Below are 57,671 nucleotides of genomic sequence, written 5' to 3'. Positions count from 1 at the left end.
CCGCGTTGGGCGTTCGGCGGGTCTAAACCGCGTTTCCCGTTCCGGAAAACCGCGTGCTGGAGAAGTTCATCGGTATGACGCGTTTGGCCAGCAGCGACTCCATTGCCGCGCTGTCGAGGGGCCGCGACAGCAGAAAGCCTTGTGCGCGATGGCAGCCCAGGCTGAGCAACCTCTCGGCGGCGGCCACGGTTTCCACCCCTTCGGCCACGACATCGAGCCCGAATGCGTCAGCCAGGGCCATCGTCGAGCGCACGATCGCCAGATCGCCGGCGTTGGTATCGAGGCTCTGGACAAAACCCTTGTCGATCTTGAGCGAATCGACGGGAAGAGACTTCAGATATGTCAATACACTGTAGCCGGTGCCGAAGTCATCGATGGCGATCTGTACTCCAACGTCCTTCAACGCGAACAACGTCTGACGTGTTGCATCGATATCTTGGACCACAACGCTTTCGGTGATCTCCAGACACACGGTGCTGGGATCAAGCCCGAACTCGTCGAGGGTGGCCGCGACGGTGTCGACGATGCCGGCCGTGACGAGCTGTACGGGAGATACGTTGACCCGCAGCACCGTGCCCTCCCCGACACCGTGTGACCGCCAGAGTCCGAATTGCGCACATGCAGAGCGCATTACCAGGCGGCCGAGTTTGGCACCAAGGTTGATCGACTCCACGACCTGGATAAACGAATCAGGCATCAACAAACCCAGAGTTGGGTGTTGCCAACGAATTAACGCCTCAGTGCCGAGGATCTCGCCGGTACGCATGTCGAACTCCGGGAGATAATGGAGCACCAACGCGCCACCACCGCCCTCGATCATCCCTTCCAGATGCAGCTCAATGTCGTTGCGGATCATGTCTGTCGTAGACATCTCCGGTCGGAACGTTGCGACGTTGTTGCCGCCGGAAGCCTTCGCCGACCGGGTGGCCTGGTCGACCCGCCGTAGCAGGTCTGACGTGGTCTCGTCCCCCGGTAGGCCTGCGGCGACGCCGATACTTACGGTGCGACTGAGCATCTCACCGTCGATGGGTATTTGTTGGCGAACCCGACCGTGCAATGAGTGTGCGAACGTTTCAGCCGCCTCGACATCCATGGCCGCGGATGGCACGACGCCAAACTCGTCGCCGCCGAAGCGGGCGATGACTGATGGAACCTGGGTGGCCTCACGAAGTAACGCGGCGAACGCCTCGATAAATCGATCGCCGGCGTCTTGGCCGAGGCGACTATTGATGACCTTGAAGCGGTCAATGGCGAGGAATATGACCGAAACCGGGCCCGGCTGTCCTTTCGCCAGCCGGTTGTCGAGGTGCGCGATGAGCGCCCTGCGGTTCAGCAGCCCGGTGAGTTCATCGTGCTCAGCGAGGTAGTGGATCTGCTGCTCGGCGACGACGCGGGCCTGCAGCTGCGCGAAAAGCGCGGCGATCGCCTGTAGCGCATTGAGTTCTTCTGGTAACCATTCACGGTCTCCGAGCTTGCCGAAGGCCATCGTGCCGGTGGTGACGTCGCCGGACAGCAGCGGAACGGCAGCCAGGGAGACGGCGGGAGCTCCAGTGCCCTCTTCGATACGGTGCTGATAGTCGGCGTTCTCCGGTTCGGGGCGGACCACTTCGGGCACCTTGAGGTGTTCGGTCCGCGCGAAGATGGAGTCGGCATCGGCGAAATACACCAGGCCGATCGGGTCGGGGTCGGCGTTACGCGGCGGGAATTCGGCGATGAGGACGGTCGCGCGGATGGAGTGATCGTTGTGTCGCAGAAAGCTGAAGTCCACACCCAGGTCGCGAACCAGGTTGCCGAGCACGCGTTGGCTGATCGCGGCAGAGTCAGCCGCGGTGGCCGCCATCAACTCGGCAGCGGCAGCGGTGACCAGGTGGTCCAGGGTGCCCGACATTGCCCTAACCGTAGCGGTATCCGGTGCGCGGCGTTTGGCATTGCATAGCGCCTCTAGCAATGATTCGCTCACGTTAACGCCCGAGTGTGATCAGGGTCGCGTGGAATCGGTACCGAGAGGCGTCTCGACGAGGGAACGCGGCGCCGCCGGATGGATCCTCCGGACGGTCTGCTGACTCAGCCGTCGGAAGTTACGACCCACGACTGTTAGCTGGGTTAGCGGCGCGGACGAACGCGAGCACGGATCGGACCGCCAGCAATCATGGTGAAGTGCAACGCGAGCGGAAATTCGTCATCGAGTGAGCGAATTTCGACTCCGCGGATGAGTGTCGCCAACGCGAGCGTGACTTCGAGCATGGCGAAATGGTCGCCAATGCACGAGCGCGGTCCGCCGCCGAATGGCACGTACTGCCACCGATCGAGAGCTTTGAAGCTCTCCGGGCTGAACCGATCCGGGTCGAAGCGAAGCGGATCGTCCCAAAGCAGGGGGTCGCGTTGTACCGCCATTCTCCCGACAATGAGCATGGTGCCCTTTGGCACCCGGTAGCCGCCCACCTCGACGTCTCGGCAGGCCATGCGTGTCCCCGTGGGCGCCGGGGGGCACAGGCGCAACGATTCCCGTATCACCTGCACCGTGTAGCCAAGCTGCGGAATGTCGTCGGACGTCAGCGGCCGATCCGGCAGGGCCGTGACTTCTGCAGCCACCCGGTCCTGGCAATCGGCGTGGTGTCCCAGAGACCACAGCGCATACGTCAATGCCGTCGTCGTGGTGTCGTGGCCGGCGAAGAGGAACATCACCAGCTCGTCGCAAATCTCCTCATCAGACAACCGTTTTCCGGTCTCTGGATCCTCGGCGGCGAGGAGCGCATGGACCAAGGGTGCGACTCGCGTCGGGTCGGCGCGGCAGTCCCGCAGGATCTCCTGCGTCAGGGCGTGAAGTTTGGCGCTTGCCGCTCGCGCGCGCCGACGCGCCGGCGTGGGCAACCAGCGCGGCGCGCGTAGCGGGCGCGTCGCGCGCCTGACCGCGTAGGCCAACGCGATCCGCAATGGCTCGACGACCTCGTCGGCCCGTTGTTCCAGGTCGAGTCCGAGCACCGATCGGCCCAGCGCGCGCAACGTGATCGTGCGGCATTCGGCGTCCAAATCGATCAGGGCGTCCTCATGCCAGCCTTCGCTCACCGATTGCGCCGCCTGCTCCATGTGACCGCCGAACTCGCTCACACGCTGCTTGGTGAACACCGGCTGTAGGGTGCGCCGGCGTGGCTTCCATTGCTCGAAGGGAAGATCGGTGAGGCTGGCGCCGATGACGCGGCGTACTTGGTCGAATACCGGGGTGGTCTTGTCCACGGAATCGTCTTTGGTACTGAGGATGTCGCGGATGGCCTCCGGAGACGTCGCCAACACCATCGGGGGCATCAGCCATCGCGGCCCTAACTTGAACGACGTCACCCGCCCGCCGGCGTCACGCAGCCGTTCGGTCCCCGTGCTGAATTCCCGCACCGCCGCGAGGCGCTGACGGTAAGGCATCGGGTTCACCGGCGGCAGGGGCAAGCATTCGATTCCGTCACGTGCAAGGGCCTGAACCACGCCTACCTCCTGCGGATAATGCTGTTGCCTACGCCGGTCGAACGACCGCGCAGGCCGAAAGCTTTCCGGCCCCCGCTGACCGGACAAGTATTCCAGGACGTTCGTTTCGACGCAGCGAAATTCAACGGGACGCCAGTGCAGACTGCGCAGACAGGTTAATAATCATCTACGACACTTCGGCCGGGTATCTGACTGCCGCCAGAGCCTGACGAGAAATCGATCACGCGGACCCATGAAAGGTTGAGGGTGAAGAGAATTCGGCCGCTATGGCGAATGCCTGGGATCGTTTTGCGTGAGCGGTCGCATCCGCCGGGGCGGGAGCGCGTTCCTGAGCCGATGGTGGTGGACGGTCCGGAGTCCGTCGCACAGTTCCACTCTGGTGGTGCATCCAACCCCGGCATGTGCGCGGTGTACGACTTGTGTGCGCGCGCGCTTGACGCGCTGCTGCCACCCGGAGGCCACTTGCTGGATCTCGGCGTCGGCTCCGGCCGTGCGCTCAGTGCCGTCCTGCGCCGACGGCCCGACATCCGGGCCACCGCCGTCGATCTCGCCCCCAACATGCTGTCCACGGCGCGGGAGCTGTTCGACGCCGAAGGCCTCGGAGAACGTGTCGAACTGCGCCTGGAGGACATCACGGCGTTGCCGGAACGGGTTTCAACCGGTCCGTGGGACGCCGTCTCGTGCATGTGGACACTGCATCAGCTACCGGATGTCGACACGCTGCGCGGCGCCCTTGGGCAGATCGCTGCCATCCAACGCCGCAGCGGGGCCGCAATATGGATTTCCGATTTTCAGCGCCTCCGGGACCCGGCGGCCGCCCCCAAGATGCTGGAGATCGCCGACCCCGCCTCGCCCGCCGTCCTGCGCCAAGATGCCATTGCGAGCGAGGCGGCGGCGTTCACCATCGCGGAACTGTCGAAAGAGCTTGCCGCAGCGGGTCTGCAAGGCATGCACTGCGGTCATTCGACACCGGTGCCCTACCTGCAGGCGTACTGGATGTTCGGCGCGCGCGGCGAACCGAACGCGCTGACTGGCACGCGTGATCCCCGGCTGAGCCGTCAAGCCCGCCGCGAGTCGGCTTTGTTGCGATGGGGATTCACGGCGAAACCGTTCTGAGGTCCGATGGCCCCAGGCGTTCGTTACGCGACGGGCGCATCAGGGCGGCCCAGAGCGGACCCGGCTCGGGCTGCGGCGACTGGACACCGACGGTGGCGGCGCGGAGGTCAAGCGCAAGACCAGCACGATCGATTCCTCTGGATCGGTCGCGATGAGGCGCACAAAATCGTCTTGTAATCGCGCTAATTCGCCGGCGAAGCCAGCCGATAACTCATTGAGATCGGCAGCGCTTCGCGCATGCAGAAAGACCGGCGACAGCGGCCTGACAGCGAGGCCTTCGCGCTGGGCGACGATCCATACCGCCTCAACGGCCGACCCGCCGCGGGCGTAGTCGCTCAGGCACCCCCCGGTCACGGTGAGCACCGCCAGCGCGGAGCTCGTGAGGACTTCGTCGCGCATGCCGTCGCCCAGCGCACTGCCGGCGTTCCATTCCGCAAGGTAAGCCATGACATCGGACCGGCGCACGATATCCATCAACGCCAAGTCGCTGGCGTCGAGTTCGAGAGATCGCACGTCGATACCCGTGTCGGGTTCTGGATCCCCGGGCCAGCGCAGTTCCGAAACCATCTCTGTGTGCAGTTGCGGCGTCAAGTACCGGATGCGGTCGGCGGCCCCGAAAATCGTTGCGGCCCGCAAAAGGTCGTCTCGCTCGGTGAGCAGGTGCAGGCGCGCGCCTTCCCGCTCGGCCGTCACGGCGAGTAACTTCGTCGTCTGATCGTCGAGTGACTGAGCTGTTCCGCGATGACGGTTGGTCTCGCGCACGAGCATCGGTTCATAAAGATCGGCCAGGGCCGGGTCGCTACCGTTTCCGAAGTGCATCGTGGCCCGCAGCGGAGACCCGGCGCCGCCTTCGGATACACTCACCGGGCCGAGCATCCCACGGGCGGCGGCGGCGATTCTCACGTTATACAATGCGGCGCCCACTGCGACAGCGCTGCCGCGGAAGCCCACGTCCATCGTCGAAGTATGTTCTGTGGCAACGCTTATGGTGAGCTCGGTCGGTTGCGCGTCGATGCGCCACGGCTGGCTGTTTCCCCCCGAGGGGGCGCGCATCGCGGCGGCGACGATCGTGTCGTCGACTGCGGGAGGTGCCGGGTTATCTCCAAGTTCGTTGTCACGCGCAGGGCGATGCTGGGCCGTTTCGACCTCGCCCAGTTGATCGAGCGCCCAGCCCGTGTCGATGCGGCACCGGCCGGATCTCAGGTTTTCGCCCAGTCCGATTCTGCGGACAGCCTCCGCCAACGCCGACGCGCCCACTATGACATCGGATGCTAGCTGGGGCCACGTCGAGAGCGACCGGTCGATCTCGATGAGCGATGCGGCAGTGCGCGGCGAGATGTGCCCGGCTTCGTCGTAACGCAGCATGTGCGGGAGCTTCTCCCGGGTACTCATGCCCGCCACCAACTCGACGTCGAGCTCGTCCAGCAATCCATGCATGATCGGACGTTCAGGGTCTTGATCGAAGCGTTCGACATCGACGCGCCCCCGGTCGCTGGTCGCCATCAACACGGGGAGATGCCTGGCACGGGCCGCCGTCCGCAAGGCGACCTTCATGTCGAGCGAATCACACTCTTCGATGGCGATGTCCAGTCCATCCAAGAACGCGTCGATGGTGTCTGCGGTAATCCCGGTGTCGAGCACGTCCACCGCCAGGTAGGGATCGAGCTCAGCAATCCTGCGCGCCGCCACGTGAGCTTTGTTCAGCCCGAGGTCGAACACAGTGGCCGGCACTCGATTCAGGTTCGATAGTTCCAAATGATCGAAATCTGCCAGCCGAAGCCGGCCACACAATCCCTGAACCGCCAAGGTGTGTGCGATGACATGGCCGACGCTAAGACCAGCGACGCCGATGGTCAGCGAGCTGAGCCGGGCTTGTTCCGCGATGGTGATGTTGTTTCTGTTGCGATCAAGCCGTAACGCCCGAAATCCACGCGGCCCCAGCACCGCAACGACGGCACGCCGCCACGGGTAGTACGCCCATCGGGTTCCTTCGCCGAGAAGTGTCGAATCCGGCGCCGGGTGGAGACCGCGCAGGTTAGCCAGTTGGGCGTCGAGTCGGTCGACGACCTCGATGGTGGGATCGGTTCGAAGACGGTCCAATACCAGACGATCGCCGGGCTCATCGGAGTCGAGAATTTGTGCGCTGTACGCGGTTACGGTGCGCTCGTCCATGGTGTTTCGTGTATAGCACCTGACCGGCGTGTCGGCCCCCGTAACGCTGCGTTTGGCCGCTCACCAGGCGATGACATCCTTATCCTGCGGCTCCGTCTGCTCGAGGAATTGCCCTCGCCGTATCAGGCTGGTGACCGCGGCGTCCCAGCGTCGCAGCTGCGGCGCGGTGAAGAACGACTCACCCAGGTAGAGCTCGATGTAGGGATGCAGAATGATGGCGCCGATGCGCAGGATGAGCGGGTTGAGTACTCCCCAGTCGGGATCCAGGTCGGGTCGGAGTTTGCCCTGTTGCCCGAACTGGTCGCCCTGGCCCGCGCTGATACCCACCAGCCCGGTGAAGATGACCGAACCCAATGCGCCACCCTCGGCGAGCGCGCGTCCGAGATAGGTCATCACGTCGGGACGTTCGACCATCAGCGCGGTCAGCCGGCGCCCGGCCTCGTTGAGATTGTCGGAGGGTGGCTCGGGCAGCGTAGCGGGTTCCAACGCCTCACTAACCGCCTGCAGGACGTACTGATCGACGGCGGCGCTCAGCGCGGCCTTGGTGCGAAAGTGGTGCTGCACCAGCCCAATCGAAACCTCTGCGGTCTCGGCAACCGCGCGCAGCGTCGTGGCAGCGATGCCGCGAACGGCAAAGCAGCTCAATGCGGCGTCGCGAATCCGCTCTTTGGGTGAGGGTTCTGCTGGAGGGGGCGGGTCGTACGGAAACAGCCGGGTGGGTCCCACGGGCGGACAATACACCCGCATCGCGTCACGATATGGCGGTATCGGATAACCATATCTCCGTATCACTGCCGCGGTTGCGTTGCGCCGCGGCCTCCGCGCGGGCACGCGCCTGACGGCCGCGCGCGGCCCGGGCGAACGGCGTTCTCGCGCACGAGGTCCCGTTACCGCGACTGCCGCTCGAGATACCGGACCATCTGCTGCCAGTACACCAGGGTCAGCGCCATCTGCACGGCGACCGCGATCAGCGCCGGCCGCAGCCGGCGGCGACGGGCGGCGAGCACCGCGCCCAATGCGGCGGCCGACGTCGTCCCGCTGACCGCTGTCGCCGCATCGCGCGGGCGGCGGCTGATCCACAGCTCCTCGCCCAGCATGGCCCGCGTCGACCATGCGCGGTGATGCGCGGGCTTGCCGAAAATGAACGGGTTCACGGCCAGCCACAACGCAATCCACACCGCGTGGCTCCATTGCCGCGTCCATGGCGGGACCAGAATCAACGGCGTGCTCGCCCAGCGGCTCCACGCGCTCCACGGATGGCAGTGCCGCGCGAAGACCGCGCGCCGAACGCGCGCAACGGATAACACCCGCGCTACCGCATCGCGGTGTTGGAATGTTCGGCCGGAACGACGACCGGGGCACCGCCGCCCGGCGCGGACGGGGTGGGCAGCGGCGTCCGCGAAATGTCCGGGGTGCCCAGCGCCCCGGCCAGCCAGGGCAGCGCGGCCGCGAACACGCGGTCCGCGAACGGCCAATCGTGCCTGCCCGGCTGCGGGACGACCGCGCAGTCGATTCCGTTGGCACGGCCGAGCGCACACAGCGAATAGGCGGCCGCGGTCTGATTGGCCGGGTTGGCGGCCGCCTCACGTCCCGCCAGACGGATGGCGCCGCTGTCGGTCAGCTGGATGTCGCGGCGCCCCGCCGCCGGGCCGTCCGACGAAATCGCGAACCACCCGGCCACGTCGCGGTACGGTCCGTGCCGGTTGATCACCGTGGACGGATCGAAAGCCGCCCAGGCGTCGGCGTTTCCGCCGAACAGCCGGGCGATGGTCTGGGCCTTGTTGCCGGCGTTGGGGAAGAAGTCGCCGGCAACATCGACGAACGCGCTGAACATGTCGGGATGCATGACGGTCAGATCCACGGCGCAGGTCCCGCCCATGGACCAGCCCGCCACGCCCCAGTTGGACCGGAGCGGGCTGACGCCGAACGCCGAAACCATATAGGGCACGACGTCTTTGGTGAGGTGGTCGGCCGCGTTGCCCCGAACCCCGTTGACGCATTCGGTGTCGTTGTTGAAGGCGCCGCCGGAGTCCACGAACACGAACACCGGCGCCTTACCGCCATGCGCGGCCGCGAAGTCATCGATCGTCTTGACAGCGTTGCCCGCACGCGTCCAGTCCGCCGGCGTGTTGAACTGCCCGCCGATCATCATCACGGTCGGCAACGGCGGCGGTGGGGAAGTGGCGAACCATTCGGGCGGCAGGTAGACGAGCTCACCACGGTGTTTGAAGTGCGACCCGTCCGAGGGGATCGCGACGGGCACCACGGTGCCGTGCGGCGGCCGGGTTCCCTTGGCGGCCATCGCGGTAACGGTCGCCTGGTCGGTCTGATCGGGCAGCGGGCCGGACGTCAGCTGGCTCCACGCGGACTGGACGGTGGGGAAGTAGCCCACCCACAGGTTGAGCGCCAGCGCCGCGCTGAGCAAGCACAACGGCACGGCCAGCAGCGCCGCGCCGCGCCGCCAGCGGCGCGCGCTGCGCCATCCCAGAACCAGCACCGCCGCCGCCATGCCCGTCAGCGCGATCCAGACCCAGAGCGCCGCCGGCGCCGGTTCCTCGGAGAGCCCATGGTCGACGATGTACCAGTGCGTCAGGTAGGCCACGGTTGCGCCGCCCAGCGCGGCCGCCGGCATCCGCACCGTGCGCCAGCGACGAGACCGCCAGCCGACCGCCGACGTCAGCACGACCGCGGCCAGCACCTGGATCGTCGTCGGCACCCAGCCATGCATCAGCGAGGTGTGACTAAGAGCCAGGAACTGCGCGGGTGCACCGTTCGTCGAGGCTGTCACGTGAGTCATTGTGATCTATTGTTTACCGGCCTGGAACCTGTTTGCCTAATGTTCGCGCACGACGGACCGAATGTTCCTGACCTCGATCAATGGGGTTTGGCCAGCGGGAACGGCAACGTCTCCCGGATGCTGCGGCCCGTTATGAGCATGACGAGGCGATCGACGCCCATCCCCAGCCCGCCGGTGGGCGGCATCGCGTATTCCATCGCCTGCAGGAAGTCTTCATCGAGCTCCATCGCTTCCGGATCGCCACCCGCGGCCAACAACGACTGCTCCTGCAGGCGGCGGCGCTGTTCCACCGGGTCGGTGAGCTCGCTGTAGGCGGTGGCCAGCTCGACACCCCACGCCACCAGGTCCCACCGTTCGGCGACGCCGGGCTCGCTGCGGTGCGGGCGGGTCAGCGGCGAGACCGATGTCGGGAAGTCGATATAGAACGTCGGTTCCTCCGTCCGGTCCTCCACCAGGTGCTCGTACAGCTCCAGCACCACCGCGCCGGCATCCCACTGCGCCCGGTACGGAATGTGCGCGGCGTCGGACAGCTTGCGCAGGGCGGCCAGCGGCGTGGACGGGTCGATGTGCTCGCCGAGCGCTTCGGAGACGGCGTCGTACACGGTCTTGACGGCCCACAGGCCGGAGATGTCGACCGGTTCGAGGCGGCCACCGGCGCCCTGGTCGCGTGGGCGCATGACGGTCTGCTCGCCGTGGGCGGCCTGCGCGGCGTTCTGGATCAGCTCGCGGCACCCGTCGATCCAGACCTTGTAGTCGGCGTGCGCCTGGTAGGCCTCCAGCAAGGTGAACTCCGGGTTGTGGCTGAAGTCGACGCCCTCGTTGCGGAAGGCCCGGCCCAACTCGAAGACCCGCTCGACGCCGCCGACGCACAACCGTTTGAGATAGAGCTCCGGCGCGATCCGCAGGAACAGGTCCATGTCGTAGGTGTTGATGTGCGTGACGAACGGCCGGGCGGTGGCGCCGCCGTGGATCTGCTGCAGGATCGGCGTCTCGACCTCGATGAACCCCTTGCCGAACAGCGTCTGCCGGACCGAGCGCAACACCTCGCTGCGCGCCGTGATCAACTCCCGCGACTCGGGATTGACCGCCAGGTCGACATATCGGGTCCGCACCCGGGCCTCCGGGTCGGTCAGTCCCTTCCACTTGTTCGGCAACGGCCGCAAGCACTTACCGATCATCCGCCAGTCGCCGACGATCAGCGAGCGGGTTCCCTTCTTGGAAAAGCCCATGTGGCCGGCGACCTCGACCAGGTCGCCGAGATCGATCGCCGCGGTGAAGTCAGCCGTTCGCCCGTGCTGCAACTGCGAATTGTCCAGCAGCACTTGCATTTCCCCCGACCAGTCACGCAGCTGGGCGAACAGCACCCCGCCGTAATCGCGTATCCGCAGGATCCGGCCGGAGACCGTGATCGCCTCCCGGTCGTCCGCATCGAGCGCCGCGGCGACGGAGTGGCTGGGCGGACAGCCCACCGGATACGCGTCGATGCCGTTGCGTCGCAACACTTTCAGCTTGGCCAGGCGCACCCGAACCTGTTCGGGCAGTCGGGACCTCGCCTCTTCCTCGTCGGCCGACTCCTGGCGTCGCTGCAGCCCGCTGACGTCGGGCGCACTCCCGTCGTGGTGCAGCAGCCCGGACTCGGCCAGCCGGGCGGGAACGGCCGGGTGATGACCGGTGTGCGGCTTGCGCCGGCCGAACGGCAGGACGAGAAAGCCCTCGGCGAGGGCCGAGGCGACCCCGACCCGCGGGATCAGGCGGGCGTCCTCGTAGCAGGCGTAGCGCGGCACCCAGTCGGGTTGGTATTTCATGTTGGAGCGATACAACGTCTCCAGCTGCCACCACCGCGAGAAGAACAGCAGGAACCCGCGCCACAGCCGGGCGACGGGGCCCGCACCGAGCTGGGCGCCCTGTTCGAATGCCGACCGGAACATCGCGAAGTTCAGCGAAATGCGGGTGATGCCAAGGGTTTCCGCGTTGAGTGCGAGATCGCTGACCATCAGCTCGATGGTGCCGTTGGGCGACTGCGGCGATCGGCGCATCAGGTCCAGGGAGACACCGGTGGTTCCCCACGGGACCAGCGACAGCATCGCGACGACGGCGCCTTCCCGGTCCAGCGCTTCGACCAGCAGGCAATCCCCGTCGGCGGGATCGCCGAGGCGGCCCAGCGCCATGGAAAAGCCGCGTTCGGTTTGGGTGTCGCGCCAGGCGTCGGCGCGGGTGATGGTGTCGGCCATCTCGTCGGCGCCGATGTCGCGGTGCCGACGGATCCGCACGGTCAGCCCCGCCCGCCGGGCCCGCGTCACGGCCTGTCGGACCCCGCGCATATCGGGGCCGGACAACTTGAAGTCCGCGGTCCGCAGGATGGCCTCGTCGCCGAGCTCGAGCGCGTTCAGGCCGGCTTCGCGATAGGTCCGCGCGCCCTGGGTGCTGGCACCCATGACGCCGGGGGCCCAGCCGTAGGTCTGGCACAGACCCAGCCAGGCGTCGGCGGCCTGGGACCACGCCCGGGGATCGCCGATCGGGTCGCCGCTGGCCAGGCAGACGCCGACCTCGACCCGATAGGTGATGGCGGCGCGCCCGCTCTGGGCGAAAACCACCGACTTGTCGCGGCGGGTGGCGAAGTAGCCCAGCGAGTCGTTCTTGCCGTACAGCTCGAGCAGCCCGCGGATGGCCGATTCGTCCTCACCGGTCAGCGCGTTCTCCGCGCGCTGAGATTGAAAGAGCACGATCGTCGCCATGATCAGCGCGAGCGCGCCGAACAGACCGAAGATCGCGTTGAGGAACACGTGCGGCCGGCCGGTGAACAGGTCCGGATCCGCGAGCGCGAACCCGACCACCCGGTTGGCCACGTAGGGCAGGCGATCCGGGCGGGCCAGCGTTCCGGGGAACAACTCGACCAGCCCCCAGGAGACCAGGATTCCCACCACATCCCCGGCCACCAGCACCCCGGCCGCCTTGACCAGCGCGCCTCTGCGGACCTTGGCCCAGAACTCCCGATAGGCCAACACCAGCAGGACGATCGCGACGATGTGCAGGGAGAACCCGAGGTTCTCGCCGAAGATCTCGGCGGCGGTGTTGTCACCGGCGGCGATATCCGCGGCATTCAGGGCGGCGGCGAGAATCATGTTGCCCAGCAACAGCAGCCAGGCGATGCGCTTACGCGCGGTCAGGGCCGCGGCCAGCAAGGCCAACACGAACGACCACGCGATGCTGGTGTCGGGGAAGTTGAACAGATAGTCGTTGATGAACTCGCGCGGGACCTTGATCAGGTACCGGATCAGCGGGGACACACTGCCCAGCAGCGACACGGTGGCGATGACACCCACGGTCCATCCGGCCGCCGCCGGCACCCAGCGATACCGCGAGTTCGCCCGGCCACGGGGCCCCGAGCTCGGCCCCGAACGGGGACCTGAACGAGGAGAAGCGAGTGTCACAGACCGCGAGGATATGCCCTCAATCCGTGAAAAGCTTGCCGAAGCGCTAAGAGTGGCGGGCACGAGTTTGGACGTCGTTTTCGGGCCCGGTTGGTGGCCGTTGCGGCGCCGTCGACCGGCGAAGTGCTAAAAGGCACCTCAAGGCTGCTAAACTGGCGCCTGCGACCATCCCGGCGAACGCCAGGAACAGTTAAGTGGAGTCCCACTCCCACCGCGGACCGACGAGATCCCTGTCCGGATCTTCAAAGGTTCGACGGTCCGGTCACAGGCAACGTGTACGCCTGTTCCGCGCGTAGCGCGGGCGGCCCGAGCAGTTCTCGGACGTGATCGGTCGGCATTGGGCCCTGCTTGTGCAGGGCTTTTTTGCTCGTGGTGTGGTGTCTCCGCCGCTGCTTCCCGACGAACCCAGGTCACCGGTCGTCATTGCAGGACACACAGAAGCCCAACAAGGGAGGCCCCATCAGCACTGAGACCCGCGTCAACGAGCGCATCCGCGTACCTGAAGTCCGATTGATTGGCCCAGGGGGAGAGCAGGTAGGCATAGTGCGCATCGAAGACGCACTGCGTGTCGCTGCGGACGCCGATCTCGACCTTGTCGAAGTTGCCCCGAACGCCAGGCCGCCGGTCTGCAAGATCATGGACTACGGCAAATTCAAATACGAAGCGGCGCAAAAGGCGCGCGAATCCCGCCGGAACCAGCAGCAGACCGTCGTCAAGGAACAAAAGCTGCGACCCAAGATCGACGATCACGACTACGAGACCAAAAAGGGCCACGTCATCCGCTTCCTGGAGGCGGGATCGAAGGTGAAGGTCACGATCATGTTCCGCGGGCGTGAGCAGTCGCGGCCCGAGCTGGGCTATCGGTTGCTTCAGCGCCTAGGCGCGGACGTCGCCGAATACGGCTTCGTGGAGACGTCCGCCAAGCAGGACGGCCGCAACATGACGATGGTGCTGGCACCGCACCGCGGCGCGAAGACCCGCGCGAGGGCGCGGCATCCCGAAGAGCTGGGGGGCGGCGCGGCACCGGATTCCGATGCCGCCGCCGACGCCGAACCGTCGTCGAACTGACCTAACAGCGAGAACCAAGCGAGAACTAGAGGAAACATGCCCAAAGCCAAGACCCACAGCGGGGCCTCAAAGCGCTTCCGGCGCACCGGAACCGGCAAGATCGTGCGGCAGAAGGCCAACCGCCGGCACCTGCTCGAGCACAAGCCGACGAAACGGACCCGGCGCCTCGACGGCCGCACCGTGGTGGCCGCCAACGACACCCAGCGGATCAACCGGCTGCTGAACGGCTGACCACCGCGCCGGCCAGACCCGCAGCGCGAGCTGGCACGGCGACCCCCTTTATCGACCCACTACGCATGAACGAGAGTAGGAAAATCCAATGGCACGCGTGAAGCGGGCGGTCAACGCCCACAAGAAGAGGCGCAGCATCCTGAAGGCCTCGAAGGGCTATCGCGGCCAGCGATCCCGGCTCTACCGCAAAGCCAAAGAGCAGCAGCTGCATTCGCTGCAGTACGCCTATCGCGACCGTCGTGCGCGCAAGGGCGAGTTCCGCAAGCTGTGGATCTCGCGCATCAACGCGGCGGCGCGCGCCAACGACATCACCTACAACCGGCTGATCCAGGGCCTCAAGGCCGCCGGTGTGGAGGTGGACCGCAAAAACCTGGCCGACATCGCGGTCGCGGACCCGGCCGCCTTCACCGCGCTGGTGGACATCGCCCGCGCCGCGCTGCCCGAGGACGTCAACGCTCCCTCGGATTCGGGAGAAGCCGCCTAACCGGCCCGACCGAACATGCCTGACCGGCAGGTGCTGACCGAACGTTCAGCCAGGGTCGTCGCGGCGATCAAACTGCATCGCCACGTCGGCCGCCGTCGGGCGGGGCGTTTCCTCGCCGAAGGCCCCAACCTGGTCGAGGCCGCGTCCCGACGGGACTTCGTCCGCGACGTCTTTGTCACCGAAGCCGCCCGGCAGCGCCATGCGTCGTTGCTCGCGGCCCTGGACTGCCCGGTCCACCCGGTCACCGAGCGCGCCGCGAAGGCCCTCTCCGACACCGTCACCCCGGCGGGTCTGGTCGCGGTGTGCGACGTGCCGGCGACCCGCCTCGACGACATGCTGGCGGGCTCGCCGCAGCTGATCGCGGTCGCCGTCGAGATCAGCGAGCCGGGCAACGCCGGCACCCTCATTCGCCTGGCCGACGCGATGGGCGCGGCCGGCGTGATCCTCGGCGGCCACAGTGTCGATCCGTACAACGGCAAATGCCTGCGCGCGTCGGCCGGCAGCATCTTCTCGATCCCCGTCGTCGCCGCGCCCGACACCCTGGCCGCCGTTGACGCGGTGCGCGCCGCGGGTCTGCAGGCGCTCGCCACGACCGTGGATGGTGAGCAGCGGCTGGACGATGCCGGCGACCTGCTCGGCAGGCCGACGGCGTGGCTGTTCGGGCCCGAATCCCACGGCCTGCCAAGCGAAATCGCCTCGGCGGCCGACCACCGGCTGCGCATCCCGATGTCCGGCGGCGCCGAGAGCCTGAATGTGGCGTCGGCCGCGGCCATCTGTCTGTACCAGAGCGCGCGGGCGCTCAAACTGCCTACGCGGCCCTGACCGCTCGCTTCGGGCGGCCCCGCCCGGCGCGCAGTCCGGCCAGCGACAACGTCGTGTGCACCAGCGATCCGGCGCGTTCCAGCAGCGCGCGGGCCGGTTGCAGGGCGGGGTCGAACGGCAACTTGGGCGGCGGGGGGAAGTAGTGCATCGGCAGTCCGCGCCGGTCACGCGGCGGCGCCATGAACGGCGGGGCCTCGACCAGCGGCGCGTCGCTGGGCAGCCGTCCCTCGGCGCGGCGGTAGGCCGCCAGCGCGCGGGGGTGCAGCCGGATCTCGTCGGGCACCGCCAGGAACGCGAGTTCGACGATCTTGCCGAACAACCGCAGCAGCACCTCGTCGCCCGGAGTCCAACGCATTCCGGCCTTTTCGCGGACCGCCGGCTCGAACAGGCCGGCCGCGATCCAGCGCTGCCCGGCCACCAGCGGCCTGAAGATCTGGTCCCAGACCGGGGTCGGCATCAGCACGAACTTGGGTTTGGGAATCCGGATGTCGAAGATGTCGAGGACCGCCTGGTTGATCTCCAACTCCTCGCGACCGACCCGCTCCCAGTACTCCTGGAACTCGTCCCACGATCCGGGCACCGGCCGCATGCTCATCCCGTACATCCGGTACCACTGCACATGTTCGTCGAACAGTTGGCGCTTCTCGGCCTCGGTCAAGCCGCCGCAGAAGTACTCGGCCACCTTGACGATCAGCATGAAGAACGTGGCGTGCGCCCAGTAGAAAGTGTCGGGATCGAGCGCGTGATAGCGGCGCCCCTCCGCGTCGACACCTTTGATCGTGCGGTGGTAGCCCTTGATCTGCTGGCCGGTCTGGGCCGCGCGGTCGCCGTCGTAGACCACACCCATGATCGGGTAGACCGACCGGGCCACCCGCTGCAGCGGCTCGCGCAGCAGGATCGAATGCTCCTCGACGGCCGCTCCGAGTTCGGGGTACATGTTCTGGATCGCCCCGATCCACACACCCATCATTCCGGTGCGCAGATCGCCAAAATACTTCCAGGTCAGGGAATCTGGTCCGAGCGGATCAGCGGATGTAGTCGATCTGCCAGTCATCGCGGCCTCCTGCACCGATTGGCCTCACGATAACTTTGACAACGTATGTTGTCTACGATTTCGGCGATGTGTCCGCGCGGCTGTTATCGAGCTTCCACACCGGTGTGCCGCCACCGTGATCGGGCGGCGAGGTGCGACTTGTGACACACCCGGCGGGGCCGTCGTTGCCTGCCTCTGACGAAACCAAATAACCTGGCCAGGTGGAACTCGCGCGTCGCGATCTGGATCCGGGCGAGCCCGGCGAATCCCCGGCGGCGCACTCCGCCCCGCGGCGTTCACCGCTGTCGGTGCACAACGCGACTCAATGGCTGCACGGCCGGAATCACAGCCCCGGGGCGGTCGCCCTGGTCCGGCGCGCGCGCCGGCTGTTGCCCGGGGACCCCGAGTTCGGCGATCCGCTGTCGACGGCCGGCGATGGCGGTCCGCGCGCCGCGGCGCGTGCGGCCGATCGGCTGCTGGGGGACCGCGACGCGGTGTCGCGCGAGGTCAGCCTCGGGGTGCTGCAGGTGTGGCAGGCGCTGACCGAGGGGGTTGCCCGGCGGCCGGCCAATCCCGAGGTGACGTTGGTCTTCACCGATCTGGTCGGGTTTTCGACGTGGTCCTTGCAGGCCGGCGACGACGCGGCGCTGGTGCTGCTGCGTCAGGTTGCGCGGGCGCTCGAGCCGCCGCTGCTCGACGCGGGCGGGCACATCGTCAAACGCATGGGCGACGGGCTCATGGCCGTGTTCGGCGACCCGGTGGTCGCCGTGCGGGCCGTGCTGGCCGCCAAAGAGGCGCTCCAATCGGTCGAGGTGGACGGCTACACGCCGCGGATGCGCGTGGGCATCCACACCGGACGACCGCAGCGGCTGGCCGCGGATTGGCTCGGCGTGGATGTGAATATCGCCGCACGAGTTATGGAACGGGCCACCAAGGGTGGAATCATGGTGTCGAGTTCAACGTTAGATCTCATACCGCAAAGCGAGCTGGACGCGTTGGGCGTCGAGGCCAAGCGCACCCGCAAACCGGTTTTCGGGCCGAAGCCCGCCGGCATGCCCGCCGACTTGGCGATATATCGCCTCAAGACTTTTAGGGAGTTGTCAGGCTCTGATGACACAGCCGAAACAAATTCGCAGCCATAATGGGTGCCAATGCTAGGGGGCATCGTGTCCCGGCTCGCCCGGGTCCAATTCACCGTGGGGTATGCGGCGCTGCTGCTTGCCATCAGCTGCGCCATCCTGGTGCTCGGCCCGGAGGCGCATGACGTCATCGTCGCGCGTGCCAGCACCAACGTGCACAACCTGGCCCACGGACACCTCGGCACCCTGCTGGGCAGCGCGCTGGTGGTCGACGCCGGTCCGCTCTACTTCTGGCTGCCCTTCCTGACCTGCCTGCTGGCGCTGGCCGAGCTGCATTTGCGCACCATCCGGCTGGTGGTGGCTTTCGTCGTCGGCCACATCGGCGCGACGTTGCTGGTGGCCGCCGCCCTGGCCGGGGCGGTCGAGTTCGGTTGGCTGCCCGTGTCGATCACCCGGGCCAGCGACGTCGGGATGAGCTACGGCGCGCTGGCGGTGCTCGGCGCGATGACGGCGGTGATCCCGTCGCGCTGGCGGGCCGCGTGGGTCGGCTGGTGGGTGGCGGCGGGCATCGCCTCGGCGATCGTCGGCGGTGACTTCACCGATGCCGGCCACACCGTCGCGGTGATCCTGGGCGTGCTCGTGTCGGCGCGGTTCCGGCAGCCGATCCACTGGACACCGGCCCGGTACCTGATGCTGGCGGCCTCGTCGGGCTTCGGTTTCCTGATGCTGGCCCACCACTGGGGGACCATGGCGGCGACGCCGGTGTTCGGTCTCCTGGGCGCCCTGGTCGCCTACGCGGGGGCGAAGTTCGTCGCCGGCCGGGGCCTCCCGGTCGCGCCGCTGGACGGCGACGGCACGCTGCCCGGACCGGCTCCGGCCGTCGCCGGCTGACCCCCGCCGGGCAACTGCCCAGCGCCCGCCGGGCGCCAGGCATCGAATCACTATGATCAGCACTCGACCCGTGCCGCGCGGAAAGCACGATCGATGCGGGCAGCCCTAACAGCCTCGTCAGCAAGGAGAATGTCGCCGCGTGGGTGAGCAACCCGTCGACCTGTCGCCCGAAGCGTTGACCGAGGCGGTCAACGCCGCCCGGCAGGCCTTCACACTGGCCGACGATCTCGACACCCTGGCGCGTGTCAAGACCGAGCACCTCGGCGACCGCTCACCGCTGGCGCTGGCGCGCCAGGCGCTGGGAAGCGTTCCCAAAGACGAGCGCGCCGACGCCGGTAAGCGGGTCAACGCCGCGCGAGGCGAGGCACAGCAGGGCTACGACGACCGCCTCGCGGTCCTGCGCGCGGAACGCGACGCCGCGGTGCTGGTCGCCGAGCGCATCGACGTGACGTTGCCGTCGACCCGGCAGCCGATCGGGGCGCGGCACCCGATCACGATCCTGGCCGAACACATCGCCGACACCTTCATCGCGATGGGGTGGGAGTTGGCCGAGGGCCCGGAGGTCGAGAGCGAGCAGTTCAACTTCGACGCGCTCAACTTCCCCGCCGACCACCCGGCGCGCAGCGAGCAGGACACCTTCTACATCGCGCCGGAGGACTCCCGGCAGCTGTTGCGCACCCATACCTCGCCGGTGCAGGTGCGCACGCTGCTGGCGCGCGAATTGCCCGTCTACATCGTCTCGATCGGCCGCACGTTCCGCACCGACGAACTCGACGCCACCCACACCCCGGTCTTCCATCAGGTCGAGGGCCTGGCGGTGGACCGCGGCCTGTCGATGGCGCACCTGCGGGGCACGCTGGATGCGTTCGCGCGCGCCCAGTTCGGCGCCGAGGCACGCACCCGCATCCGCCCGCACTTCTTCCCGTTCACCGAGCCCTCCGCCGAGGTCGACGTGTGGTTCGTCGGCAAGAAGGGCGGGCCCGGCTGGGTGGAATGGGGCGGTTGCGGGATGGTGCACCCGAACGTGTTGCGCGCGGCGGGAATCGACCCCGACGAGTACTCCGGCTTCGCGTTCGGCATGGGCCTGGAACGAACGCTGCAGTTCCGCAACGGCATTCCGGACATGCGCGACATGGTCGAGGGCGACGTCCGGTTCTCGCTGCCGTTCGGGGTGGGTGCCTGATGCGCGTTCCGTACAGCTGGCTGCGCGAGGTCGTGAACGCCGGCGCGCCGGGTTGGGATGCGGCCCCCGCCGAGCTGGAGCAGACGCTGGTGGACATCGGCCACGAGGTCGAAGAGGTCCTCACCCTCGGGCCCGTCGACGGCCCGCTGACGGTGGGCCGCGTCACCGACATCGAGGAGCTCACCGGTTTCAAGAAGCCCATCCGGTTCTGCCACGTCGACGTCGGCGAGGGACAAGACCGCGAGATCGTCTGCGGTGCAACGAATTTCGCGGCCGGCGACCTCGTGGTGGTGGCGCTGCCGGGCACCACGCTGCCCGGCGGCTTCGCCATCGCCGCGCGCAAGACCTACGGACGCGCATCGGACGGGATGATCTGCTCGACGGCCGAACTCGGTTTGGGTGCCGACCATTCCGGGATCCTGGTGCTGCCGCCGGGCACCGCCGAACCCGGAGCCGACGGCGCCGCGGTGCTGGGACTCGACGACGTGATCTTCCACCTGGCCATCACCCCCGACCGCGGTTACGGCTTGTCGCTGCGGGGCCTGGCCCGCGAAATCGCCTGCGCCTACGACCTGGACTTCGTCGACCCGGCCGACGTCAAGCCCCTGCCGGCGAACGGGGAGGCCTGGCCGCTGACCGTGCAGCCCGACACCGGGGTGCGGCGGTTCGCGCTGCGTCCGGTCACCGGCATCGACCCCGCGGCCGTGTCGCCCTGGTGGCTGCAGCGCCGCCTGCTGCTCTCCGGCATCCGCGCGACCTCGCCGGCGGTCGACGTCACGAACTACGTGATGCTCGAACTCGGCCACCCCATGCACGCCCACGACCGCAACCGCATCACCGGCGGGTTCGGCGTGCGCTTCGCCCGGCCCGGCGAGACCGTCGTCACCCTCGACGACATCGAGCGCAAACTCGAACCGGCCGACGTGCTGATCGTCGACGACACGGCGACGACCGCGATCGGCGGCGTGATGGGCGCGGCCAGCACCGAGGTGCGCGCCGATTCCACCGACGTGCTGCTCGAGGCCGCGGTCTGGGACCCCGCCGCGGTGTCGCGCACCCAGCGCAGATTGCACCTGCCCAGCGAGGCGGCCCGCCGCTATGAGCGGGGCGTGGATCCGGCCATTTCCGTGGCCGCCCTGGACCGGTGCGCCGCGCTGCTCGCCGAGATCGCCGGCGGGGCGGTGTCCGACACGCTGACCGATTGGCGGGGCGAGCCGGCGCGCGACGACTGGGCCGGAACGCCGATCGACATCGCCGCCGGCCTGCCCGGCCGCATCGCCGGCGTGGCCTACGCCCCGGGAACGGCCGCCAAGCGGCTGTCCCAAATCGGTGCGGCCGTAGCGGAACACGGCGACACGCTGACGGTGACCCCGCCCAGCTGGCGGCCCGATCTGGTGCAGCCCCCCGACCTCGTCGAGGAGGTGCTGCGGCTCGAGGGGCTCGAGGTCATCCCGTCGGTGCTGCCGTCGGCGCCGGCCGGCCGCGGCCTGTCCGCCGTGCAACAACGCCGCCGCGCCATCGGCAAGTCGCTGGCCCAGTCCGGTTACGTCGAGATTCTGCCGACGCCGTTTTTGCCCGCCGGCGTGTTCGACCTGTGGGGCCTGCCGGCCGACGATCCGCGGCGGGTCGCGACCACCGTGCTCAATCCGCTGGAGGCCGACCGACCGCACTTGGCCACCACGCTGCTGCCGGCGTTGCTGGAAGCCTTGGTGCGCAACGTATCCCGCGGCCTGGTGGACGTTTCGCTCTATGCCCTGGCCCAGGTGGTGCAGCCGTCAGCCGAGACCCGCGGCGTGACGCTGATTCCCGTCGACCGGCGGCCGACCGACGGCGAGATCGCCACCCTCGACGCGTCGTTGCCGCGGCAACCGCAGCATGTCGCCGCGGTGCTGACCGGCCTGCGGGAACGGCGCGGCCCCTGGGGGCCGGGCCGGCGCGCCGAGGCCGCCGACGCGTTCGAGGCGGTGCGCATCATCGCCCGCGCCGCCGGAATCGACGTGCGGTTGCGGGCGGCGCAGCAGCTGCCCTGGCATCCGGGCCGGTGCGCCGAGGTGCTCGTCGGCGACACGACGGTGGGGTACGCGGGCCAGCTGCATCCCGCCGTGACCGAGCGCTCCGGCCTGCCCAAGGGCACGTGCGCGCTCGAACTCAACCTCGACGCGATCCCCCTCGTCGCGGCGCTGCCCGCGCCCCGAGTGTCGCCGTTCCCGGCCGTCTTCCAGGACGTCAGCCTGGTGGTGTCCGCGGACGTCCCGGCCGCCGCGGTGGCGGACGCCGTGCGCGAAGGCGCGGGGGAGCTCCTGGAAGACCTGCAGTTGTTCGACGTTTTCACGGGCCCGCAGATCGGCGAGGACCGCAAGTCGCTGACCTTCGCGCTGCGGTTCCGGGCGGCGGATCGCACCCTCACCGAGGACGACGCCACCGCGGCCCGCGACGCCGCCGTGCGCCGGGCCGCCGAGTCGGTCGGCGCCGAGCTCCGCACCTAGGTGGAATGGATTTGCAAAGTACTGCATAACCATGCAGAATCGTCGAAATGGCCGACGTGATCAAGGTGGCAGTTGCCGGTGCCAGCGGCTATGCGGGCGGTGAGATCCTCCGCCTGTTGCTCGGGCACCCCGCCTATGCCCAGGGGCGCCTCTCGATCGGCGCGCTGACCGCCGCGGCCAGTGCCGGCAGCACGCTCGCCGAGCACCATCCGCACCTGACGCCGCTGGCCCAGCGCGTCGTCGAGCCGACCGAGCCCGCCGCGCTCGCCGGCCACGACGTGGTGTTCCTGGGCTTGCCGCACGGTCATTCGGCCGCGCTGGCCTCTCAGCTCGGCCCCGACACCCTGATCATCGACTGCGGCGCGGACTTCCGGCTCACCGACGCCGCCGCGTGGGAGCGGTTCTACGGCTCCCCGCACGCCGGCAGCTGGCCCTACGGGCTGCCGGAGCTACCCGGCGCGCGCGAGCGGCTGCGCGGCGCCCGACGCATCGCGGTCCCCGGGTGTTACCCGACCGCGGCGTTGCTGGCGTTGCTGCCCGCGGTGGCCGAGGACCTCATCGAGCCCGCCGTCACGGTGGTCGCCGTCAGCGGCACCTCCGGGGCCGGGCGGGCCGCCAAGCCCGACCTGCTGGGCGCCGAGGTCATCGGATCGGCGAGGGCCTACAACATCGCCGGGGCGCACCGGCACACCCCCGAGATCACCCAGGGCCTGGCGGCCGTCACCGACCGCGACGTCACGGTGTCCTTCACCCCTGTGCTGATCCCGACGTCGCGCGGAATCCTGGCCACCTGCACCGCCCGCACCCGCGCGCCACTGTCGCAACTGCGGGAAGCCTACGAAAAGGCTTACGACGCAGAACCTTTCATCTATCTGATGCCCGACGGTCAACTGCCCCGCACCGGGGCGGTGATCGGAAGCAACGCGGCCCACATCGCGATCGCGGTGGACGAGGCGGCCCAGACGTTCGTGGCGATCGCCGCGATCGACAACCTGGTCAAGGGTACGTCCGGGGCGGCCGTGCAGTCGATGAACCTGGCGCTGGGCTGGCCGGAGTCCGAAGGCCTTTCGGTGATCGGGGTGGCGCCGTGACGCGCACCGAGACGCCGCGGTTGGTGCGCGAGCAGGGCGTGACCGCGCCGGCCGGATTCCGGGCGGCGGGCATCGCCGCCGGCATCAAGGCCTCGGGCAAGCGCGACCTGGCCCTGGTCTTCAACGAGGGCCCCGATTACGCGGCCGCCGGGGTGTTCACCCGCAACAGGGTCAAGGCCGCGCCGGTGCTGTGGTCCCAGCAGGTGCTGAGCACCGGGGCGCTGCGCGCGGTGATCCTCAACTCCGGCGGCGCCAACGCCTGCACCGGGCCGGGCGGGTTCCAGGACACCCACGCCACGGCCGAGGCCGTCGCGGCCGCGTTGTCGGACTGGGGCACCGAGACCGGCGCCATCGAGGTGGCGGTGTGCTCCACCGGGCTGATCGGCGACCGGCTACCGATGGACAAGGTGCTCGCCGGGGTGCGCGCGATCGTGCAGGACATGGCCGGCGGCCTGTCCGGCGGCGACGACGCCGCCCAGGCGATCATGACCACCGACACCGTGCCCAAACAGGTTGCGCTGCATCACCCCGGCGGCTGGACGATCGGCGGGATGGCCAAGGGCGCGGGCATGCTCGCGCCGTCGCTGGCGACGATGCTGTGCGTGCTCACCACCGACGCGGCCGTCGACGCGGCGGCGCTGGACGCCGCGCTGCGCCACGCGGCCGCGCGCACGTTCGACCGGCTCGACGTCGACGGCGCGTGCTCGACCAACGACACGGTGCTGCTGCTGGCCTCGGGGGCCAGCGGGATTGCCCCGGACCAGGGCGACCTCGCCGACGCCGTGCTGCGCGTCTGCGACGACCTCTGCGCCCAGCTGCAGGCCGACGCCGAGGGCGTCACCAAGCGCGTCAACGTCACCGTCACCGGCGCCGCCTCCGAGGACGACGCCCTGGTCGCCGCGCGGACCATCGCCCGCGACAGTCTCGTCAAGACGGCGGTGTTCGGCTCGGACCCCAACTGGGGCCGGGTGCTCGCCGCCGTCGGCATCGCGCCCATCGCCCTCGATGTCGATCGGATCACAGTGTCGTTCAACGGTTTTGCGGTCTTCGCCGACGGGGTTCCGGTGCCGGGCGCGCGCGAGGTGGACCTCTCGGGGGCCGACATCGACATCACCGTCGACCTGAGGCTCGGCGAGGGCCGGGCCACCATCCGGACCACCGACCTGTCCCACGGCTACGTCGAAGAGAATTCGGCGTACAGCTCATGAGTTCCTCTACCGAAGCCCTGTCAACCGGAGTCAAGGCGCAGGTGCTCGCCGAGGCCCTGCCCTGGCTCAAGCAGCTGCACGGCAAGATCGTCGTCATCAAGTACGGCGGCAACGCCATGACCGACGACACGCTGCGGCACGCGTTCGCCGCCGACATGGCGTTCCTGCGCAACTGCGGCGTGCACCCCGTCGTCGTGCACGGCGGCGGCCCGCAGATCAGCGCGATGCTGCGCCGGCTCGGCATCCAGGGTGACTTCAAGGGCGGATTCCGGGTCACCACACCGGAAGTGCTCGATGTGGCGCGGATGGTGTTGTTCGGCCAGGTCGGCCGCGAACTGGTCAACTTGATCAACGCGCACGGACCGTACGCCGTCGGCATCACCGGCGAGGACGCCCAGCTGTTCACCGCCGTGCGGCGCAGCGTCACCGTCGACGGCGTGGCCACCGACATCGGCCTGGTCGGAGACGTCGAGCGGGTCAACACCGCCGCGGTGCTGGATCTTATTGCCGCACGGCGCATTCCGGTGGTGTCGACGCTGGCGCCGGACGCCGAGGGCGTGGTGCACAACATCAACGCCGACACCGCCGCGGCGGCGCTGGCCGAGGCGCTGCACGCCGAGAAGCTGTTGATGCTCACCGACGTCGAAGGCCTGTACACGAGTTGGCCCGACCGCGATTCGCTGGTCAGCGAAATCGACACGGCCACACTGTCGCAACTGCTACCCACCCTGGAGGCGGGCATGATTCCCAAGGTCGAAGCGTGTTTGCGGGCCGTCACCGCGGGCGTGCCGAGCGCGCACGTCATCGACGGGCGGGTCGAACACTGTGTGCTGGTGGAGCTTTTCACCGACGCGGGCACGGGCACCAAGGTGGTACCGGCATGAGTAATACCGACGCCCTGAAGCGGCGGTGGGAAGCCGTGATGATGAACAACTACGGCACCCCCGCGATGGCGCTGGCCAGTGGCGACGGGGCCGTGGTCACCGACGCGGATGGAAATCGCTATCTCGACCTGCTCGGCGGCATCGCGGTCAATATCCTGGGCCACCGCCACCCTGCGATCATCGAGGCGGTCACCCACCAGATGGCGACGCTGGGGCACACGTCCAACCTGTATGCCACCGAACCCGGTATCGCGCTGGCCGAGGAACTGGTCGCGCTGCTGGGCGCGCCCGAAGAAACGCCGGCGCGGGTGTTCTTCTGCAACTCCGGCACCGAGGCCAACGAGGTAGCGTTCAAGCTGTCCCGGCTCACCGGCCGCACCAAACTGGTTGCCGCGCAAGAGGCTTTCCACGGCCGGACCATGGGATCGCTGGCGCTCACCGGTCAGCCGAGCAAGCGGGCGCCGTTCGCCCCGTTGCCCGGCGACGTCACCTACGTGCCGTACGGCGACGCCGCGGCGCTGGCCGCGGCGGTCGGCGACGACACGGCGGCGGTGTTTTTGGAACCGATCATGGGGGAAAGCGGCGTCGTCGTCCCGCCCGAGGGATACCTGGCCGCCGCCCGCGATGTCACGGCGCGGCACGGTGCGCTGCTGGTGCTCGACGAGGTGCAGACCGGGATGGGCCGCACCGGAACGTTTTTCGCCCACCAGCACGACGGCATCACCCCCGACGTGGTCACGCTGGCCAAGGGGCTCGGCGGCGGCCTGCCGATCGGGGCCTGCCTGGCCGTCGGGCGCGCCGCCGAGCTGATGACGCCCGGCCTGCACGGCAGCACCTTCGGCGGAAACCCGGTCTGCACGGCGGCGGCGCTGGCGGTGCTGCGGGTGCTGGCGTCCGAAAACCTGGTCCGCCACGCCGAGGTGCTGGGCAAGTCGCTGCGGCACGGCATCGAGGCGCTCGGCCACCCGCTCGTCGACCACGTGCGCGGGCGCGGGCTGCTGTGCGGGGTGGTGCTCACCGCGCCGCGGGCCAAGGACGCCGAGGCCGCCGCGCGGGAGGCCGGATTCCTGGTGAACGCCGCCGCGCCCGACGTCATCCGGCTGGCGCCGCCGCTGATCATCACCGAAGACCAGCTCGACGCCTTCGTCACCGCGCTGCCGGCCATTTTCGAGGGGGTTGCACGTGGTTAGGCATTTCCTGCGCGACGACGACCTGTCGCCCGCCGAGCAGGCCGAGGTGCTGCAGCTGGCCGCCGAACTGAAGAAGGACCCGTTCAGCGCGCGTCCCCTGGAGGGGCCGCGCGGGGTCGCTGTCCTGTTCGACAAGAACTCCACCCGCACCCGGTTCTCGTTCGAGGTGGGCATCGCCCAGCTCGGCGGGCACGCCGTCGTCGTCGACGCCCGCAGCACCCAGCTCGGCCGCGACGAGACGCTGGAGGACACCGCGCGGGTGCTGTCGCGCTATGTCGAGGCCATCGTCTGGCGCACGTTCGGGCAGGAGCGCCTCGAGGCGATGGCCGGGGCGGCGACGGTGCCGGTGGTCAACGCGCTCTCCGACGAGTTCCACCCCTGCCAGGTGCTCGCCGATCTGCAGACCATCGCCGAACGCAAGGGCTCGCTGACCGGTTTGCGGATGGCCTATTTCGGTGACGGCGCCAACAACATGGCGCACTCGCTGATGCTCGGCGGCGTCACGGCCGGCGTCCACGTCACCATCGCCGCCCCGGATGGTTTCGCCCCCGATCCGGCGTTCGTGGCGGCGGCCCGCCGGCGCGCCGAGGACACCGGCGCCTCGGTCACCGTCACCGCCGACGCCGCGGCGGCCGCGCGCGGCGCCGACGTCCTGGTCACCGACACCTGGACGTCGATGGGCCAGGAGGACGACGGCCTGGACCGGGTCAAGCCGTTCCGGCCCTATCAGATCAACGCCGACCTGCTGTCCCTGGCGGACCCGGAAGCCATTGTGCTGCACTGCCTTCCGGCTCACCGCGGCGACGAGATCACCGATGAGGTGATGGACGGCCCGGCCAGCGTGGTCTTCGACGAGGCCGAAAACCGGTTGCATGCCCAAAAGGCGCTGCTGGTGTGGCTTTTGGAGCGGCGGTCATGACCCGCTCGAAAACAACCCCCGAAACCACCCGGGCCGGCCGGCAGGCCCGCATCGTGGCGATCCTGTCGTCGGCCGAGGTGCGCAGCCAGAGCGAACTGGCGGCGCGCCTGGCCGACGAGGGCATCGAGGTCACCCAGGCCACCTTGTCGCGGGACCTGGAAGAGCTGGGCGCGGTGAAACTGCGCGGCGCCGACGGCGGCGTCGGCGTCTACATGGTCCCCGAGGACGGCAACCCGGTGCGCGGCGTGTCCGGCGGGACCGCGCGGCTCTCGCGGCTGCTGAGCGAACTGCTGGTGTCGGCCGACGCCAGCGCGAATCTCGCGGTGCTGCGCACACCGCCGGGCGCCGCCGACTATTTGGCCAGCGCGATCGATCGCGCGGCGCTACCGTACGTCGTCGGCACCATCGCCGGCGATGACACCGTCTTCGTGGCGGCTCGAGAGCCGATGACCGGCGCCGAACTGGCCACCACATTGGAAAAACTCACGTAAGCGATTTCAACCTAAGGAGATTGGTTCATGTCAGAACGCGTCATCCTGGCGTATTCCGGCGGTCTGGACACCTCGGTGGCCATCAGCTGGATCGGCAAGGAGACCGGCCGTGAGGTCGTAGCGGTGGCGATCGACCTCGGCCAGGGCGGCGAAGACATGGAGGTCATCCGCCAGCGGGCCCTGGACTGCGGGGCGGTGGAGGCCGTCGTCGTCGACGCCCGCGACGAATTCGCCGAGGGCTATTGCCTTCCCACCATCCTGTCCAACGCCCTCTATATGGATCGCTACCCGCTGGTGTCGGCCATCAGCCGGCCCCTGATCGTCAAGCACCTGGTGGCGGCGGCCCGCGAGCACGGCGGCAGCATCGTCGCGCACGGCTGCACCGGCAAGGGCAACGACCAGGTCCGGTTCGAGGTCGGATTCGGTTCGCTGGCACCCGATCTCGAAGTGTTGGCGCCGGTCCGCGACTACGCCTGGACGCGCGAGAAGGCGATCGCGTTCGCCGAAGAGAACGCCATCCCGATCAACGTGACCAAGCGCTCGCCGTTCTCCATCGACCAGAACGTGTGGGGCCGCGCGGTGGAAACCGGTTTCCTGGAACACCTTTGGAACGCGCCCACCAAGGACGTCTACGCCTACACCGAAGACCCCACGCTGAACTGGAGCACCCCCGACGAGGTGGTCGTCGGGTTCGAGCGCGGCGTGCCCGTGACGATCGACGGCAAGCGAAGGTCGGTGCTGGGGGCCATCGAGGAACTCAACACCCGCGCCGGCGCGCAGGGCGTCGGCCGCCTCGACGTCGTCGAGGACCGGCTGGTGGGCATCAAGAGCCGCGAGATCTACGAGGCGCCCGGCGCCATGGTGCTCATCACCGCGCACACCGAGCTCGAACACGTCACGCTCGAGCGCGAGCTGGGCCGGTTCAAGCGGCACACCGATCAGCGTTGGGCTGAACTGGTTTACGACGGGCTGTGGTACTCGCCGCTGAAGGCCGCGCTGGAGAGCTTCGTCGACAAGACCCAAGAACATGTGACGGGTGAGGTCCGAATGGTGTTGCACGGCGGCCACATTGCGGTCAACGGCCGGCGCAGCGCCGAATCGCTGTACGACTTCAACCTGGCCACCTACGACGAGGGCGACAGCTTCGACCAGTCGGCCGCCAAGGGTTTCGTCTACGTGCACGGGCTGTCGTCGAAGATCGCGTCCCGCCGGGACCAGGCCACCGAGGCGTGACTGTGCATTCCACGACGCGACACGCCGTCAAGCCGTCGCAGGATTCACACTCGCGGCGCAGGAGCGGCGGAGGAGCGGGTAGATGAGCACTCGCGAGGGGTCGTTGTGGGGCGGGCGGTTCGCCGACGGCCCGTCGGACGCGCTGGCCGCGCTGAGCAAGTCCACCCACTTCGACTGGGTGCTGGCCCCCTACGACATCGTCGCCTCGCGGGCCCACACCGTGATCCTGTTCCGGGCCGGGCTGTTGACCGAGGAGCAGCGCGACGGGCTGCTGGCCGGCCTGGACCAGCTCGCCGAGGACGTCGCCGACGGCAGCTTCTCGCCGCTGGTCACCGATGAGGACGTGCACGGGGCGCTGGAACGCGGACTGATCGACCGGGTCGGGCCCGACCTTGGCGGGCGGCTGCGGGCCGGCCGGTCGCGCAACGACCAGGTGGCCACCCTGTTCCGGATGTGGCTGCGCGACGCGGTGCGGCGGGTCGCCGCCGGGGCGCTGGACGTCGTCGGCGCGCTGGCCACCCAGGCCGCCGCCCACCCGGACGCCATCATGCCCGGCAAGACCCACCTGCAGTCCGCGCAGCCGGTGTTGCTGGCCCACCACCTGCTCGCGCACGCCCAGCCGCTGCTGCGCGACGTCGACCGCCTCGCCGACTTCGACAAGCGGGCCGCGATCTCCCCGTACGGCTCCGGGGCGCTGGCCGGATCCTCGCTGGGGCTGGACCCCGGCGCGATCGCCGCCGAGCTGGGATTTGCGGCCGCCGCCGACAACTCCATCGACGCGACCGCATCGCGGGATTTCGCCGCGGAGGCGGCGTTCGTCTTCGCCATGATCGGCGTCGACCTGTCCCGGCTGGCCGAGGACATCATCCTGTGGAGCTCGACCGAATTCGGCTACGTCACCCTCCACGATTCGTGGTCCACCGGCAGCTCGATCATGCCGCAGAAGAAGAACCCGGACATCGCCGAGCTGGCCCGCGGCAAATCCGGGCGGCTGATCGGAAACCTGGCCGGCCTGCTGGCCACGCTGAAGGCCCAGCCGCTCGCCTACAACCGTGACCTGCAGGAAGACAAGGAACCGGTGTTCGATTCGGTGGCCCAGCTGGAGCTGGTGCTGCCCGCGATGGCCGGGTTGGTGGGCAGCCTGACGTTCGACGTCGATCGGATGGCCGCCCTCGCGCCCGCCGGGTACACGCTGGCCACCGATATCGCCGAATGGCTGGTGCGCCAGGGGGTGCCGTTCCGATCCGCGCACGAGGCCGCCGGGGCCGCCGTGCGCGCCGCCGAGCAGCGCGGCGTCGGGCTCGACGAGCTGACCGACGACGAGCTGGCCGCCATCAGCGGTGACCTGACGCCGCAGGTTCGTGAGGTTTTGACGATCGAGGGCTCGGTGGCCTCGCGGGACGCGTGGGGCGGCACCGCGCCCGTCCGGGTCGCCGAGCAGATCGAAAACGTCCTGGCCAGCGCCGGACGGCTCAAGGAACGGCTCGAAGACCTGTCGAGTGGGAGCCGTTGAGATGAGATCGGTTTCGTCGCCCGGCGCCGCCATGCCGACTAGACTGCGGGCTCAAAGAGATCCGGATGAACCTTGCGGGCCGGATCCCCGTGACCAAGGGGTGGGAAGGCAATGAGCGTCGTCGCCGGCGTGTTCGGTGCGCTACCGCCGCACCGTTATTCGCAGCGCGACCTCACCGACTTCTTCGTCAGCATTCCCGAGTTCGCGGGCTACGAAGACATCGTCCGGCAGCTGCATGCCAGCGCCAAAGTCGACAGCCGCCACCTGGTGCTGCCGCTCGAGCAATACCCGACGCTGAGCGACTTCGGCATGGCGAACCGGATCTTCACCGAGCACGCCGTGAACCTCGGCTGCGAGGCGCTGTCCGGCGCGCTCGACGAGGCGGGACTGCGGCCGCAGGACGTCGACGTGCTGATCACGACGACCGTCACCGGGCTGGCGGTGCCGTCGGTGGACGCCCGGATCGCCGCGCGGCTCGGCCTGCGCGACGATGTGCGACGGGTGCCGCTGTTCGGGCTCGGCTGCGTGGCCGGGGCGGCCGGGGTGGCCCGCGCGAACGACTACCTGCGTGGTGCGCCCGACGCCGTCGCCGCCCTGGTCTCGGTCGAGCTGTGCTCGCTGACCTATCCCGGATACAAGCCGTCGCTGGCCGGGATGGTCGGCAGCGCGCTGTTCGCCGACGGGGCCGCGGCGGTGGTGGCCGTGGGCGACCGGCGCGCCGAACACCTTGCGGCCGGCGGGCCCAGCGTCCTGGATTCGCGCAGTCATCTGTACCCCGATTCGCTGCGCACCATGGGCTTCGATGTGCGATCGGGCGGGTTCGAGCTCGTGCTGTCGAAGGACGTCGCGGCCGTCGTCGAGCAATACATCGAAGACGACGTCACCCAGTTTCTCCGGTGCCATGGCTTGACCCCGACCGACATCGGCGCGTTCGTCAGCCACCCCGGCGGCCCCAAGGTCATCGAGGCGATCAACGCCGCGCTCAGCCTGCCGCCGGAAGCCCTGGAACTCACCTGGCGTTCGCTCGGCGAGATCGGCAATCTGTCGTCGGCGTCGGTGTTGCATGTGCTGCGCGACACCCTCGCCAAGCCGCCGCCGAGCGGAAGTCCCGGCCTGATGCTCGCGATGGGACCGGGATTCTGTTCCGAACTGGTGTTGTTGCGTTGGCACTGATGGTCGCTCGTGTACTTCCATTCCTGCCCTGAGGCGCCCTTTTGGGGCGGTGGCGAGTTTGTGGCGGTGGGTCGAAAGGGCCAATGGGGGACTGGCGCTGTGAGTGACACGAAAGGCCGCGTTCGATGAACGGCAACACCGAAGAGCTCGTCCGGGCCCTTCGCCAATCGCTGAAGGATAACGAGCGGCTCAAGCGCGAGAACCGCCAATACCTTGCCGCCACCACCGAACCCGTCGCGCTGGTCGGCATGGGATGCCGCTATCCCGGTGGTGTCGATTCGCCAGAGGCGTTGTGGGAGATGGTGGTTGAGGGCCGCGACGTGGTATCGGAGTTCCCGTCGGACCGCGGCTGGGCCTTGGCCGGGCTCTTCGATGCGGATCCGGACGCGGTCGGGAAGTCGTATGCGCGCTGTGGTGGGTTCCTTTCGGAGGTCGGGGATTTCGACGCCGCCTTCTTCGGGATCGCCCCCAGCGAGGCGCTGGCGATGGACCCGCAGCAACGCCTGCTGCTCGAGGTGTCGTGGGAGGCGTTGGAGCGGGCCGGAATTGACCCCGTCACCCTGCGCGGTTCGTCGACCGGCGTGTTCGCCGGGATCTTCCACGGCTCCTACGGTGGCCAGGGTCGGGTGCCGGGACACCTGGAGCGGTACGGCCTGCGCGGCTCGACGCTGAGTGTGGCATCCGGGCGGGTGGCCTACTCGTTGGGGCTGGAGGGCCCGGCGGTCTCGGTCGACACGGCGTGTTCGTCGTCGTTGGTGGCCCTGCATCTGGCGGCGCAGTCGTTGCGTTCCGGCGAGTGCGATCTGGCGCTGGCCGGCGGCGTGACCGTGATGGCCACACCGGCGATGTTCATCGAATTCAGCCGGCAGCGGGCGCTGGCCGCCGACGGCCGGTGCAAGGCCTATGCGGGCGCGGCCGACGGCACCGGGTTTTCCGAAGGCGTCGGCGTGCTCGTGCTGGAGCGGCTGGCCGACGCGCGCCGGCTGAGGCATCCGGTCCTGGCGGTGGTGCGGGGCTCCGCGGTGAACCAGGACGGCGCGTCCAACGGGCTGGCGACGCCCAACGGGCCCTCACAGCAACGGGTGATCCGGGCGGCACTGGCCAACGCGCGGCTGGGCACCGCGGACGTCGACCTGGTGGAAGGGCACGGCACCGGCACCACGCTGGGGGATCCGATTGAGGCGCAAGCACTTCTGGCGACCTACGGGCAGGACCGGCCGGCGAATCGGCCGCTGTGGCTGGGGTCGATCAAATCCAACATGGGTCACACGTCGGCCGCGGCCGGCGCCGGCGGAGTGATCAAGATGGTGCAGGCGATCCGCCACGGGGTGATGCCCAAGACACTGCACGTGGATGAGCCGACGCCGCACGTGGACTGGTCGGCCGGGGCGGTGTCGCTGCTGACCGAAGCGCGCCCCTGGTCGACGCCTGACCGGCCGCGCCGCGCGGGCGTCTCGTCGTTCGGCATCAGCGGCACCAATGCGCACGTCATCGTGGAGCAATATGCACCGGAGCCCGAAAGCGCCGCGCCCTCAGGCGATGACGTGGTGGTGCCGTGGGTGCTCTCGGCCAGGTCGGCCGAGGCGCTGTCGAACCAGGCGGCGCGGCTGCTGGCGCACGTGAAGGCCCACCCCGCTCTGCGGGTGGTCGACGTGGGCTGGTCGCTGATTTCGACGCGGTCGCGCTTCGAACACCGCGCGGTGATCGTGGGCGCCACCGGCGCGCAGCTGCTGCGCTACCTGGCCGAATTGGCGGCCGGCGAACAGGGCGCCGGCGTCGCGGCGGGGCGGGCGCAGTCGCCCGGCAAGACGGTGTTCGTGTTCCCCGGCCAGGGATCGCAATGGCCCGGTATGGGCGCCCAATTGCTGGACAGCTCAACGGTATTCGCCGAGCACCTGCACCGCTGCGCTGACGCGCTCGCCGAACACGTCGATTGGTCGCTGATCGACGTGATCCGCGGCGCGCCGGCCGCGCCCGGACTGAACCGGGTGGACGTGGTGCAGCCGGCGCTGTGGGCGGTCATGGTGTCGCTGGCCGAGTTGTGGCGTTCGGTGGGTGTGACCCCCGATGCCGTGATCGGCCATTCGCAGGGCGAAATCGCGGCGGCCTGTGTGACGGGGGCGCTGTCGCTCGAAGACGCCGCCCGGGTGGTGGCGCTGCGCAGCAAGCTGCTGGTGGGGTTGTCGGGCCGGGGTGGCATGGTCTCGCTGGCCTGCGGCCTGCCGCGCGCGGAGCAACTGATCGCGGCATGGGGTGAGCGCTTGAATATCGCCACGGTCAACGGTGTTTCGGCGGTGGTGGTGTCCGGCGAGGTGGACGCGCTGACCGAGTTGATGCAGCGGTGCGAAGCCGACAACATTCGCGCCCGCCGCATCGACGTCGACTACGCCTCGCATTCCGCTGCGGTGGACGCGATCCGGGAGCCGCTCGCCGCGGCGCTGAACGGCATCGCGCCGCGGTCGTCCTCGGTCGCGTTCTTCTCCACCGTGACCGGTGAACTCATGGACACCGCGGGACTGGACGCCGACTACTGGTTCCGCAGCATCCGGCAGACGGTGCAATTCGAGCGGGCGATACGCAGCGCGTGCGACGCGGGCTATCAGTCGTTCATCGAGTCCAGCCCGCACCCCGTGCTGATGGCCGCCATCGAAGAGACGATGCCCGACAGCGAACAGGGCTGCGTGATTCCGTCGTTGGGCCGCGATGACGGCGGCCTGGACCGCTTCTGGCTCTCGGCCGGACAGGCGTTTGTGGCGGGCGTCGCTGTGGACTGGGGTGCCGCGCTTGCCGGCCTGGGCGGCCGGCGCGTCGACCTGCCGACATACGGGTTTGTGCGGCAACACTTTTGGCTTCCCGGCGGGTCGACCGGATCGTATGACGTCGCCACCCTGGGCGTCGACGGCGCCGAACACGGGCTGCTCGGCGCGGTGGTGCCGCGCCCCGATTCCCGCGGTGTGGTGCTGACGGGCCGCTTGTCGACGGCCGCCCACCCGTGGTTGGCCGATCACGCGGTGGGCGAGACGGTGTTGTTCCCGGGTGCGGGATTCGTCGAGCTGGCCATCCGTGCGGGTGACGAGGTCAGCTGCGGAGTGCTCGACGAGTTGACGCTGTCGACGCCGCTGGTGCTGCCCGCCGCTGACGGTGTGCAGGTGCAACTGGTGGTCGGCGCGCCCGGCGAGTCGGGTCAGCGGCGGCTGTCGGTGTATTCGGATGCCGCGCAGCCGGGTTCGGAGTGGGTGTTGCATGCCGAGGGCCTGTTGCGGCCGGGGGTGGTGACGCCGGCCGCGGACCTCTCGGTGTGGCCACCCGTCGGCGCGGCCGCGGTCGAGGTCTCCGACGCCTATGCCCGGCTCGCGCAGCGCGGCTACGAATACGGGCGCGCATTCCGGGGATTGCGGGCGATGTGGCGGCGCGGGGACGAGATCTTCGCCGAGGTCACCGTGCCCGATGACGCCGCCGCGGCCGAAGGCGGCTTCGGCATCCATCCCGTGCTGTTGGACGCCGCGCTGCACGCGATCGGTGTCGCCGGCGAGCAGGACCAGACCGCGCTGCCGTTCTCGTGGCAGGGCGTGTCGTTGCACGCGTCGGGCGCCGCGCGGGCGCGCGTTCGCATCGCGCCGGCCGGCGCCGGGGCGGTCTCGGTGGAATTGGCGGACGGCGCGGGGCTGCCGGTGCTGTCGGTGGGCTCGCTGGCGATGCTCCCGGTCTCCGCCGAGCAGTTGACGGTCGCGGCGGCCCCCGAGCGGCGTCCGCTCGCCGAGGGATTGCTCGACGTGACCTGGTCGCCGATCTCACTGGGCGGCGACAGCGCTGGCGCGAAGGCCACGCTGTGGGAGGTGGCCGATCATGCGGGCGACGTGGTGAAGTCGGTGCACGCGGCGGCTACCGAAGCCTTGGAGGTGCTGCAATCGTGGTTGCGCGCCGACGGTGCCGGGGTGCTGGCCGTGCAGACCCGCGGGGCGGTCGCGCTTGCCGGGGAAGACGTTTCGGACCTGGCCGGCGCCGCGGTATGGGGCCTGGTGCGCTCGGCCCAAGCCGAGCACCCGGGCCGCATGGTGCTGATCGACTCCGATGGATCGCTGGATGCCCACGCGGTAATCGGCTGCGGTGAACCGCAAGTGGTGGTCCGCCGGGGCGTCGCCTACGCGGCCCGGCTGCGGCCGGCGCGAGCGGACTCCGCGGTCAGCCTGTCGGCTGGTGGCTGGCGGCTGGACGCCGGTGGCGAGGGCACCCTGGAGGACCTGGTCGTAAGCCATTGCCCGCGAGCCGAATTGACCGCCGGACAGGTGCGGGTGGCGGTGGCCGCGGTCGGCGTCAACTTCCGCGATGTGCTGGTGGCCCTCGGGATGTATCCCGGCGGCGGCCGGTTGGGCGCCGAGGGCGCCGGTGTGGTCGTCGAGGTCGCCCCCGACGTGACCGGCGTGGCGGTCGGTGATCACGTGATGGGGCTGTTGGGGGTCGTCGGCTCCGAGGCGGTGGTGGACCAGCGATTGGTGACGCCGGTGCCGCAGGGGCTGTCGCTGGTCGTGGCGGCGGGCGTGCCGGTGGTGTTCCTCACGGCCCTGTACGGGTTGTCGGTGCTGGCGGGGCTGCGGGCCGGGGAACGGGTATTGGTGCACACCGCCACCGGGGGAGTGGGCATGGCCGCGGTCCAACTGGCGCGGCACTGGGGTGCGGAGGTATTCGTCACCGCCAGCCGCGGCAAGTGGGATACCTTGCGCGCGATGGGATTCGACGACGAACACATCGGGGATTCGCGCACGCTCGAGTTCGAGGCGAAGTTCCGTGCGGTGGCGGGCGACCGGCCTTTCGATGTGGTGCTCAATTCCCTGGCAGGCGAGTTCACCGACGCGTCGCTGCGGCTATTGGCCGCGGGCGGGCGATTCATCGAGATGGGCAAGACCGACGTCCGCGACCCGCACGTCGTCGCCGACCAGTACCGGGGCGCCCAGTACCGGGCCTTCGACCTGTTGGAGGCCGGCCCCGACCGCACCGCGGCCATGCTGGCCGAGATCGTAGGGCTGTTGACGGCCGGGGTCTTAATACCGTTGCCGCAGAAGACGTTCGACGTTCGATGCGCCTCGGCGGCCTACCGGTACGTCAGCCAGGCCCGCCACATCGGCAAGGTCGCGCTCACCGTTCCGTCGGGACCCGGTGAGGTGCTCAGCGGGTGCGGCGGCGGCCTGGCGGGGGCCACCGTCGTGATCACCGGCGGCACCGGGATGGCCGGCTCGGCGCTGGCCCGCCACCTCGTCGACCGTTACGGGGTGGCCCACGTGGTGCTGGTCAGCCGTGCCGGCGCGGCGGCGGCCGGGGTCGCGGAATTGGTGGACGGGTTGCAGCGGGCCGGCGCCGAGGTGACGGTGGAGGCCTGCGACGCCGCCGATCCTGACGCGGTGGCGGCGATGCTGGCCCGGATACCGGCGCGGTATCCGCTGCGCGGTGTCGTCCACGCCGCCGGGATCCTCGACGACGGATTGATCTCGTCGCTGACCCCGGATCGGGTGGACGCGGTGCTGCGGGCCAAGGTCGACGGGGCCTGGAACCTGCACCAGCTCACCCGGCACCTGGATTTGTCTGCGTTCGTGGTGTTTTCGTCGATGGCCGGGATCGTGGGAACCCCGGGGCAGGCCAACTACGCGGCGGCCAACAGTTTCCTCGACGGGCTGGCCTCATACCGGCGCGCCCACGGCCTTGCGGGCCTGTCGCTGGCCTGGGGCCTGTGGGAGCAGGCCTCGGCGATGACGGCGCACCTCGGTGACCGGGACAAGGCGCGGATGAGCAGGATCGGGCTGGCGCCGCTGTCCACCGGGCAGGCCCTGGCGGCGTTCGACGCCGCGATGCTCGCCGACCGGCCGGTGTTGGTGGCCGCCGGCCTGGACCGGGCCGCCCTGTCGGACAACGTCGCCGCGCTGCCGCCGCTGTTGCGCGAACTCGCCGCCGGCCCGGCGCGGCGCGTCGTCGACGACACGGACGCCGCCGCGTCCGGCACCGGTCTCAGCGCGCGCCTACACGGTCTGAGCCCCGAAGCCCGGCAGCGCGAATTGGTCGACCTCGTTCGCGGCAACGCCGCGATGGTGTTGGGGGTGTCGAACCCGGCCGACATCAATGTCGGCCGCGCGTTCCAGGAGCTCGGCTTCGATTCGCTGACCGCCGTCGAACTGCGTAACCGCCTCAAAAACGCCACGGGCCTTACCCTTTCGCCGACCCTGATCTTCGACTACCCGACACCGACCGTGCTGGCCGGACACCTGGACACCCAACTGGCGGGGTCGGACACCGACGTCCAGCCGAACCTGATGGCCCGCGTCAACGACATCACCCGCGAACTGCAGGCGCTGCTGGGCGCGCCCAACTGGAGTGCCGACGAGCGCTCGGCGCTGCGGGCCCGCATCCACACGCTGCTCAGCGCCATTGCGCCGGGCGACCCGCCCGACTCCGAACCCCTCGACGATGACCTCGAAGCCGCCACCGAAAGCCAACTCTTTGCGATCCTCGATGACGAACTCGGCCGCTGACCCCCCGCCGGGAGCGACGATGCCGGGCACCGCGCAGCACGTCGACTACCTGAAACGCCTCACGGCGGATCTCAGGCGGACCCGGCGGCGCGTCGCGGAACTGGAAGGCCGGCTGTCCGAGCCGGTGGCGGTGGTGGGCATGGCCTGCCGCTACGCCGGTGGGGTGGACACGCCGGAAGCCCTGTGGGAGCTGGTCGTCGAGGGCCGGGACACGGTATCGGACTTTCCGCTCGATCGCGGCTGGGACGTCGAGGGCCTCTACGACCCGGATCCGGACGCCAAAGGCAAGATGTACACCCGCCACGGCAGCTTCCTGCAGGACGCAGGTGAATTCGACGCCGGATTCTTCGGCATCGGGCCCAGCGAGGCGCTCGCCATGGATCCGCAGCAAAGGATGATGCTGGAAATCTGCTGGGAGGCGTTGGAGCGCGCGGGAATTGACCCCTTCGCGCTGCGCGGCACGGCGACCGGAGTCTTCGCGGGCGTCATCCACGCCGGATATGGAGGCGAGGTGAAGGGCGAGCTGGAGGGCTACGGCCTCACCGGCTCGACCCTGAGCGTCACCTCGGGCCGGGTGTCGTACGTGTTGGGGCTGGAAGGGCCGGCGGTGTCGGTGGACACCGCGTGCTCGTCCTCGTTGGTCTCCATGCATCTGGCCGCGCAGTCGTTGCGGTCCGGGGAATGCGACCTGGCGCTGGCCGGTGGCGTCACCGTCATGGCGACCCCCGCGGCGTTCGTCGAGTTCAGCCGGCAACGGGCGTTGGCCCCCGATGGTCGCTGCAAGGTGTATGCCGGTGCGGCGGACGGGACTTCGTGGTCGGAAGGCGCGGGCGTGCTGGTGCTGGAGCGGCTGGCCGATGCGCGGCGCCTCGGACATCCGGTCTTGGCGCTGTTGCGGGGCACGGCGGTGAACCAGGACGGCGCGTCCAACGGCCTGACCGCACCCAACGGGCCGTCGCAGCAACGGGTCATCCGGGCTGCGTTGGCCAGCGCCGGGTTGACGGCGGCGGACGTGGACGTCGTGGAGGGGCACGGGACCGGGACGGTGCTCGGCGACCCCATCGAGGCGCAGGCGCTGCTCGCGACGTACGGGCAGGACCGCCCGGCGGACCGGCCGCTGTGGCTGGGATCGATCAAATCCAACATCGGCCACACCTCGGCCGCGGCGGGAGTGGCCGGGGTGATCAAGATGATCCAGGCGATGCGGCACGGGGTGATGCCCCAGACGCTGCACGTGGATGCCCCGTCGCCGCACGTGGATTGGTCGGCCGGCGCGGTGTCGCTGCTGACCGAGCCGCGGCCGTGGCCGGATCACGGCGGGCCGCGGCGGGCGGGCGTCTCCTCCTTCGGGATCAGCGGCACCAACGCGCACGTGATCGTCGAGCAGGCCCCCGCCGACCCCGGACCGGAGCCGGACGGCGAGGCCCCGCGCGACGACTCGAATCCGATTGTGCCGTGGGTGGTTTCGGCCCGGTCGCCCGACGCGCTGACCGGTCAGGCCCAACGCCTGCTGGACCACCTGGGCGCCGACCCGGGTGCGCCCGCGGTGGACGTGGGCTGGTCGTTGGCGACCACCCGGGCGCCGTTCGAGCACCGCGCGGTGCTGATCGGCGCCGATCGGGCGGGCTTGATGGCGGGGCTGACGGGGCTGGCGTCCGGGGCGCCGGTCCCGGGCGCGATCACCGGGCGCACCCGCTCGGTGGGCAAGCGGGTGTTCGTGTTTCCCGGTCAGGGTTCGCAGTGGCTGGGCATGGGTGCCGCCTTGTACGCACGATTTCCGGTGTTCGCCCGGGCCTTTGACGAGGCCGTGGCGGCGGTGGACGGCCATTCCCGGCTGCCGTTGCGCGAGGTGATGTGGGGCGCCGACGCGGAGTTGTTGCAGAGCACCGAATTTGCCCAGCCGGCGCTGTTCGTGCTGGAGATCGCGTTGGCCGCGCTGTGGGAATCTTTCGGCGTCACGCCAGATGTGGTGATCGGCCACTCGGTGGGGGAGATCGCCGCGGCCTGCGTCGCCGGCGCGCTCTCGCTGCCCGATGCGGCACGACTGGTGGCCGCCCGGGGCCGATTGATGGCGCAGCTGCCGCCCGGTGGGGTGATGATGGCCGTGACCGCCACCGAGGCCGACGTGGCGCCCCTGCTGAACGCTGACGTCGGCATCGCGGCGGTCAACGGCCCGCAATCGCTGGTGCTTTCGGGATCGGAGTCGGCGGTGAAGGCCGTCGCGGACCGCCTGGCGGACGGCGGCGCCCGGGTGCGGCAGCTGGCGGTCTCGCACGCGTTCCACTCGCCGCTGATGGAACCCATGATGAGGGACTTCTCCGCGGTGGCGGCCGGCATGTCGGCCCGCGAGCCGCGGATCGCGTTGGTGTCCAACCTGACCGGGCAACTGGCCGGCCCCGACTATGGGTCGGTCGCGTACTGGGTCGACCACGTGCGCCGGCCGGTGCGGTTCGTCGACGGCGTGCAGCTGGCCGAATCGCTGGGCGCCGGCGTGTTTCTGGAGGTCGGCCCCGGCGCGGCGTTGACGGCCGCGGTCGACCAGTCCGTGACGACCGACCGCGCGATGTCGGTGGTGTCGATGGCCAAGGGCCGCCCCGAGGTCGACTCGCTGCTGTCGGCGGCCGGCCAGCTGTTCGCGACCGGTTCGGACGTGGACTGGTCCGCGTCATTCACCGGGCTGAACGCCCGCCGGATCGCGTTGCCGACGTATGCCTTTGTGCGGCGCCGGTTTTGGCTCTCGAGCGATTCGGTGGGGTCGGCGAACATCGCCAGCCTGGGCCTGGCCGAGGCCGAGCACGCGCTGCTGGGTGCGGTGGTGGACCGGCCGGATTCCGGCGGCGTGGTGTTGACCGGGCGGCTGTCGACGGCGGCTCAGCCCTGGCTGGCCGACCACGCGGTGGGCGGCACCGTGCTGTTTGCCGGGGCGGGCTTCGTGGAGCTGGCGTTGCGGGCCGGTGACGAGGTCGGCTGCTCGGTGATCGAGGAGCTGACGCTGTCGGCGCCACTGGTGGTTCCGTCGGTGCCGGCGGGCGGCGTCGTGCAGCTTCAGGTGGTGGTGGACGCCCCCGGCGACACGAGGGCGCGGGCAATCTCCGTGTATTCACGTGTCGCGCAATCGGATTGGACGTTGCATGCCGAAGGCGTGTTGCGCGACGGCGGCGCCGCCCCGGCGACGGATCTGTCGGTGTGGCCGCCGGCCGGTGCGGACGCGGTGGACGTGGCCGGCGCGTACGACGACCTGGCGGCCCGGGGCTACGGGTACGGCCCGGCGTTTCAGGGGCTGCGGGCCGTGTGGCGGCGTGGGACCGAGACTTTCGCCGAGGTCGAACTCCCGCAGCACGCGGGAGTCGCGACCGGTGGCTTCGGCATCCATCCGGTGGTCCTGGACGCGGCGTTGCACGCGCTCGGGGTGGCCGACGAGCGGATCGAGGCGGTGTTGCCGTTCTCCTGGCAGGGCGTGAGCCTGTACGCCGCCGGAGCGTCGCGGGTCCGGGTGCGGCTGGCGCCCGTCGGCATTGGCGCCGTGTCGGTCGATCTGGCCGACGCGTCGGGCCTGCCGGTGCTGTCGGTGCGGGAGCTGGTGACACGCGCAGTGTCGGCCGAGCAGTTGACGGCCGCGGTGGCGGCGCGCTCCGGCAGCGGCGAGCTCCTGGACGTGGTGTGGTCGCCGGTTGCTCTCCCGGGCAATAGCGTTGGCGAGAAGGTCACGGTATGGGAGCCGCCGCCCGGCGCCTCGGTCGCCTCGGTGTACACGGCCACCCACGAGACGCTGGGCGTCCTGCAATCCTGGCTGTCCGGCGACGACGCCGGGGTCCTGGTGGTGCAGACCCGCGGGGCGGTGACCCTGTCGGCTGACGACGTCCCCGACCTGGCCGGCGCGGCGGTCTGGGGGCTGGTGCGCTCGGCGCAGGCTGAGCACCCGGGCCGCATCGTGCTGGTCGACACCGATGGATCGCTGGACGTCGCGGCGGTGATCGGTTGCGGCGAACCGCAATTGGTGGTGCGCGACGGCGTTGCCCACAGCGCCCGGCTGAAGCCGGCCGGCCAGCGGGCGCTGTTGCGGTTACCCGAGCCGCCGTCGGTGTGGCGGCTGGCCGCCGGCGATGCCGGGACGCTGGAGGATCTGGCGGTGCAGGAGTATCCGCCGGCGAACTTGGAAGCCGGTCAGGTGCGGGTGAAGGTGGCCGCGGCCGGGGTGAATTTCCGGGATGTGCTGGTGGCGCTGGGCATGTATCCCGGTGCCGCGCAGTTGGGCGCCGAGGGCGCCGGCGTCGTGACCGAAGTCGGTTCCGGCGTCACCGATGTGGCCGTGGGTGACGCGGTGATGGGGATATTCGGGCTGGCGGGCTCGGAAGCGGCCGTCGATCGCCGACTGGTGACGCGGGCGCCTCGGGGCTGGTCGATGGCCCAGGCCGCGGGCGTGCCGGTGGTGTTTCTGACCGCGTATTACGGGCTGTCGGTGCTGGCCGGGCTGCGGGCGGGCCAACGAGTGCTGGTGCACGCGGCCACCGGCGGGGTGGGCATGGCCGCGGTGCAGCTGGCCCGGCATTGGGGTGCGGAGGTATTCGCGACGGCGAGTCGCGGCAAATGGGACACGCTGCGCGCCATGGGATTCGACGACGCGCACATCGCGGATTCGCGGACGCTGGACTTCGAGCAGAAGTTCCGCGCCGCGGTGGGCGCCGGGGGCTTCGACGTGGTGCTCAACTCCCTGGCCGGCGAATTCAACGATGCATCGTTGCGGCTCTTGGGCCCCGGCGGTCGTTTCATCGAGATGGGCAAGACCGATCTGCGTGATCCGGATGTCGTCGCGCACGCCCACCCCGGCGTGGGGTACCGCGCCTTCGACCTGATGGAGGCCGGCCCGGATCGCATCGCGGAGATGCTGGCCGAGTTGATGGGGTTGTTCGCCAGTGGGGTCTTGGCGCCGTTGCCGGTCAAGGCTTTTGACGCACGCTGCGCCGCCGACGCCTATCGCTTTGTGAGCCAGGCTCGCCACATCGGCAAGGTGGTGCTCACCATGCCGGACGGGCCCGCGGGGCTGGCGGGCGGGACCGCGCTCATCACCGGCGGCACCGGCATGGCGGGTGCGGCCGTGGCCCGTCACCTCGTCGAGCGGCACCGGGTGCCTCACGTGATGCTGGTCAGCCGCAGCGGGGAGCGGGCGGCCGGAATGGCCGAGCTGGCCGGCGAATTGCGCGACGCGGGGGCCTCGGTGTCGGTGGTCGCCTGCGACGTCGGCGACCGGGACGCGCTGGCGGCCGTGCTGGCGCAGGTGCCCTCGCAGTGCCCGCTGCGGTCGGTGTTCCACGCCGCCGGGGTGATCGACGACGCGGTCATCGCGTCATTGACGCCCGCGCGGGTCGATACGGTGTTGCGCGCCAAGGTCGACGGCGCCTGGAACCTCCACGAGCTGACCAAAGAACTGGATTTGTCAGCGTTCGTGGCCTTTTCGTCCATGGCCGGCATCGTGGGTGCGCCGGGTCAGGGCAACTATGCGGCGGCCAACAGCTTCCTCGACGCGCTGGCGGCCCATCGGCGCGCTCGGGGACTGTCGGGGTTGTCGGTGGCGTGGGGGATGTGGGAAGAGCCATCGGCGATGACACACCACCTCGGTGAGGTCGACCGGGCCAGGATGAGCCGGGCCGGCCTGAGCGCGTTGACCACTCGGCAAGCGCTGGAGCTGCTGGACGCCGCGCTGCTCGGCGAGCAGCCCATGGTGGTGGGCACCCGCCTCGACCGGGGCGCGCTGGCTCAGCACAGCGCCACGCTGCCGCCGCTGCTGAGCCAGTTGGCCACCCGCCCGGCCCGCCGGGTCCTGGAGCACACCGACATGGTGTCCCTGACGGGCCTGCGGGCGCGGTTGGACGGCATGAGTCCCGAACAGCGACAAGCAGAATTGGTGGAACTGGTCTGCGGCAACGCGGCCACGGTATTGGGGCACACCGGCGCGGAGGTCAACGCCGACGACGCCTTCGCTGACCTCGGCTTCGATTCGCTGACCGCCGTCGAACTGCGAAACCGGCTCAAAATCGCGACGGGGCTTACCCTTTCGCCCACGCTGATCTTCGATCACCCGACGCCGGCCGCCCTGGCCGAGCACCTCGGAACGGAGCTGGCCACCAACTCCGTAGCCGGCCCGGTCATCCCGCCCGATCGCATGGCCCGGTTCAACGACATTGCGCGGGAGCTGCACACCCTGCTCAGCCAGCCCGGGCTGAGCGCGGGCGACCGAGCGCAGCTCGTCACAAGGCTCGAAGGTCTGCTGGCGACAGCGACCGCTCCAGCGCCGGCGGCGCTGCCGGACCACCCCGAGGACCCGTTCGACGACGATCTCGCCACCGCCACCGAGAGCCAACTCTTTGCGATCCTCGACGACGAAGTCGGCCCCTGACCTTGCCCTCGACAGATGTAGCGATCATCGGGCTGGCGTGCAAGTTCCCCGGAGCGGCCGGCCCCGACTCCTTGTGGCGGCTCATCCGCGACGGTCGGGAAAACACCCAGTTCGCCGGGGAGGCAGAGCAATTCGATGCCGACTTCTTCCACCTGTCGCCGCGCGAGGCCTGCGCGATGGACCCGAGGCAACGTTTGGCCCTCGAATTGACCTGGGAGCTGTTCGAGAACGCGTTCATCGTGCCAGGCACGCTGCGGACAGAGCAGGTCTCGGTGTACCTCGGGGCGATGACGGATGACTACGCCGCCCTGACGCTGCGCGACCTCGCCGACAACCTCGACCACCACACGTTCGCCGGCATCAGCCGGGCGATGATCGCCAACAGGATCTCCTATGCCTTCGGGCTGCGGGGACCCAGCATGACCGTCGACTCCGGCCAGTCGTCGTCCCTGGTCGCGGTGCACCTCGGCTGCGAAAGCGTGCGCACCGGGCAATCGTCGCTGGCCATCGCGGGCGGCGTCCACCTCAACCTTGCCGACGAAATCGCCATGCTGGAACGGGAATTCGGTGCCGTGTCGGTGTCGGGCCACACCTACGCCTTCGATCGCCGCGCCGACGGGTACGTGCGGGGCGAAGGCGCGGGACTGGTGCTGCTGAAGCCGTTGCCGGCGGCCCTTCACGACCGCGATCGCATCCACGCCGTCATTCGGGGCAGCGCCGTCGCCAACGCCGGACACAGCTCGGCCGGCCAGACAGTGCCGTCGGCGCGCGGCGAGGCCGAGGTGATCCGCCGCGCGCTCGGCGACGCCGGCCTCGAGGCGGCAGACATCGACTATGTGGAAGCCCACGGCACGGGAACCAGGGTCGGTGACGCGGTCGAAGCGCAGGCGCTCGGTGAGGTTTTCGGTGAGCGCGCACACGATCCGGTGCTTGTGGGATCGGTGAAGACCAACATCGGCCACGCCGGTGGCGCCGCGGGGGTGGCGGGCCTGCTCAAGGCCGTCCTGGCGATTGGCCATTCGACCATTCCGGCGAGTCTCAACCACGCCGGTGCAGATCCCGAGACGGACCTGAATCGCTTTGGGCTGCACGTCAATACCGCGCCGGTGCCGTGGCCGTCGAGCGACCACCCGCGGCGGGCCGGGGTGTCCTCTTTCGGGATGGGCGGCACCAACGCGCACCTTATCGTGGAACAACCCCCCGCCCAACCGGATACGCCGCGCCCGGGCTCAGACCACGCGGTGCCGTGGGTGCTGTCGGCCCGCTCCGAACGCGCGCTGACCAATCAGGCGCAGCGGTTGTCGGCCTACGTGACCGAGCGAGCCGACCTCACCGCCCTCGACGTGGCCTGGTCGTTGGTCAGCACCCGGACGTCCTTCGAGCACCGCGCGGTCGTGGTCGGCGGCGATCATGACGGGCTGGCAACGGGATTGGCGGCGCTGGCGGCGGGGGAGTCACATTCGGGTGTGTCGGTGGGTCGGGTCACGTCGCCGGGCAAGACCGTGTTCGTCTTTCCGGGCCAGGGTTCGCAGTGGGTCGGGATGGGACGCCAACTCTACGACCGCTTCGAGGTGTTCGCCCGCGCTTTCGATGAGGCCGCCGCGGCGGTCGACGGGCACGTGCGGCTGCCGCTGCGCGAGGTGATGTGGGGCGCTGATCCGGAGTTGTTGCAGAGCACGGAGTTTGCCCAGCCGGCGTTGTTCGTGCTGGGGATCGCGCTGGCGGGGCTGTGGCAATCCTTCGGTGTCACACCGGATGTGGTGATGGGACATTCGGTGGGGGAGATCGCCGCGGCGTGTGTGGCCGGCGTGCTGTCGCTGCCGGACGCGGCGCGGCTGGTGGCGGCCCGCGGCCGGTTGATGGCGCGGCTGCCGGCTGGCGGGGTGATGGTGGCCGTCGGCGCCGGCGAGGCCGAGGTGGCCGCCTTGATGGACGGCGGGGTGAGCATCGCGGCGGTCAACGGGCCGCATTCGGTGGTGCTTTCCGGTGAGCAGACACCGGTTGCGGCGCTGGCGGACCGGCTGGCGCAATCGGGTCGGCGCGTGCACCGGTTGGCGGTCTCCCACGCGTTTCATTCGCCACTGATGGAGCCCATGCTCGACGAGTTTTCCGCCGTGGCGGCCGGTATCGAACCGCGACGCCCGCGAATCGGGTTGGTGTCGAACCTGACCGGGCTGCTGGCCGACGCCGAATATGGGTCGGCGCAGTACTGGACGGAGCATGTGCGGCAGCCGGTGCGCTTCTTCGAGGGGGTGCGCGCCGCCGAGGCGGCCGGTGCCGCGACTTTTGTGGAGCTGGGTCCGGGTGCGGCGTTGACGGCCGCGGTCGACCAGTCGCTGAGCACCGAACGGGCGGCGGCACTGGCGACCATGCCCAAGGACCGCCCCGAGACCGAATCAATCCTGGGCGCGGCCGGACAATTGTTCACCCGCGGCATCGGCGTCGACTGGGCGGGCGTCTTCGCCGGCCTGAACGCCCGGCGAGTCGAGCTGCCGACGTATGGCTTTGCGCGAGAAAGGTTTTGGCTGGGGGCCGGGCCAGGGCCGGCAGGCGAGGCGGGGGCGACGCCGGCCGCCGCCGTCACACGCTCACCCGACTTGGCCCAGCAGCTGCATGCACTGCCGCGCGACGAACAGCAGCGCGTGCTGGTCGAATTGGTGTGCGAGCACGCGGCGGCCGTGCTGGGACATCCGGGTGGGCACGCCATCGACCACGACCGCGCGTTCGGCGACCTCGGATTCGACTCGCTGATCGGGGTCGAACTGCGCAACCGCCTCACCACGCATACCGGCACGGCGTTGTCACGAACGCTGATCTTCGATTACCCGACCCCGGCCGCGCTGGCCGATCATCTCCGCCGGCAACTGCTCCATGATGATCGCGAGGAATCGGACGACGAAAAACTATGGTCCGCGCTGAAGAAGATTCCGGTGCGTGAGCTTCGCAGAACGGGATTGCTCGACAAACTCCTATTACTCGCCGGCATGTCGCAAACACCCGTCGGCGACGCAAATGACCCACGTGGTGGTGGCGACGACATCGACTCTTTGAGCCCGGACGATTTAATCGCCATGGCGCTCAATTCGGCGGATGACGAAGATATCGAATGACGAATTCCCCGCTGCCGGACATGATTACGCGCACACGACGCGGATTTAATGACACATGTGTTGAATACCCGAAACTTTTGCGAGACCCCAATCGACCGCATAAACTTCCGGCATTAAGCGGAATCGTATTCCAGCTGGTTGGCAATCAAGAGAGTAGAGCATGAGCGTCATCGCGGGTGTGTTCGGCGCTTTGCCGCCGCACCGCTACAGCCAAGGCGAAATCACCGACCAGATCGTCGAGTTCCCCGCGCTGAAGGAACACGAGGAGGTCGTGCGGCGCCTGCACGCCGCCGCCAAGGTCAACAGCCGCCACTTCGTGCTGCCGCTCGAGCGGTACCACGCGCTGACCGACTTCGGTGAGGCCAACGAGATCTTCATCGACAAGGCCGTGGACCTGGGCTGCGACGCGCTGCTGGGCGCCCTCGACGAGGCCGGGCTGACCCCGCACGACATCGACACGATCGTCACCACGACCGTCACCGGCGTCGCGGTGCCGTCGCTCGACGCCCGGATCGTCGGGCGCCTCGGCCTGCGCCCGGACGTGCGCCGGGTGCCGCTGTTCGGGCTGGGCTGCGCCGGTGGGGCGGCGGGGGTCGGCAGGCTGCACGATTACCTGCGCGGCGCGCCCGACGGCGTCGCCGCCCTGGTGTCGGTCGAGCTGTGCTCGCTGACCTTCCCCGCGGTCAGGCCGACCGTGTCGGGGCTGGTCGGGACGGCGATGTTCGGCGATGGCGCCGCCGCGGTGGTCGCCGTCGGTGACCGTCGCGCCGAGCAGCTGAGTTCGGCCGGGCCCGACATCCTCGATTCGCGCAGCCGGCTGTACCCCGAATCGCTGCACATCATGGGCTGGAACGTCGGCTCGGCGGGGATCCAGCTGGTGATGTCTCCCGAACTGCCCACCGTCATCGACCGCTACCTGGCCGACGACGTGGGCCGGTTCCTTGCCGCGCATCAGCTGACCAAGGACGACATCGCCGCGTGGGTGACGCACCCCGGCGGCCCCAAAGTCATCACCACCATCGCCAAGTGCCTCCAGCTGCCGCCCGAAGCGCACGAGCTGACCTGGCGCTCGCTCGGCGAAATCGCCAACCTGTCGTCGGCGTCGGTGCTGCATATCCTGCGGGACACCATCGCCAAGCCACCGCCCGGCGGAAGCCCCGGGGTGATGATCGCGACGGGCCCGGGCTTCGGGTCCGAACTGGTGCTGCTGCGCTGGCACTGAGCGCGTTACTTCCGTGGATGGCCCGGTTTTGTCGGTGGTGGCTGCGATGATGACGTCATGTTGTCGACCGCATGCGCTGACGCCGTGGTGGTCACTGCGAGTGACCGTCTTGAGGTGTTGTTCGAGGAGTTGGCGGAGTTGAGCGGTCAGCGCAATGCGATTGATGGGCGCATTGTGGAGATCGTGGCCGAGATTGATCGTGACCAATTGTGTGGGGTGACCGGGGCGCGCTCGGTGCCGGCGTTGGTGGCCTGGAAGCTGGGTTGTTCGTCGGCAAACGCGCACACGCTGAGCGCCATTGCGAGTCGGCTGCAGGAGTTTCCGCGCTGTGTTCAGGGTCTGCGGGAGGGTCGGTTGTCGGCCGATCAGGTCGGGGTGATTGCGACGCGCGGCGGGCAGGGATCTGATGAGCATTACGCGCAGCTGGCCGCGGTCGCCACGGTCAATCAGTTGCGTACCGCGGTCAAGCTGGAACCGCGACCCGAACCTGAACCTCGGTCCGAGTCAGAGTCAGAGTCCGAGTCCGAGTCCGAGTCCGAACCACGGCCCGCCCCCGAGCGCGAGCGTTCGATCACCTCAACTAGCACGGAGTGGGGCGCCTGTTATCGGATCACCCTTGGCCACTTGGATGCCGCGAAGTTCGACGCCGCGTTGGCCTCGCATCGTGAGGCGCTGATCGCCGAGTGGAAACACGACCACGGCGAGGAGGCGGGCGGTTCGGATCAGCGGCCCCCGTTGCCGAGTACGGTCGAGGCGTTGATGCGTCTGGTCGAGGCCGGGTGGGACGCCGAGGCCACCCGCCGGCCCCACGGGCAGCACACCACCGTGGTGGCCCACCTCGACGTCGAGCGGCGCGTGGCGGCCCTGCATTTGGGTCCGTTGCTCTCCGATGCCGAACGGCGCTTCCTGACCTGTGATGCCACCTGTGAGGTGTGGTTCGAGCGTGACGGGCGGGTTATTGGTGCCGGGCGGGCGACGCGGGTGATCAACCGGCGGCTTCGCCGCGCGCTGGAATACCGCGACCGCACGTGCGCGGTGCCTGGCTGTGGGGCCACCCGGGGCTTGCACGCCCATCACCTGTGGCACTGGGAAGACGGTGGCCCCACGGAGTTGGCCAACCTGGTGCTGGTCTGCCCGTATCACCACCGGTTGCATCATCGGGGTGTCATCACCATCACCGGACCCGCGGCCGCCCTGACCGTGACCGACGACACCGGCCGAATCCTGAGCCCGGGATCGTTGGCGCGAGCACCCACCGGGCCCCCGCCCGCGGTGGCGCCGTGTCCGGGACCGACCGGCGAGCGCGCCGACTGGTGGTGATATGACCCCTTCCAACCCCAACCACCACCGACCAACAACTAACCCGGTTCGTGGTACCGGTCGCCACCGGCCAATGCGCCGAAAGCTCAAACACGTTGGCGTATCAAGGGATTCGTTAACATTATCCGTCTCGGCCAATCCGCACCGCCATGGCCGGTGTTCGTTGCGCCTTGACCCGTCCCCCGAAAACTGTTGCCGCTCACGGCTATTCGAGCAATTCGGAGAGCTCCAGCCAGCGGCCCTCGGTCGCGGCGACCTCGTCTTCGAGCGCGCGCAGCTCCTGGGTGAGCCGGGTGACGCCGACGTGGTCGGACTGGTCGTGGGCGGCGAGTTCGTCGTGTTTGTCCTTGATCCGGTCCGCCAGCCGCGCCAGCTGGCGATCGGCGGCCGCCATCTCCTTCTCGGCGGCGCGGCGCTGGGCACCGGACATCGACGGCCGCGACGCCTGCGACGGCTGCGACGCCACCGACCCCTGCGACGCCACCGACGGCCGCGACGGCCGCGGCTCTTCGATGGCCGCCCCGTCCGCCCGCCGCTCGGCCAGCCGCAGGTATTCGTCGATGCCGCCGGGCAGGTGCCGCAACCGGCCGTCGAGCACCGCGTACTGCTGATCGGTGACCCGCTCCAGCAGGTAGCGGTCGTGCGAGACGACGATCAGCGTGCCCGCCCAGGAGTCGAGCAGATCCTCCATGGCGGCCAGCGTGTCGGTGTCCACGTCGTTGGTCGGCTCGTCGAGCAGCAAGACGTTGGGCTCGGACAGCAGCGTGAGCATCAGCTGCAGCCGCCGCCGCTCGCCGCCGGAGAGGTCCGCCACGCGGGCGGACAGGTGGCCGCGCCCGAAGCCGAGCCGCTCCAACAGCTGGGCCGGGGTGACCTCACGGCCGTCGACCTGGTAGCCGCCGGGCAGCCGGCCCAGCACGTCGGCGATCCGGTCGCCGTCGACCGCGGCCAGCGCGTCGCCCTGCTGGTCGAGCACCGCCAGCCGCACCGTCTTGCCGCGTTTGACGCGTCCCGTGTCGGGCGTGATGGTGCCGTCGATCAGTCCCAGCAGGGTCGATTTCCCGGCGCCGTTGGCCCCGACGATGCCGGTGCGCTCGCCCGGGGCGATCCGCCACTCGATGTCGCGCAGCACCGGGCGGCCGCCAAACGCGACCGACACGTCGAGCAGATCGATCACGTCCTTGCCGAGCCGCGCGGTGGCCAGCTTGGCCAACTCGACGTTGTTGCGCAGCGGGGGCACGTCGGCGATCAGCTGGTTGGCGGCCTCGATCCGGAACTTGGGCTTCGAGGTCCGCGCCGGGGCGCCGCGACGCAGCCACGCCAGTTCCTTGCGCATCAGGTTCTGCCGCTTGGCTTCGGCGACGGCGGCCATTCGGTCCCGCTCGACGCGTTGCAGCGCATAGGCCGCGTACCCGCCGTCGAACGGCTCGACGATCCCGTCGTGCACCTCCCACGTCGTGGTGGCGACCTCGTCGAGGAACCAACGGTCGTGGGTGACCAGCAGCAGCCCGCCGGTGTTGCGCGCCCAGCGCCCCCTCAGGTGGGTGGCCAGCCAGGTGATTCCCTCGATGTCCAGGTGGTTGGTGGGCTCGTCGAGCGCGATGACGTCCCATTCGCCCACCAGCAACCTGGCCAGCTGCACCCGCCGGCGCTGGCCGCCGGACAGCGTGGAAACCGTTGCCTCCCAGGCGATGTCGGAGACGAGCCCGGCGACCACGTCGCGGACCCGCGGGTCACCGGCCCACTGGTGTTCGGGGGCGTCGCCGACCAGAGTCCAGCCCACCGTGTGGTCCGGGCCCAGGGTGTCGGCTTGGCTCAGCGCGCCGACCCGCAGCCCGCTGCGCCGGGTGACCCGGCCGGAGTCGGGCTGTTGTTGGCCGGTGAGCAGGCGCAGCAGGGTGGACTTGCCGTCGCCGTTGCGCCCGACGATGCCGATCCGCGCGCCGTCGTTGACCCCGAGCGTGATCGACTCGAACACCACCTGGGTCGGGTATTCGAGGTGTACGGCCTCGGCTCCGAGTAGGTGCGCCACTGGCCCGACCCTACTGGCCTACTGGCGCGTCCCTACTCCAGCGTCAGCAGCGCCTGGTCCACCTGGCTTTGCGTTTCCGGTGACGCCTTGCTGGCCACGGCGTCCAGGAAGCGGGCGGCGACGTCGCGCACCTTGAGGTTGGACTCCTGGGAGCGCCACACCAGGATGTCGAACGCACGCTCGGCGGAAATGCCGTAGGCGATCATCAGCACGCCCTTGGCCTGCTCGATGCGGGCCCGGGCGTCGGCGACCGCCGAGAGCACATTGGTGATGTCGGTGTGCAGCGAGTCGGTGACGTCGACGTAGAAGCCGGACGTGCCGGCCGGCGCTCCGGTGTCGTCGACCATCCGATCGCCGGCGACGACGACGCAGTGGGTGCGCCCGGCGGTGTCGATGATGCGGTGCCGGCTGCTGAACGGCTTCCCCTTCATCACCCGCTCCAGCACGGCCGCCACCCGTTCGCGGTCCTCGGGATGCTTGTGTTGCAGCAACAGTTCCGTGGTGGGCTGCACCTCTCCCGGTTTGTAGCCGTGCATGCGCGCCACCGCGTCCGACCATTCCCAGCGATGGTCGTCCAGATAGAAACGGAACCGGCCGACGCGCTGAGGATCGCCGAGACCCAGTACGGAGTCGATCGCGCTGAGGTCGCTTTCCTCGACGACGTCACGCATGAGCGCCTCCTGGCGCTCCACGGTTTGGTCGTCGGAGTTCACTGTCATCGCGCCCAGCTCCAATCGCTTTTGTGAAAACCCTGGCGTATCGATTCCCGTTTTCGGCCGCATCCATGCCTGCTTGTCGCGCCGGCGCGGCTCAGGCCACCCGATACTGCTCGGCGTCGCTGCGCTTGAACTCCAGGCCGAACCCCGGCCGGTGCTGATCCGGCCGCAAGGCGCCGCCCTCGGGCGCCAGCGCGCCGTCGAAGAGCATGTGTTCGATGCGGTGGTGATCGTGGAAGTACTCCAGGTGACGCAGATTCGGGATGGCGGTGGCGACGTGGGCGTGCAGGTTGGGCGCGCAGTGCCCGGAGACGTCCACGTTGCGCGCGGCGGCCACGGCGGCGGCGCGCAGCCAGTCGGTGATGCCCCCGCAGCGGGTGACGTCGATCTGCAGGCAGTCGACCGCATCGGCGGCCAGCATTCGATGGAAATAGGCCAGGTCGTAGCCGTATTCGCCGGCGGTGACGTCCGGGGTCACCTGGTCGCGTACCTCCCGCAGCCCGGCCAGGTCGTCGGAGGAGACGGGTTCCTCGAACCAGGTGACGTCGTGATCGGCCATGGCGTGGGCCACCCGAATCGCCTGCTTGCGTTGGTAGGCGCCGTTGGCGTCGACGTACAGTTCGGTGTTGGGACCGATCACCTTGCGCGCCAACGCGATTCGAGCAAGGTCGCGACGTTCGTCGGAACCCCATGATTCGCCGATCTTGATCTTGACGCGCGGGATCTGCCACTCGTCGACCCAGCGTTCGAGCTGGGCGCGGGAGGTGCGTTCGTCGTACGTTGTGAAGCCGCCGCTGCCATAGACCGGCACTTTGGGATGCGCCATGCCGAGCAGTCGGCACACGGGCAGCCCCAGCAGCTTGCCCTTGAGGTCCCACAGTGCGGTGTCGATCGCCGAGATCGCGCACGACACCAGCCCCGGCCGCCCGTTGTTGCGCATCGCCTTGACCATCGACTCCCACCGGGCGGGGATGTCCACGGCGTTGTGCCCGGTGAGGGTGCCGGCCAGCGGCCCGGTGATGAGCTTGCCGCAGGCGCCGTCGCCATAGGTGTAGCCGATCCCGTGCAGGCCCCCGGCCGACACCTCGGCCAGCACCAGCGTGGTCGACGACCAGGCCAGGGTCCCGTCGGCTTCCGGTGCGTCGGTGGGGATTTCGTAGACCTGCGCGGTGACCTCGTCGATGGCCGTGTCGATCCGCGCGGCGGTCGTCATCGCGCCCACCGGCGGCCCGCGCGCGCCGCGAGCCACGCGCCCACCCCGGCGGCGCCCAGCGCGCCGGTGCCGCTGACGACCGGGTGCTGCGACGCCCACAACTGGGGGCTGTGGGCGTGCGACTCGTCGTCGAACTCGCCGCGGGGGCCATGATCGCTGCCGGGTTGCTGGTCGAGCGGTTCCCACAGGTTGTGGGGCCGGCCGGCGCTGACGTGCTCCTCGGTCTGCTGCGAGTCGTACCCGGTGCGGCCGAGATAGCGGTCCAGCAGCGGCGCGACGAACTTCTGCGCCAGCAGCGTCACCATGGTGGAGTCGCCGACCCAATACTGTTTGCGCCCCGGGTGATCCGCGGCGTACAGCACGCCCCGGGCGGCGACGTCGGGCTGATAGATCGGCGGCACGGGTTGGGGATGGCGGGGCAGCCGGGACAGCACCCAGGAGAATTGCGGGGTGTTGACCGCGGGCATCTGGACCACCGTGATTCGCACCTTCGAGCCCTCGTGGAACAGTTCGCAGCGCACCGACTCGGTGAACCCGTTGATGGCGTGTTTGGCGCCGCAGTAGGCCGACTGCAGCGGGATGGATCGCTGCCCGAGCGCGGAACCGACCTGCACGATGGTGCCGCGGTCGCGGGGCCGCATCTTGGCCAGCGCCGCCATGGTGCCGTACACGTAGCCGAGGTAGGACACCTCGGTCACCCGTTTGAACTCCTCGGCGCTGATTTCGGTGAACGGCGCGAACACCGAGGTGAACGCGACGTTGACCCAGACGTCGATCGGACCGAACGCGGCTTCGGCCTCGTCGGCGGCGGCGACGACGGCCGCGTGGTCGGCCACGTCGGTCGGGATGGCCAACGCCTTGCCGCCGCCGGCCTCCACGTCGCGGGCCGCGCCCTCGAGCCCGGCGGCGCCGCGGGCGAGCAGGGCGACGTTCGCGCCGCGCTGCCCGAACTCCTTCGCGGTGGCGCGGCCGATGCCGGCGCTGGCTCCGGTGATCACCACTGTCTGAGTCATTGCGCAAATCCCTTTCGCTCGGTGTCGGACACCCGATCAGTCATGGTGGGCGGCGTCGTCGGTGAGGGTGGCGGTGCATTCCAGCATCAGCGCGTGCGCGAACGCCTGGGGGAGGTTGCCGCGGAGCTGGCGCTGCTGCACGTCGTATTCCTCACAGAACAGCCCCGGCGGCCCGCAGGCGGTACGGTTACGTTCGAACCAGCGCATCGCGCAATGGGCATGGCCCAGTTGATGTTCGGCCAGCGCCATCATGAACCCGCAGAGCAAAAACGCGCCCTCGGCGTCGCCGAGGTCGCGCTCGTCGTGCCGGAACCGGTAGACGAATCCGTCGTCGGTGAGTTCCCGGCGAACGGCATCCAGGGTCGCGATGGTCCTGGGGTCGTCGGCGGGGACGGCCCCGCGCACCGGCGGCAGTAGCAGCGATGCGTCGACACCGGTCAGTCGCGGGCTGCGTTGCCAATAACCGTGCGGGTGCAGGCTTTCCGACGCGGTCTCGGCGAGGATCGCGTCGGCCAGCGACGCGCACGCGGCAACCTCGGGACCGGCGCCGGCCACCTTTGCGATGGCGCGCAACCCCGCCACACAGGCCAGGCGGGACTGCGTCCAGTGCTCGTTGTCGATCTCCCAGACGCCGGCATCCGGTTCGCGCCAACGCTTTTCGATCGCCTTGATCGCGGACTGCGCCGCGCGCCAGCCGTCGGCATCCAGCCGGTCGGCGGCGCCCGCCTTGGCCAGCAGCTGCAACGCCTCCCCGAAGGCATCGAGCTGGAATTGCTGATTGACCCAGTTGCCGATCTTGTCGGCGCCCCCGGGGTAGCCGGGCAGGTCGAGCGTTTCTTCGCCGGGCACCGCGCCGCCGGTGACGGTGTAGGCGGGCTTGAGGTTCGGGCCGTCCTCGAGCAGCCGGGCGCCGACGAACTCCACCGCCCGGTCGAGCAGTTCGGTCGTGCCGACGGCGGCGGCGGCCATGCCGGCGTACACCTGGTCGCGGATCCAGGAATAGCGGTAGTCGTAGTTCTGGTTGGAGTGCGCGCGTTCGGGCAGGCTCATGGTGGCGGCGGCGACCATGCCGCCCCCGCTGCTGGTCAGCCCCCGCAGCACCGCGTAGGAGTTACGCCCGTCGCGGGGAGCGATGGTGCAGGTCAGCTCGGGCACGCTGCGCTGCCAGGCGGCGGTGGTGGCGTCCCAGGCCAGGTCGGGGTCCGGCGGCTGCTTTGGCAGGGTTCGCTCGGACAGTTCCAGCACCAGATCGTGGTGCTGGTCCTCGTCGAGCGTGACCTCACAGGTGAGCAGCTGGCCCTTCTCATGAGCGGCGCGGACGGGGCGCGCCTCGCAGGCGGCCTGCCAGCGCCAGTGCAGCCGCCCCGAGCGCCCGCTCCACACCCCGCCATCCACGGTCGGCTTGCCGGGGCCGTGCCTGCCGAATCCCGCACTCGGTGCCAGCAACACCCGCACCCGGGCCGTACCGCGGCAGCCGGTGAGCCGGCGCAGCAGCACCACCCGGTCGGGGTCGCCCGGAAAGGCCAGCGCGTCACGGCATTCCACGATGCCGTCGCGAGTGATCCAGCGGTTGCGCCAGATCAGGGTGCCCGGCTCGTAGTAGCCGCCCCAAACATGCCGCACGTCGGTCGGGGTGACGGCGTAAACCCCGCCGCCTCCAATGAGATTCGAGAAGACGGCGTCGGAATCCCAGTGCGGCGCACACATCCATGCCACGTCACCCTGCGGACCGATCAGCGCACCCCGCTCGCCGTCGGCGAGCAGCGCATACTCGCGCAGCACTCGGGGGGCGAAGGTGGTCTCGGTATCGACCTTCAGGTCAGCCACGGGCTCCCGCCTTCGACCCCCGTGCCACGCCGGTATCGATCTTTCCGGCGGCCATCCGTTCGGCAAGCCGCGAGGCCAACGCCATGATCGTCAGCGCGGGATTGGCGGAGCCCTGGGTGGGACACACCGAGCCGTCGGCGAGAAACAGGTTCGGCACGCCCCACACCCGGTGGTCGGAGTCGACCACCGAATTCTCACGTCCGGTGCCCATCCGGGCACCGCCGATGAGGTGGGCGAAACGCTCGATGGTGAGCACGTCCTGGGCGTCGGCGGCGTGCAGGATGTCGCCGATCACCTTGGTGGAGTAGGCCATGTTGGCCTTGTCGTTGTCGCAGAG

36 protein-coding genes and 1 pseudogene (1 of these 37 cut by a window edge) are annotated in these 57,671 nt (G+C 69.5%); 23 read left to right on the top strand and 14 right to left on the bottom strand.

Going from position 1 to position 57,671, the window contains the following annotated elements:
• Positions 1-22: 22 nt before the first annotated feature.
• Positions 23-1,888, bottom strand: coding sequence for a putative bifunctional diguanylate cyclase/phosphodiesterase (locus AC0KS4_RS13655; RefSeq protein WP_238956136.1), 1,866 nt, complete (start codon positions 1,886-1,888; stop codon positions 23-25).
• A 215-nt stretch (positions 1,889-2,103) separates the two neighbouring features.
• Positions 2,104-3,474: a cytochrome P450 gene (locus AC0KS4_RS13650; RefSeq protein ID WP_238956135.1), complete on the bottom strand. Its 1,371-nt coding sequence runs from the start codon at positions 3,472-3,474 to the stop codon at positions 2,104-2,106.
• Positions 3,475-3,747: 273 nt separating this feature from the next.
• On the opposite strand from AC0KS4_RS13650, the gene AC0KS4_RS13645 reads away from it, so the two are divergent.
• On the top strand, positions 3,748-4,590 hold the full coding sequence (locus tag AC0KS4_RS13645; protein WP_238956134.1) for a class I SAM-dependent methyltransferase: 843 nt from the start codon (positions 3,748-3,750) through the stop codon (positions 4,588-4,590).
• A gap of 39 nt (positions 4,591-4,629) precedes the next feature.
• Here the strand turns inward: AC0KS4_RS13645 and AC0KS4_RS13640 are convergent, their stop codons facing one another.
• From AC0KS4_RS13640 to lysX, 5 genes are all read right to left on the bottom strand, one after another.
• Positions 4,630-6,762, bottom strand: a complete 2,133-nt coding sequence (locus tag AC0KS4_RS13640) for an Rv1355c family protein (RefSeq protein WP_238956133.1) — start codon at positions 6,760-6,762, stop codon at positions 4,630-4,632.
• Positions 6,763-6,822: 60 nt separating this feature from the next.
• Complete coding sequence (locus AC0KS4_RS13635) at positions 6,823-7,488, bottom strand: TetR/AcrR family transcriptional regulator (RefSeq protein WP_238956132.1); 666 nt, start codon at positions 7,486-7,488, stop codon at positions 6,823-6,825.
• Positions 7,489-7,649: 161 nt separating this feature from the next.
• Positions 7,650-8,069: a DUF6653 family protein gene (locus AC0KS4_RS13630; protein ID WP_308193062.1), complete on the bottom strand. Its 420-nt coding sequence runs from the start codon at positions 8,067-8,069 to the stop codon at positions 7,650-7,652.
• 5 nt (positions 8,070-8,074) lie between these two features.
• Entirely contained in the window at positions 8,075-9,559 is a 1,485-nt protein-coding gene (locus tag AC0KS4_RS13625) for an alpha/beta hydrolase (protein ID WP_238956131.1), read from the bottom strand.
• 77 nt (positions 9,560-9,636) lie between these two features.
• Positions 9,637-12,906, bottom strand: coding sequence for a bifunctional lysylphosphatidylglycerol synthetase/lysine--tRNA ligase LysX (lysX, locus tag AC0KS4_RS13620; RefSeq protein WP_238956130.1), 3,270 nt, complete (start codon positions 12,904-12,906; stop codon positions 9,637-9,639).
• 543 nt (positions 12,907-13,449) lie between these two features.
• Between lysX and infC the strand changes: the two genes are divergently transcribed.
• The 4 genes from infC to AC0KS4_RS13600 all read left to right on the top strand — a co-directional run bounded on the left by infC (position 13,450) and on the right by AC0KS4_RS13600 (position 15,595).
• Positions 13,450-14,058: a translation initiation factor IF-3 gene (gene infC / locus AC0KS4_RS13615; protein ID WP_225327549.1), complete on the top strand. Its 609-nt coding sequence runs from the start codon at positions 13,450-13,452 to the stop codon at positions 14,056-14,058.
• Positions 14,059-14,094: 36 nt separating this feature from the next.
• Positions 14,095-14,289, top strand: coding sequence for a 50S ribosomal protein L35 (gene rpmI, locus AC0KS4_RS13610; protein WP_014942304.1), 195 nt, complete (start codon positions 14,095-14,097; stop codon positions 14,287-14,289).
• Between the two features lie 88 nt (positions 14,290-14,377).
• Positions 14,378-14,773, top strand: a complete 396-nt coding sequence (gene rplT / locus AC0KS4_RS13605; RefSeq protein ID WP_008257634.1) for a 50S ribosomal protein L20 — start codon at positions 14,378-14,380, stop codon at positions 14,771-14,773.
• Positions 14,774-14,803: 30 nt separating this feature from the next.
• Entirely contained in the window at positions 14,804-15,595 is a 792-nt protein-coding gene (locus tag AC0KS4_RS13600; protein WP_238957305.1) for a TrmH family RNA methyltransferase, read from the top strand.
• Here AC0KS4_RS13600 and AC0KS4_RS13595 read toward each other — a convergent pair.
• The gene (locus AC0KS4_RS13595; protein WP_238956129.1) at positions 15,582-16,649 is read right to left on the bottom strand and encodes an oxygenase MpaB family protein; all 1,068 of its coding nucleotides are present in this window, start codon (positions 16,647-16,649) and stop codon (positions 15,582-15,584) included. The two genes, AC0KS4_RS13600 and AC0KS4_RS13595, sit on opposite strands and share 14 nt — an antisense overlap.
• Positions 16,650-16,849: 200 nt before the next feature.
• Here AC0KS4_RS13595 and AC0KS4_RS13590 point away from each other — a divergent pair, with 200 nt between their 5' ends.
• The 18 genes and pseudogenes from AC0KS4_RS13590 to AC0KS4_RS13505 all read left to right on the top strand — a co-directional run bounded on the left by AC0KS4_RS13590 (position 16,850) and on the right by AC0KS4_RS13505 (position 50,533).
• Entirely contained in the window at positions 16,850-17,770 is a 921-nt protein-coding gene (locus AC0KS4_RS13590; RefSeq protein WP_238956128.1) for an adenylate/guanylate cyclase domain-containing protein, read from the top strand.
• A gap of 9 nt (positions 17,771-17,779) precedes the next feature.
• Positions 17,780-18,598 (top strand): rhomboid-like protein, encoded by an 819-nt coding sequence (locus tag AC0KS4_RS13585; RefSeq protein ID WP_238956127.1) that lies wholly within the window; start codon positions 17,780-17,782, stop codon positions 18,596-18,598.
• Between the two features lie 139 nt (positions 18,599-18,737).
• Positions 18,738-19,781, top strand: a complete 1,044-nt coding sequence (gene pheS, locus AC0KS4_RS13580) for a phenylalanine--tRNA ligase subunit alpha (RefSeq protein WP_238956126.1) — start codon at positions 18,738-18,740, stop codon at positions 19,779-19,781.
• Positions 19,781-22,267, top strand: coding sequence for a phenylalanine--tRNA ligase subunit beta (pheT, locus tag AC0KS4_RS13575; RefSeq protein WP_238956125.1), 2,487 nt, complete (start codon positions 19,781-19,783; stop codon positions 22,265-22,267). Before pheS ends, pheT begins: the two co-directional genes overlap by 1 nt.
• A 31-nt stretch (positions 22,268-22,298) precedes the next feature.
• Positions 22,299-23,358 (top strand): annotated as a pseudogene (gene argC, locus AC0KS4_RS13570) (N-acetyl-gamma-glutamyl-phosphate reductase).
• The gene (gene argJ, locus AC0KS4_RS13565) at positions 23,355-24,566 is read left to right on the top strand and encodes a bifunctional glutamate N-acetyltransferase/amino-acid acetyltransferase ArgJ (RefSeq protein WP_238956124.1); all 1,212 of its coding nucleotides are present in this window, start codon (positions 23,355-23,357) and stop codon (positions 24,564-24,566) included. The pseudogene argC and the gene argJ overlap by 4 nt, the downstream one beginning before the upstream one ends.
• A complete protein-coding gene (argB, locus tag AC0KS4_RS13560) occupies positions 24,563-25,450 on the top strand; it encodes an acetylglutamate kinase (protein ID WP_225327520.1) in 888 nt (295 codons plus the stop codon). Before argJ ends, argB begins: the two co-directional genes overlap by 4 nt.
• Positions 25,447-26,640, top strand: a complete 1,194-nt coding sequence (locus AC0KS4_RS13555; protein WP_238956123.1) for an acetylornithine transaminase — start codon at positions 25,447-25,449, stop codon at positions 26,638-26,640. Before argB ends, AC0KS4_RS13555 begins: the two co-directional genes overlap by 4 nt.
• On the top strand, positions 26,633-27,559 hold the full coding sequence (gene argF / locus AC0KS4_RS13550; RefSeq protein WP_225327522.1) for an ornithine carbamoyltransferase: 927 nt from the start codon (positions 26,633-26,635) through the stop codon (positions 27,557-27,559). Before AC0KS4_RS13555 ends, argF begins: the two co-directional genes overlap by 8 nt.
• On the top strand, positions 27,556-28,050 hold the full coding sequence (locus AC0KS4_RS13545) for an arginine repressor (protein WP_083016028.1): 495 nt from the start codon (positions 27,556-27,558) through the stop codon (positions 28,048-28,050). The genes argF and AC0KS4_RS13545 overlap by 4 nt, the downstream gene beginning before the upstream one ends.
• 27 nt (positions 28,051-28,077) lie before the next feature.
• Entirely contained in the window at positions 28,078-29,283 is a 1,206-nt protein-coding gene (locus AC0KS4_RS13540) for an argininosuccinate synthase (protein ID WP_238956122.1), read from the top strand.
• A gap of 82 nt (positions 29,284-29,365) precedes the next feature.
• A complete protein-coding gene (gene argH / locus AC0KS4_RS13535) occupies positions 29,366-30,796 on the top strand; it encodes an argininosuccinate lyase (protein WP_238956121.1) in 1,431 nt (476 codons plus the stop codon).
• 111 nt (positions 30,797-30,907) lie between these two features.
• Positions 30,908-31,969, top strand: coding sequence for a type III polyketide synthase (locus AC0KS4_RS13530; RefSeq protein ID WP_225327525.1), 1,062 nt, complete (start codon positions 30,908-30,910; stop codon positions 31,967-31,969).
• A gap of 125 nt (positions 31,970-32,094) precedes the next feature.
• The gene (locus tag AC0KS4_RS13525; protein ID WP_238956120.1) at positions 32,095-38,487 is read left to right on the top strand and encodes a type I polyketide synthase; all 6,393 of its coding nucleotides are present in this window, start codon (positions 32,095-32,097) and stop codon (positions 38,485-38,487) included.
• Complete coding sequence (locus tag AC0KS4_RS13520) at positions 38,468-44,881, top strand: type I polyketide synthase (RefSeq protein ID WP_238956119.1); 6,414 nt, start codon at positions 38,468-38,470, stop codon at positions 44,879-44,881. Before AC0KS4_RS13525 ends, AC0KS4_RS13520 begins: the two co-directional genes overlap by 20 nt.
• Positions 44,882-44,883: 2 nt before the next feature.
• A complete protein-coding gene (locus tag AC0KS4_RS13515) occupies positions 44,884-47,991 on the top strand; it encodes a type I polyketide synthase (protein WP_238956118.1) in 3,108 nt (1,035 codons plus the stop codon).
• A gap of 160 nt (positions 47,992-48,151) precedes the next feature.
• Entirely contained in the window at positions 48,152-49,213 is a 1,062-nt protein-coding gene (locus AC0KS4_RS13510; RefSeq protein WP_238956117.1) for a type III polyketide synthase, read from the top strand.
• A 57-nt stretch (positions 49,214-49,270) separates the two neighbouring features.
• The gene (locus tag AC0KS4_RS13505) at positions 49,271-50,533 is read left to right on the top strand and encodes an HNH endonuclease signature motif containing protein (protein WP_238956116.1); all 1,263 of its coding nucleotides are present in this window, start codon (positions 49,271-49,273) and stop codon (positions 50,531-50,533) included.
• Positions 50,534-50,738: 205 nt separating this feature from the next.
• On the opposite strand, the gene AC0KS4_RS13500 is transcribed toward AC0KS4_RS13505, so the two are convergent.
• From AC0KS4_RS13500 to AC0KS4_RS13475, 6 genes are all read right to left on the bottom strand, one after another.
• Complete coding sequence (locus tag AC0KS4_RS13500) at positions 50,739-52,565, bottom strand: ABC-F family ATP-binding cassette domain-containing protein (RefSeq protein ID WP_238956115.1); 1,827 nt, start codon at positions 52,563-52,565, stop codon at positions 50,739-50,741.
• A 32-nt stretch (positions 52,566-52,597) separates the two neighbouring features.
• Positions 52,598-53,284 (bottom strand): PAS and ANTAR domain-containing protein, encoded by a 687-nt coding sequence (locus AC0KS4_RS13495; RefSeq protein ID WP_238956114.1) that lies wholly within the window; start codon positions 53,282-53,284, stop codon positions 52,598-52,600.
• Positions 53,285-53,375: 91 nt separating this feature from the next.
• Positions 53,376-54,494: an enolase C-terminal domain-like protein gene (locus AC0KS4_RS13490; protein ID WP_238957304.1), complete on the bottom strand. Its 1,119-nt coding sequence runs from the start codon at positions 54,492-54,494 to the stop codon at positions 53,376-53,378.
• A complete protein-coding gene (locus tag AC0KS4_RS13485) occupies positions 54,491-55,507 on the bottom strand; it encodes an SDR family oxidoreductase (protein ID WP_238956113.1) in 1,017 nt (338 codons plus the stop codon). Before AC0KS4_RS13485 ends, AC0KS4_RS13490 begins: the two co-directional genes overlap by 4 nt.
• Before the next feature lie 36 nt (positions 55,508-55,543).
• Entirely contained in the window at positions 55,544-57,334 is a 1,791-nt protein-coding gene (locus AC0KS4_RS13480) for a glycoside hydrolase family 15 protein (RefSeq protein ID WP_225327535.1), read from the bottom strand.
• Positions 57,327-57,671 carry the end of a GMC family oxidoreductase gene (locus tag AC0KS4_RS13475; protein WP_238956112.1) on the bottom strand. Its footprint extends 1,353 nt past the window's final position, so only the last 345 of its 1,698 coding nucleotides appear in the window; its start codon lies beyond the right edge, outside the window — the gene reads right to left on this strand; the stop codon is at positions 57,327-57,329. Before AC0KS4_RS13475 ends, AC0KS4_RS13480 begins: the two co-directional genes overlap by 8 nt.

The sequence above is a fragment of the Mycobacterium sp. NTMscope_MAC_12 genome, assembly GCF_976985675.1.
The sequence above is the reverse complement of the archived record's forward strand: the minus strand, read 5'-3'. Positions and strand labels throughout refer to the sequence as shown.

Coding starts and splice junctions, on each gene's coding strand:
- argB (WP_225327520.1), top strand. CDS start 24,563: ATGAGTTCCTCTACCGAAGCCCTGTCAACCGGAGTCAAGGCGCAGGTG.
- AC0KS4_RS13545 (WP_083016028.1), top strand. CDS start 27,556: ATGACCCGCTCGAAAACAACCCCCGAAACCACCCGGGCCGGCCGGCAG.
- AC0KS4_RS13490 (WP_238957304.1), bottom strand. CDS start 54,494: ATGACGACCGCCGCGCGGATCGACACGGCCATCGACGAGGTCACCGCG.
- AC0KS4_RS13495 (WP_238956114.1), bottom strand. CDS start 53,284: ATGACAGTGAACTCCGACGACCAAACCGTGGAGCGCCAGGAGGCGCTC.
- AC0KS4_RS13510 (WP_238956117.1), top strand. CDS start 48,152: ATGAGCGTCATCGCGGGTGTGTTCGGCGCTTTGCCGCCGCACCGCTAC.
- AC0KS4_RS13520 (WP_238956119.1), top strand. CDS start 38,468: ATGACGAACTCGGCCGCTGACCCCCCGCCGGGAGCGACGATGCCGGGC.
- AC0KS4_RS13595 (WP_238956129.1), bottom strand. CDS start 16,649: ATGACTGGCAGATCGACTACATCCGCTGATCCGCTCGGACCAGATTCC.
- AC0KS4_RS13655 (WP_238956136.1), bottom strand. CDS start 1,888: ATGTCGGGCACCCTGGACCACCTGGTCACCGCTGCCGCTGCCGAGTTG.
- AC0KS4_RS13640 (WP_238956133.1), bottom strand. CDS start 6,762: ATGGACGAGCGCACCGTAACCGCGTACAGCGCACAAATTCTCGACTCC.
- AC0KS4_RS13645 (WP_238956134.1), top strand. CDS start 3,748: ATGCCTGGGATCGTTTTGCGTGAGCGGTCGCATCCGCCGGGGCGGGAG.
- AC0KS4_RS13555 (WP_238956123.1), top strand. CDS start 25,447: ATGAGTAATACCGACGCCCTGAAGCGGCGGTGGGAAGCCGTGATGATG.
- AC0KS4_RS13540 (WP_238956122.1), top strand. CDS start 28,078: ATGTCAGAACGCGTCATCCTGGCGTATTCCGGCGGTCTGGACACCTCG.
- AC0KS4_RS13525 (WP_238956120.1), top strand. CDS start 32,095: ATGAACGGCAACACCGAAGAGCTCGTCCGGGCCCTTCGCCAATCGCTG.
- rpmI (WP_014942304.1), top strand. CDS start 14,095: ATGCCCAAAGCCAAGACCCACAGCGGGGCCTCAAAGCGCTTCCGGCGC.
- argH (WP_238956121.1), top strand. CDS start 29,366: ATGAGCACTCGCGAGGGGTCGTTGTGGGGCGGGCGGTTCGCCGACGGC.
- AC0KS4_RS13505 (WP_238956116.1), top strand. CDS start 49,271: ATGTTGTCGACCGCATGCGCTGACGCCGTGGTGGTCACTGCGAGTGAC.
- AC0KS4_RS13585 (WP_238956127.1), top strand. CDS start 17,780: ATGCTAGGGGGCATCGTGTCCCGGCTCGCCCGGGTCCAATTCACCGTG.
- AC0KS4_RS13485 (WP_238956113.1), bottom strand. CDS start 55,507: ATGACTCAGACAGTGGTGATCACCGGAGCCAGCGCCGGCATCGGCCGC.
- pheT (WP_238956125.1), top strand. CDS start 19,781: ATGCGCGTTCCGTACAGCTGGCTGCGCGAGGTCGTGAACGCCGGCGCG.
- rplT (WP_008257634.1), top strand. CDS start 14,378: ATGGCACGCGTGAAGCGGGCGGTCAACGCCCACAAGAAGAGGCGCAGC.
- AC0KS4_RS13625 (WP_238956131.1), bottom strand. CDS start 9,559: ATGACTCACGTGACAGCCTCGACGAACGGTGCACCCGCGCAGTTCCTG.
- AC0KS4_RS13530 (WP_225327525.1), top strand. CDS start 30,908: ATGAGCGTCGTCGCCGGCGTGTTCGGTGCGCTACCGCCGCACCGTTAT.